Genomic DNA, 57671 nt, shown 5'->3' on the forward strand with positions numbered 1-57671 from the left:
ATGGGGCCCACATTACGCCCCCCCCCCCGCCCCCACGGGGGGCGCTTGTGGGGGGTTTTGTCGCCGCCCCCCGGCCCACAACCGCGACCCACTTGGGTTATTGGTTGAGGTCGCGGATGGTTCGCAGGGCGGCTGCGGTGAGGACCCGGACGGCGTAGCCAAGGGCGCGCTCGTCGACGATGAAGTCGCCGCGGTGGAGGTCATACTCCTCGCCACCGGGAGTGTGGGTACCCAGGCGCATCATCGCACCGGGAAGGTCCGCGAGGAACCAGGCAAAATCCTCGCCACCCATGGACTGCGGAGTCAGAACCACCGCGTTCTCCCCCAACTCGGCGCGGGCGGCAGCCTCAATCAACGCCGTTTCGTGTTCCGAGTTGACCACGGGCGGGACGCCGCGCGTGTGCTCAAGGTGCACATCGACGCCGTAAGGCGCAGCCACCTGCTTGACGACCTCGTCCAGCAATTCGCCGGCACTGTGCCAGGCATCGCGGTCCAGGCACCGCATGGTGCCCGCCATGTAGCCCGACGCGGGGATGGCATTGGGAGCTGCACCGGCGGAAATCTGTCCCCACACCACAGACACGCCACTGCGCACGTCGACGCGACGCGACAGGACAGCCGGAACGTTGACGGCAATCTGCGCCAGGGCGAAGACCAGGTCTTCGGTCAAGTGGGGACGCGACGTGTGCCCGCCCCGGCCCGTCAACTCGATCTTGATGGTGTCCGAGGCCGACGTGATGGCACCGATGCGCGTACCGATCTGCCCGGCGTTGATGCGCGGGTCACAGTGCAGCGCAAGAATGCGGGGAACACCCTCCAGCACACCCTGCTCAATGCAGGACAGCGCGCCACCGGGCATGGTCTCCTCCGCAGGCTGGAAGATGATGCGGACGGTTCCGCCGAGCGGAGTGTTCTTGTGCATCCGCTGCAGCACCAGGGCGATGCCCAGCATGGTGGTGGTGTGGACGTCATGGCCGCAGGCATGGGTCACGCCATGGTTCTTGGATGCGAACGGCAGGCCCGTCTCTTCGATGATGGGCAGGGCGTCGATGTCACCGCGCAAGGCAGTGGCAATGGGCCCCTCCCCGACATCCACCGTCAGCCCTGTGCCCTCGAGCCGCCGCGGCTTCAAGCCGGCCGCTTCGAGCCTCTCCACGAGTTTGTCCGTGGTGCGGAACTCCTTAAAGGACAGCTCCGGATGCGCATGGAGGTCGCGCCTGAACTCGATGAGCCCGGGAAGCAGTTCATCGACCCAGGGACTGACAACGGGAGGCGGCTCGGTCTCGGTGGTGTAATTGCGCACGTCACAACTCTAGCCAAGCGCGGCGGACGACGAACGAAAGCCACCTCTTGGTTACGCCGCGTTCAGGCGCAGGACAACAAAAGAGGTGGCTTCCGGTGTAGGTTTCCGCTTTACAGGACGTCGGTATCGCCGCTGGCCTTCAACGCGTCAACGGTGCCCTTGACCAGCTGGGCATGTTCCTTGGTGGTGACCAGGAGGGCGTCCGGTGTGTCCACGATGACCACGTCCTTGATGCCGATCAGCGCAATGACCCGCTTGGTATCGGAGACCACCACGCCGCTGGCGTTCTCAGCGAAAACGCGTGCTCCCTCACCCAGGACGGTCACTTCGTCGACGTCGCCGGCGCTGTTCAGGCGGCCGATCGCGGCAAAGTCACCAACGTCGTCCCAACGGAAGGAGCCAGGCACGACGGCGACATCGCCGGCTGCCGCTGCGGGCTCGGCCACGGCGTAGTCGATGGCGATCTTGGGCAGGGTTGGCCACACCCGGGCAGTCACTTCGGCACGCCGGGGAGTGTCCCAGGCTTCGGCGATTTCCTGGAGCCCGGCAAACAGCTCAGGCTGGTTCGCCTCAAGGTGCTTGAGCATGAGCGACACGGGCGCGACGAACATCCCGGCGTTCCACACGTAGTCTCCGGCCTCGACGTACTTCCGGGCCACCTCCTGGCTGGGCTTCTCGACGAACTCAGCGACAGTCAGGGCGTTCGGGGCACCGTCCACCTTCAGTGCCTGGCCGGAACGGATGTAACCGAATCCCGTGGAAGGGTGCGTTGGCTTGATGCCGATGGTGACGATCTTCCCCGCAGCGGCAGTAAAGATGGCCTCCCGGACGGTGTCCTGGAACAGGTCGTCGGGACTGATGACCTGGTCCGCGGCGAATGAGCCCATGATCGTTTCCGGGTCGCGGCGGTGCAGGATGGCGGCAGCCAGGCCGATGGCGGCACCTGAGTCCTTGGGTTCGCTTTCAAGGACGAGTTCGTCGTCGCCGACTTCGGGCAACTGCCGGCACACGGCGGCGCGGTGGGCCTCGCCGGTGACCACGAGCACCCGCTCCCCGGCCAGCGGCTCGAGGCGGTCGTAGGTGGACCTCAACAACGTGCTGCCGGAGCCCGTCAGGTCGTGGAGGAACTTGGGCGCAGCGGCACGCGAGAGTGGCCATAGCCGCGTCCCCACACCACCCGCCGGAATAACCGCATGGAAGCGGTTCAACGGCGATTCCGGAATTGTCACGTCTTCTGTACTCACTGCAACACTTTATCGGACGCAGCACCCGGGACCGGCAGTTCGCCACACATGTGGCTTTCGTCTCAAACGGAGGGATAAATCGCCGGAATACGGGCAGGACACATGGAATTTACAAGCAAAGAAGCCCGTCCTAAATTGAATAAGCTGTAAGCGAAGCCTAGATTTAGGCGTGAGCTACGAGTGCTCTCGCAGCAGGCGTTCCCCCCGCGTGGATCCCATGCCAGCGCCGCTGTGTTGCAGGAAGGTTTATTCAGTGCCGACAAAACCAGCTGGCACCTTGTACCGCGGCCGTGAAGGCATGTGGTCCTGGGTTGGACACCGTATCACCGGTGTAGTGATCTTTTTCTTCTTGTTGGTCCATGTGCTGGACACCTCACTGGTGCGCGTGTCCCCTGAGGCCTACACCGCCGTTATCGGCGCCTACAAGAACCCCCTCATGGCCCTGGGCGAAACGGGCCTGGTCGCTGCGATCATCTTCCACGCCTTCAACGGCCTGCGCGTGATCGCCATCGACTTCTGGAAGAAGGGCGCCAAGTACCAGCGCCAGCTGCTCTGGGTCGTGCTTGCGCTGTGGCTGGTCACGTTCGCAGGGTTCGCCATCCGCCACCTTTCCCTCGCGCTGGGAGGCCACTAAGCCATGACCACTATCCAGTCCCCCCGCAGCGGCAAGATCGCCCCGAAGTACAACCGCACCGGCAGCAGCCGCGGCAACTTCGAAATGCTCGCATGGCTGTTCATGCGTCTTTCCGGCGTCGTTCTGGTCATCCTCATTTTCGGCCACCTGTTTGTGAACCTGCTGGTGGGCGAAGGCATCCACGCCATCGACTTCGGCTTTGTTGCCGGCAAATGGGCCGATCCGTTCTGGCAGTTCTGGGACCTGGCCATGCTGTGGCTGGCCATGCTCCACGGCACCAACGGAGTCCGGACCATCATCAACGACTACGCAGAGAAAGACTCCACCCGCTTCTGGCTGAAGACGGTCCTCTACGCCGCAACCGTGGTGATCATCATCCTCGGCACCCTGGTGATCTTCACCTTCGATCCGTGCCCGGTCGTCGACGGCGTCCAGCTTCCCGGCGGTTTCTGCCCGGCGCCTTAGCCGCTTCCACGGCGTGGCCGACCCCGCCCGGGACCGGCCGCGCCTTCCTTTGCGGAGCAGGCTCCGCCGACCATCTGAATTTCTGAAAGAGAGAGCATCCAGTATGCAGGTCCATAAGTACGACGTCGTCATTGTCGGTGCCGGTGGCGCCGGCATGCGCGCCGCGATCGAGTCCGGTCAGCGCGCACGCACCGCGGTACTGACCAAGCTCTACCCCACCCGTTCCCACACCGGTGCAGCCCAGGGCGGCATGTGTGCAGCGCTTGCCAATGTCGAGGAAGACAACTGGGAATGGCACACGTTCGACACCATCAAGGGTGGCGACTACCTGGTTGACCAGGACGCAGCCGAAGTCATGGCCAAGGAAGCCATCGACGCCGTGCTGGACCTGGAAAAGATGGGTTTGCCCTTCAACCGCACGCCCGAAGGCCGCATCGACCAGCGCCGTTTCGGTGGCCACACCCGTGACCACGGCAAGGCTCCGGTTCGCCGTGCCTGCTACGCCGCCGACCGTACCGGCCACATGATCCTGCAGACGCTGTACCAAAACTGCGTCAAGCACAACGTCGAGTTCTACAACGAGTACTACGTCCTTGACCTCCTGCTGGTTGAAGAGGACGCCGTCCGCGAAGACGGAACCACGTACAAGCAGAAGCGTGTTGCCGGCGTGGTCTCCTACGACCTCGCTTCCGGCGAACTCCACGTGTTCCAGGCCAAGTCCGTGGTCTTCGCCTCCGGCGGTGCGGGCAAGGTCTTCAAGACCACCTCCAACGCCCACACCCTTACCGGTGACGGCATGGGCATCGCTTTCCGCCGCGGTATCCCGCTGGAGGACATGGAGTTCTTCCAGTTCCACCCGACCGGCCTGGCCGGCCTGGGCATCCTCCTCACCGAGGGTGCACGCGGTGAAGGCGCCATCCTCCGTAACTCCGACGGCGAACGCTTCATGGAGCGTTACGCCCCCACCATCAAGGACCTCGCACCCCGTGACATCGTGGCCCGCGCCATGGCCAACGAGGTCCGCGAAGGCCGCGGGTGCGGTCCGAACAAGGACTACGTCCTCCTGGACCTCACGCACCTGGAGCCGGAGCACATCGAAGCCAAGCTCCCGGACATCACCGAGTTTGCCCGTACGTACCTCGGCGTAGAGCCCTTCACCGACCCCGTGCCGGTGTTCCCCACGGCCCACTACGCCATGGGCGGCATCCCCACCAACATCGCCACCGAGGTCCTCCAGGACAACGACACCGTTGTCCCCGGACTCTTCGCTGCCGGCGAGGTTGCCTGTGTTTCCGTGCATGGATCGAACCGACTTGGCACCAACTCGCTGCTGGACATCAACGTGTTCGGCAAGCGCGCAGGCATCGCTGCGGCCGAATACGCCAAGACTGCCGGCTACGTTGAGCTCCCGGAGAACCCTGAGGGCATGACCCGCGGCATCCTGGACAGCCTGCTCAACGGCACGGGCACCGAGCGCGTAGCCCAGATCCGCAAGGAACTGCAGGACACCATGGACGCCAACATGCAGGTGTTCCGCACCAAGGAGTCGCTGCAGCAGGTCCTGAGCGACATCGCTTCCTTCGAAGAGCGCTACAAGAACGTCACCGTCCAGGACAAGGGCAAGCGCTTCAACCTGGACCTCCTGGAAGCCGTGGAACTTGGCTTCCTGCTCGACATGGCAAAGGTCATGACCGTTGGTGCACTCCACCGTGAAGAGTCCCGTGGTGGCCACTACCGCGAAGACTTCCCGGACCGCGACGACGAGAAGTTCATGAAGCACTCCATGGCTTACCTGGACAACACCGTCACCGCCGACTCGTCTGCCGAGTCCGTTGCGGGCATCCGTCTCGAGACAAAGCCCGTTGTCTTCACCCGTTACGAGCCGATGGAGCGTAAGTACTAATGACCACCGAAATGGCAGAGCCCGCTTCCAAGATCGAGCTGCCCGCCAGCGTTGCCGGCGACGGTGAGATCCCCACGTTCCACATCACGCTGCGTGTCCGCCGGTATGATCCCGAGATCTCCGACGAAGCCCGCTGGGACGACTACAAGCTGACCATGTACGGCACGGACCGCGTGCTGGACGCCTTGCACAAGGTCAAGTGGGAAATCGACGGCACGGTTTCGTTCCGCCGCTCCTGCGCCCACGGTGTATGTGGTTCGGATGCCATGCGCATCAACGGCCGCAACCGCCTTGCGTGCAAGACCCTGCTGAAGGACCTCGACACCACCAAGCCCATCACCGTTGAGCCCATCAAGGGCCTTCCGGTGGAGAAGGACTTGATTGTGGACATGGAGCCGTTCTTCCAGTCCTTCCGTGAAGTCATGCCGTTCCTGATCAACAAGGGCCACGAGCCCACCAAGGAACGCCTGCAGTCCGTTGAGGACCGTGAGCGCTTTGACGACACCACCAAGTGCATCCTCTGCGCTGCCTGCACCTCGTCCTGCCCGGTCTTCTGGACCGATGGCCAGTACTTCGGCCCGGCAGCGATCGTCAACGCACACCGTTTCATCTTCGACTCCCGTGATGATGCCGGCGACATGCGCCTTGAAATCCTCAACGACAAAGAAGGCGTGTGGCGCTGCCGCACCACCTTCAACTGCTCCGAGGCTTGCCCGCGTGGCATCCAGGTGACCAAGGCCATCGCCGAGGTCAAGCAGGCCATCCTGTCCCGCAAGATCTAGTCGCCGTTCCCTGAGGAACAGCACGACGACGGCGCCGCTCACCACTGCTGGTGACCGGCGCCGTCGTCGTTAATCCACTGCCGCAACCACCGCCATCCCCAAGGAGACCAGCAGCGTGTCACGATCCGAAAAGATTACCTTCACAGGAAGCACGGGCGATGTCCTGGCCGGCATTGTGGATGTGCCCGAAGGAGACATCCGGGGCTGGGGCCTGTACTCCCACGGACTGACGCTGGGCAAGGACAGCCCTGCCGCGTCGCGGATCTGCAAGGGGCTCGCCGACCAGGGCGTGGGCATGCTGCGGTTCGACAACCTGGGCCTGGGCGGCTCGGAGGGCGAGTGGTCGGCAGGTTCCTTCAGCGTGAAGGTGGCCGACACCATCCGGGCGGCGGGCTTCATGCAGGAGCAGGGCCGGGCGGTTTCCCTGATCGTGGGACATTCGTTCGGCGGCGCGGCCGTGCTGGCCGCGGCCCGCGACCTTCCCGAGGTGAAGGCCGTGGTGACAGTGGGCGCACCCTACGAACCCAAGCATGTGGAACACATGTTCGACGCCGAGATCGATTCGATCCTGCGTGATGGCAGTGCGGTGGTGGACCTGGGCGGGCGGCCCATGGAGATCCGCCGGCATTTTGTGGAGGACGTGGAACGCGCGGATCTTCGGGACTGCATCCGGACCCTCCACCGCCCCCTGATGGTGATGCACTCCCCTACCGACAACACCGTGGGCATCGACAACGCCAGTGAGATCTTCCGCACCGCCCGGCATCCCCGCAGCTTCATTTCGCTGGAGGGCAGCGAACATCTGCTCACAGGGAAGGGCCAGGCGGCGCGCGTGGCACGCATCATCGGCGCGTGGGCGGATCCGTACTTGGCGACCAGCGACCCAGTTGGGTGAGGTGGAGTGGGCTACTTGCCGATGGCGGCCTTGCTTTCGCTGAGCCACTGCTCGGCCGCTTTCTCCGGCGTGAGTCGCTTGAAGAGGACCTCGGTGTTGATGCGCGCCGTGATTTCCGAGACGGCCGTTGAGCCCGTGGGTCCGATGTAGGTCGGCGCGAAGTCCATCTTGCCAATCTGGTCAATGTATTCGGCTTCAACCTTGCCTGTGGGGGTCAGCAGGTCCTGGATGGCCGTCCGCATGCCGGCGTTGCTCGGGACGCCGCGGTCGCTCTGGATGATCTTGGCCGCGGACTCGTTGTTCACCAGGAAATTGACCAGTTTGGCAGCTGCCTCGGTGTGCTTGCTCCGCGCGGAAATCGTGTAGAACTGGGACGACTGCAGCCAGATACCGGGCGTCGGCTTCTCGCCCGGGAGCTTCAGGAGCTTGAGTTCGGCGCCGGAGGCCTTGCTGAGGGCGGAGAGGGAGTTGCTCCAAGTGAGCATCATGCCCGCCTGGCCCATGCCCATGAGTGTCTGCTCAGTGCTGACGTTGAGCTTCTCCACTGTCTCCGAGGCACTGGGGGCTGCGCCTGATTCACTCAGCTTGACGGAGAAGTCGAAGTACTCCTTGACCGTGTCCTTTCCCAGTCCCAGTTCACCGTCCTGGGTGTACAGCGACTCCCCCCGCTGGCGGGCGAAAGCGTCCAGGGAATCGTGGGTCAGTACAGTAGCCGTTCCATAGGTCCCCTTGGGGCTCTTGGACGTGATGTCGCCGGCAATGCGGGCGAAGTCGTCCCAGGTCCACGTGCTGTCATCCGGAAGCGAGACGCCGGCAGCCTGGAAAACTGCGGGGTTCACGACGATCGCCAGTGCGTTGGCCCCGGTGGAGACGCCGTACTGGGTGCCCTTGACCTGGCCGTTTTCCAACGCACCCTGGTCCAGCTTGGACAGGTCAAGTGCGCTGCCGGCCTTGGACAAGTCCAACAAAGCGCCGCGGTTGGCGTACTCAGCCGGGTAGGCGCCGCCCATGGTGATGACGTCTGGAGCGTCGTTGGCGGCTACCTGGGTGGCCAACTTGTCGAAATAGCCGCTGATGTCGCCGTATTCGGGTTTGACCTTGATGTCAGGGTTGGCTGCCTCGAATTCCTGGATTGCCTTGGTAGTCAGTTCGGCCCGGCCGGCGTTGCCCCACCAGCTGAAGCGGATTTCGACGGGGCCGTCCTGGGACTGGCCTGCGTCGCTGCCGCCACAGGCTGTGGCCATGCCAAGCATCCCTGCAACGGCCACGAGGGCCAGTGATCTGCGGAAGGTACGGAGAGATTTACGCGTCATTGGGTAAGCTTCTTTCAGGCTCAGAAAACGGTTCCTGAAACGTATCAAGTGCTGTAGTATCCGTCAATAGTTCTGAATGTGAACTATTACCCGGTGCGGCCCCCAGCGAAGGATGACATGAACCACTCCCGGCTACCGATTGATCGCGAGGCACTGGCCAGGCGACACAACGTACGGCAACACAAGCTGGATCCGCGCAGTCCTGTATCGGTGGGCAACGGCGAATTTGCCTTCACCATGGATCTCACCGGCCTCCAGACGTTCCCCGCTTCCTACCCCGTGGGAGCACGTGATGACCGGGCCCCCGGAACGCTCCTTGGCACGCAAGCGCAGTGGGGCTGGCACTCCGTTCCGGCGGGAACCCCCTACGGGCTCGCAGGCTCCACCGTCATGTACGACTCGCCCCGCGGACCCGTACCCTACGTGGACATGGTGGGCGAGATCGTCAACGACCGTGAGACCGACACGTCCGACGCCGAAACCTGGTTGCGGGCAAACCCGCACCGCCTGGACCTGGCGCGGATCGGATTCCGTTGGGTGGAGGACGGTCAGGATCATGCCCTCACACCCTCGGAGATCAGCGGGGCGGAACAGATCCTGGACCTCTGGTCCGGCGTGGTGACCAGCAGCTTCGCAGTGGCCGGTCACCCCGTGAAAGTCACGACGGCGTGCCACCCCGACCGCGATGAGCTCGGCCTCCGCGTCGAGTCACCGGCGCTCGGCAAGGGCCTGGTGATCGGCATCGACTTCCCGTACGGCTCGGAAGCGTGGCATGACGCCGCCGACTGGACCAAGCCGGAGGCGCACAGCACCCGGCTCAATCTGCCGGCCGACGCCGGACTGCAGGACACCCCGAGCTGGGTTGTGGACCGGGAACTGGATGACTCCCGCTATGCCGTGATCGTCACGGGCCGGGGCCTGGACGTGGAGCAGACAGCCCGGCATTCACTCCGGATCGGACCGGGACAGCCATCCGGCACCCTCGACCTCTCCTTCGCCTTCCTGTCCTCCGGAGACGGTGACTGCATTCCGCGGGGCAACAACAGACCTGGACGGGCCGCGTCCCTGGTGAGCCTGGGAACGGAACCGGATTCCGGCGTCGTGCCTTCAACGGAACAGGGCGCCGGAAGCAGTGTCGCGGCAGCGTCGGCAGCCTACTGGCCAGGGTTCTGGCGCTCGGGTGGAGCGATCGAGCTTGATGCCACCAATGATCCGCGCGCCAAGGAACTGGAGCGGCGGATTGTCCTGTCGCAGTACCTGACCGCCATCAACTGCTCGGGCTCGTTACCGCCCCAGGAAACGGGGTTGGTGTGCAACTCCTGGCGCGGCCGGTTCCACCTGGAGATGCACTGGTGGCATGCCGCGCACTTCGCCCAGTGGAACAGGCCGGAGCTTCTGTTGCCCTCGCTCAGGTGGTACTCAACAGTCCTGAAAACGTCCCGCCAAACCGCCAAGGCGCAGGGCTTCGATGGAGTGCGCTGGCCCAAGCAGGTGGGACCCGACGGGAGGGAAAGCCCCAGCACGATCGGGACGTTCCTCATCTGGCAGCAGCCGCACCCGATCTACCTCGCTGAACTGCTGTACCGGGCCAACCCCGGGCGTGAGGTCCTGGAAGAGTTCGCCGAGATCGTCTTCGAGTCTGCGGCGTTCATGGCCGGCTTTGCCCACCCAACGCAGCGCGGTTTTGAGCTCGGCCCCCCGCTGGTTCCGGCGCAGGAGAGCTACGGCTCCATCCGTAGCCGGGTCAGCAACCCGACCTTCGAACTGGCCTACTGGCAGTGGGCCCTGACCATCGCGTCGGAATGGCGGAAGAGGCTGGGCCTGGAGCCTGTGGCCGCCTGGCAGGACGTGGCCGCCGGAATGGTGGAACCCCGGGTGATGGACGGAGTCTATGCCGCCATTGACGTCGAGCCCTTCACCATCCGCACCGACCATCCATCCATGCTGTGCGCGCTGGGCCTGCTGCCGCGGACGGACGTGATTGATCCGGACATCATGCGGGCAACACTGTCAGGAGTGCTGGCGGATTGGGACTGGGACAGCACCTGGGGCTGGGACTACCCTGTCATGGCCATGACAGCCGCACGCCTGGAAGATCCCCAGGCCGCGGTCAATGCGCTCCTGCTCGACGCTGGAAAGAACACCGTCCTGCCGAACGGGCACAACCGGCAGACGGATTCGCTGCCCCTGTACCTTCCGGGCAATGGCGGACTGCTGGCCGCCGTGGCCCTCATGGCAGCCGGCTGGGACAACGGACCCTCGCGCCATGCTCCCGGATTTCCTGCTGACTGGACCGTGGCGTGGGAAGGGCTGGTGTCCGCCCCCTGATTCGGCTGCGAGGTCATTCACGCCGGGGTCCAGTTGCCGCGCCCACCAGCGCCCCGAGCCCGAGCCCCACCAGAATCCCCGCGAAGGGTGACTCGAAGATCAGCTGGCCCACGATCAACCCGGCCGCTGCCCCCAGGAGACAGGCGATCCACAGTTGGTTGTTCATGGCGCCTCCACGCGAGGGGATCAGTCAGGTTTGGGGCGTGGCACGGCGTGAGCCGAGGAACTTCTTCCGCGGACTCTCCCCGGCCTTCAGGTCAGCTTCCCGGATGGCGGCCCAGGAAGCCGATACCAGGTAAACCTGGCTCACCAGGTTGAACCAGATCAGCAGCCCGATGATGATCGCGAACGATGCCAGGACCGGGTTGTTGCCTGCCCGGGCCAACAATTCCGTGCTGAAGATCTGCAGGACCGTGGTGCCCACGCCGGCAAGCACCACACCCTCCAGGAAGGGTTGTCGCCCCAGCTTAAGGCCACCGGCGATGCGGAACAGGACTGCCGCCGTCGCGCAGTTGAGCAGGAGGGGGACGACGATCTTGACCACGGCCGCCACCGGGGCCGCCACGGCCTCATCGAGCCGAAGGAAATCAAACAGCACGTCCGCAGCAGTGCCGAACACCAGGGAGGCTCCGGCGCTGACGACGAGGATGACGCCCAGGAGCAACAGCGTGCCGGCGTCGACCAGCTTCTGCAGAATGGGGCTGCGCTGCAGGGGGTCGGCGTCCATGACGCCGCGGACCCCCTCGCGCACGCTCGCTATCCACCCCAGGGAGGTGTAGATGGTGACCACCGCTGCGATGACCGCCGTCCAGCCAAGTCCCGACGGGTTCAAAAGCGTCTGCGGATCCACCAGGCCATCCCGGCCATCCACCTGCAGCAACCCAGGGGCTGCCGAGGCGACGCTCCGGATCACAGCGTCGGTCAGGACCGGATTGCCACCCAACACAATGCCCGCCACCGCAAACCCTGTGGTGAGGAGACCAGTGACGGAGAAAAACATGTTGAAGCCGATACCGGCGCTCAGCAGCGGACCGTGTTGCCTGCTGTAGTGCTGGAAGGAACGCATGGCCCGGTTGGTATTGAGCCTGGCCATGAACAGGGCAAAGAACGCGCCGGCCTTTTGTGGCAAGCCTGCACCGGCTCTTTTGGCCTGGCCCCATTCCTGGCGTTTGTGGAGCAGCTGGAGTTTGAGCTTTGCCAGCTCAATGGGCAGCGGAGGACTGTCCGCTTGAGGACGTTGGTTCCGCCTGCTTCGTTTCGTCAGTGTTCCCGCCAAAGTCGAGCTCTTCCCGTAGCTGCCAAATTCCATTGGTGTCGTGCTCGTAGAGTCCCATGCTAACCACAGGAAAGGTGGCCCGGTAATCTCTTAGGACCGTTTCGGCCTCGTCAAGGTTTTCCTGGGCGACGTCGTGCGCCACGGTCACATGCGGGTGGTACGGGAAAGGAAGTAACCGCTCCAAGGGGCCGGTCTGAAGTTTTTCGTGCAACTGCACGCACTCTTCAAAGCCCTCCTCCACGTTGACGAACACCACTGGTGACACAGGCCGGAAGGACCCGGTGCCGGAGATGGTGATGGTGAAGGGCTTCTGTGCACGGGCGACGGCCCTGACGTGGTCCCGGGTAGCGGCCCAGTCCTGGGTGGGGGTGGTGGTGATCAGGGTGATGTGCGCCGGAATGACCTCGGCCATGGGATCACCAAAGGAAGCGCGCCATTCCTGGAGCTCCTTGGCGATCTCCGGCGGGAAGCCCAGAATCACTCCAACGCACAGGGTGTCACCGGCGCCACAGTCGGTGCCGGTGACAGCAGGCCGGCGCGATTCGTCCGGACCGGAACCTGGCAGGGTTCCGGTCTTGACGTTGATCTGGCCAGCGGCGCACATGGACTTAGCGGACTCCCTGCTCGCTGGGGCTTGCGGTTCCGCGGTACGGCAGGAAACCGACCTTGGAGTACACGTCGGCCAAGGTGGCCGAGGCGATGTCACGGGCTTTGTCCGCCCCGTGGGCCAGGAGCCGGTCGAGCTCTGCCGGATCTGCCAGGAGCTCGTTGGCCCGCTCCCGGATGGGTGCCAGGTGTCCGGATACGAGCTCTGCCAGGTCAACCTTCAGGTGCCCGTACATCTTGCCCTGGTAGTCCGCCACGATCTTCTCCACCGGACTTCCGCTGATGGCCGAGTAGATGGTGAGCAGATTGGAGACGCCGGGCTTGTTCTCGCGGTCGTAGCGGATCTCGGTCTCAGTGTCCGTCACAGCGGACTTGATCCTCTTGGCCACGGTCTTGGGGTCATCGAGCAGGTTGATGAGACCGGCCGGCGACTCGGCGGACTTGGACATCTTGGCCGTGGGGTTCTGGAGATCGTAGATCTTGGCGGATTCCTTCTGGATGAAGGCCTCCGGCACCTGGAACGTCTGGCCGAACCGGCTGTTGAAGCGGTTGGCAAGGTCCCTGCTCAGTTCCACATGCTGGCGCTGGTCTTCACCCACCGGGACGCCGTGCGGCTGGTACAGCAGGATATCTGCGGCCTGGAGGATCGGGTACGTGAACAGCCCAACGCTGGCGTGGTCCGAGCCCTGCTTCTGCGCCTTGTCCTTGAACTGGGTCATGCGGCCGGCCTCACCCATGCCCGTAATGCAGTTGAGCACCCAGGCCAGTTGGGCGTGCTCCGGAACCTGCGACTGGACAAACAGCGTGCACTTCTCCACGTCAACGCCACCGGCAATGTACTGGGCTGCGGTGACGCGGGTGCGGCGGGCCAGCTCAGCGGGGTCCTGCGGCACCGTGATGGCGTGCAGGTCCGGGATGAAGAAAACGGCGTCGTACTCGTCCTGCATACGGACCCAGTTGACCAGTGCCCCGAGGTAGTTGCCCAGGTGCAGGGAGTCGGCGGACGGCTGCATCCCGGAGAGCACGCGGTGCTTGGCACCGGCTGCGGGCAAGGTGGAGACGGCGGGCAGTACGGCAGCGTCTGTTTCAGCAGTAGTCATGGAGGTAGGTACTTTCGTCAAGCTTAGAGCCGGTAGTCAACGACCACCGGTGCGTGGTCAGAGAAGCGGGTGTCCCACGAAGGCGCCCGGTCAACCACGGCCGAGAAAGCGGCGGCGGCGAGTGCCGGGGTGGCCAGGTGGTAGTCGATGCGCCAGCCAGTGTCGGTGTCAAAGGCTTTTCCGCGCTGGGACCACCAAGTGTAGGGGCCGGCGACATTACCTGCCAGGCCCCTGTGGACATCCCTCCATCCAATCTCGTCGCCGAAGAAGCGGTCGAAGTACGCACGCTCCTCAGGCAGGAAGCCGGCACGCTTGACGTTGCCCTTCCAGTTCTTGATGTCCAGCTCCGTGTGCCCCACGTTGAGGTCGCCCACCACCAGGGCGTGGTCGCTGTGCTTGGCCAGCTCAGGCAGGCGTGTGGTCATGGCATCCAGGAAACGGTACTTGTCATCCTGCTTGGGCGTGCCTGCTTCACCTGAGTGGACATACGCGCTGACGGCAGTGAGCGTCGTAGCTTCTCCAGCGGAGTTGTGCACCAGGAAATCCGCCTCGACCCAGCGGCCGGACGTATCGAAGTAGGCGTCCCCGTTGCCCACCCGGGTTGCCGTGGGCTCCTGGCGGGATGCGATGGCCACCCCCGCACGGCCCTTGGCCTCCGCCTCGGCGTGGAGGATGTACCAGCCCTCGCCGATCAGCGAGTTCACGATTGCGTCAGGAGCACGGACTTCCTGCAGGCAAAGGATGTCGACTTCGCGCGGCTCCAGCCACTCCGCCATGCCCTTTTTGTAGGCAGCCCTCAAGCCGTTGACGTTGACTGATGCGATGCGAAGGAAATCCTTCTTCAATCCCGTACTCACCCGCTCTACTCTAGTCGATGATGGTTCCGGCCACGGGCTCGTCAGAGCCTCCGGAAGACTTGATCATGTCGCGGGCATTGGTGGACGTGATGGCGATGGTTTCCAGCGCCCGGTTGATGGTGTCCTGGTTGGCTGCAGCGCCCTTGGCACGCTCTTCCTCCACCACGCGGACCTGCACCTGGACGATCTTGAAGGAGTGGTCCAGTTTGAGGTCCCGAACCTCGTCGGCCTGGCTGCGCTCGGCAACGACACGGGTTCCGCCGTGGTCGGCAACGTTCGACGACGGCGCGCGGCCGGCTGCGGAGTTGAAGGCAGCTTGCGCTTCGCTCAGCTTTGCCCCTGCCCGCTGCGCGGCCTTGCGGATGCTCAGCACGACGAACGTGGCCAAGGCAAGCCAGCCGAAGGCCACGACTGCCACGACCCACCCCACGACATCGTTCTGGTTGGCCGCGAAAATAACAGCCACCAGGAAGGCAATGATGACAACGGTCATCCCCAGGCCGCCGATGCGGAAGCCCTTGAACGGACCCTTGGCGGAAGCGGACGTGGACGGGTGCGGGTCACCGAGAGATTGCATGGGTTTATTGTCTCAAACGCCCGGGCCTGCCCATGACGCTTCCACGGACGGCGAACATCAGGTACCCGGCATCACTTCAGGAAGAGTTGCCGCAGCCTGCCGGTGGTCAGCATGATGCCCAGTGTGATCATCACCAGGTAGTAGCCCACGTGGATGGCCGTGGCCCCGCTGAACGAGCCCACACTGATCTGGCGCAGCAACTCCACCCCATGCCAGAGCGGCATCGCCTGGATGAACCATTGGATGGGCTGCGGATAGACACTGAGCGGGTAGAACGTGGCGCTGAACAGGAACATGGGAAGCAGGAAGAAGTTGATCCAGTCCATTTGCTGAAACGTCTTCATGAAGCTGGTGATCCCCATGCCGAAACTCGCAAAGCCGAAAGCGATCAGCACCGACGCCGGAATCACGAGGATGGCCCACCATGAGGTCAGCAGTCCCATGACACCCATCACCGCGGTGAAGCCCGTGGCGTACAGGAGTCCGCGAAGCAGGGCCAGGAAAATCTCCCCCATGGCCACATCCAATGGCCCCAGCGAGGTGTACAGCATGCCCTGGTACAGCTTGGCGAAGTTCATCTTGAAGAACACGTTCCACGTGGAATCGTAGATGGCGCCGTTCATGGCCGAGACAGCCAGCAATGCGGGCGCGATGTACGCGGCATAGCTGATTTCCCCGCCTCCCGGGCCCTGCACGGTTCCGACGATCGACCCCATGCCCACCCCCATGGCCAGCAGGAACAGGACGGGCTCAAAGAACCCGGAGACCATCACCAGCCACGTGCTGGACCTCGCAGCCATAAGCCCCCGGCCCACCACCGCGCGGGCATTGCGCGAGTACAGGGACCCGAACTTCCGCTCCCTTGCCGCATCAGTGGCGCTGTGCCCACCGGCCAGGGTGCTCATGAGCCCATCCTCCTGACGAATTGGCGCCGCACCAGGAGCCAGCCTCCAGCGGCGGTGGCCACGAGATACAGCACATGGACGATGGTCAGCAGCGGGTTCTCCTCCATCCCGTACGTGAAGACGCGACCCAGTTCCGTGCCATGCCACACCGGCGACAACCAGCCGATCCACCGGACGGCAAGCGGCAGGGTGTCCAGCGGAAAGAACGTCCCCGAGAAGAGGAACAGCGGCATCACGATGAACCGTTGCACCAGGGCGAACTGTCCCTTGTCCTGCGTGATGCTGGCGGCGTATGCCATCAGTGGCAGGCCGAAGGACAATGCGGCCACGGTGGCAACAATCGCGGACACCCAGCCCATGGGGCCGGGAGATGCCCCGAACATCGCCACCACGGCAAAGTACACCACCGATTGCAGAAGGAACCTGAGGGTGCTGGCCATGATGTGGCCGCTCGCGATCTGCTGCGGGACCAGCGGCGATGCATGGGGACCGTAGAACACCCGGCGCCACTTGAAGCCGTCCATGATCGGGTAGGAAAACTCACCCGAGGCCGTCATCACTGCCGCGGACACCAGCAAGGCGGGGGCCACGAACTCCAGATAGCTCACTCCGCCAAAGAGGGACTCACTGTTGGCGTCGACCAGGCTGGCCAGCCCCACCCCCATGGCGAAAAGGTAGGCCACCGGCTGCCCCACGCTGTACAGCACCACGGACCAGCCGTAGTTCCGCATCACCCGCAGAACCTGCTCGGCGTAGAAGAAGGAGCCCCACCGCCGCGCCCTGGCTGCCGAGACGGCAGGTGGGTGTGCCCGCAGCGGAGGTCCCGCCGTCGTGGTTTTACTGCCCGGCAGCTGCTCAGTCAACGAGGCTCCTGCCCGTCAGCCGGAGGAACACGTCCTCCAGCGAGGACCGGCGCACCAGCGAGGTCAACGGGCGAAGTCCGCGGGCCGTCACCTGTTCCAGGGCCGATTCGCCGTCCTGCGTGTAGATGAGGACACGGTCCGGCAGCGTCTCCAGCCGCTCACCGATGCCTTGAAGCTCGACGGCGATGGTCCCGTTCCTGTCCGACCCGAACCTGAGCTCAAGTACTTCGCGCGACGAGTGCTCGCGGATCAGGCCGGCCGGCGAACCTTCTGCCATGATCCGGCCCTTGTCCACCACGATCAGCCGGTCGCAGAGTTGTTCGGCCTCATCCATGTAGTGGGTGGTGAGGATCAGCGTGACGCCGCTTTCCTTGAGCCGGAACAGCCGGTCCCAGAGGATGTGCCGGGCCTGCGGGTCCAGGCCGGTGGTGGGTTCATCCAGCAGGAGGATCCGGGGTTCGTTGATGAGGGATCGCGCAATGGTCAGGCGACGCTTCATCCCGCCGGACAGTGCGTCCACCTTGGATTTGGCTTTGTCCGTGAGCTGCGCGAATTCCAGGAGTTCGTCCGCTTTCGGGCGCAGGTAGCTCAGGGGAAGACCGAAATAGCGCCCGTAGACGATCAGGTTTTCCCGGACCTTCAGTTCTTCGTCGAGGTTGTCCTGTTGCGGCACCACGCCCAGGTGCGCACGGACTTCGGGGCCATGGGTTTCCGGGTCCAGGCCCATGATGTTCAACGTTCCGGACGTCCTTTGCGAGACGCCGCCGATCATCTTCATGGTGGTGGACTTGCCGGCACCGTTGGGCCCGAGCAACCCGAAGGACTCCCCTGCCGGAACATCGAAGGAGATGCTGTCCACGGCCGTGAGGTCGCCGTAGGCCTTGGTGAGGTTGCGCGCGCTGATGACGACGGTGGATGGGTTCATGCCGTCGTTGGACTGGGACGTTCCGGAGGGTGTTGGCGACGTTGCCGGGCTGGTTGCTTCACTGTGCACCCTCAGCAGACTAATCGCGCCCACCGATATGTGAAAGGGCTCTTGCAGATAATTGCCCAACTGACCGGCAGCAGTGGTTGTTCTGAGGGCTCAAAACAACCTCTGCTGCCAGTCAGTTGAAACGGCGTTGTGTCTAGGCGATACCGGCCTGGCGCTCGGCGGACTCCACGACGTTGGCCAGCAGCATGGCGCGGGTCATCGGCCCAACGCCGCCCGGGTTCGGGGACAGCCAGGCGGCGACGTCCGCCGCAGCCGGGTCCACGTCTCCGGTGACCACTGCCTTGCCGTTGCCGTCGTCCACACGGCTGACGCCGACGTCGAGCACGATTGCACCCGGCTTGAGGTCTTCAGCCTTGATCATGTGCGGGACGCCTGCAGCAGCAATTACGACGTCGGCCTGCCGGAGTTCGGCGGGAAGATCCACCGTTCCGGTGTGTGCCAGGACCACGGTTGCGTTGACTTCCTTGCGGGTCAGCAGGAGGCCGATGGGCCGCCCGATGGTGACGCCGCGGCCGACCACCAGGACACGCTTGCCCTTAAGCTCGATGCCGTGGCGGCGCATCAACTCCACGCAGCCCTTGGGGGTGCAGGGCAGCGGGGACTTCATCTCACCGTTCACGTTGGCCACCAGGCGGCCGAGGTTCATGGGGTGCAGGCCGTCGGCGTCCTTGTCCGGATCCATGGCCTCCAGGATGGCGTCCTGGTCTATGTGCTTGGGCAGCGGAAGCTGAACGATGTATCCGGTGCACTCCGGGTTTCCGTTGAGCTCCTGGACCACCTTGAGCAGTTCGTCCTGGGTGATGTCCTCGGGAAGGTCGCGGCGGATGGACTGGATGCCCACCTCGGCGCAGTCCTTGTGCTTTCCGCCGACGTACCAGGTGCTTCCGGGATCCGAGCCCACCAGGATGGTGCCCAGGCCTGGAACGATTCCCTTGCCGGCGAGGACGGCAACGCGTTCGGTAAGTTCTGCCTTGATGGCCGCGGCGGTTGCCTTGCCATCAAGGATCTGTGCTGCGTTCACCACTGCTCGTGCTGCGGGTAGAGCGGGAAGTCGGCGGCGAGCTTGTCGACGCGGGCCTGGAGGGCTTCCACATCCGTAGCGGAACCGGACTTCAGTGCGGTGGCGATGATCTCGGCAACCTCGGTGAACTCGGCAGCACCGAATCCGCGGGTAGCCAAGGCAGGCGTACCGATGCGGAGGCCGGAGGTGACCATCGGCGGGCGCGGGTCGAACGGAACAGCGTTGCGGTTCACGGTGATGCCCACGGAGTGCAGGAGGTCTTCGGCCTGCTGGCCGTCCAGCTGCGAGTTGCGCAGGTCAACGAGGACCAGGTGGACATCCGTGCCGCCGGTGAGGACGGAAACGCCGGCCTCGGCCACGTCCGGCTGGTTGAGGCGGTCGGCGATGATCTTGGCGCCTTCGAGGACGCGCTCCTGGCGCTCCTTGAATTCCTCGCTGCCGGCGATCTTGAAGGCCACGGCCTTCGCTGCGATCACGTGCATGAGCGGACCGCCCTGCTGGCCCGGGAACACGTTGGAGTTGATCTTCTTGCCGTACTGTTCCTTGGCCAGGATCACGCCGGAACGCGGGCCGGCGAGGGTCTTGTGCACGGTGGAGGTCACGACGTCGGAGTGCGGGACCGGGCTCGGGTGCAAGCCGGCTGCGACGAGGCCTGCGAAGTGTGCCATGTCGGTCCAGAGGAGTGCGCCGACCTCGTCAGCGATCGAGCGGAAGGCAGCGAAGTCCAGGTGGCGCGGGTAGGCGGACCAGCCGGCGATGATGACCTGCGGCTTCTCCTTGATGGCCTGCTCGCGGAGCTTGTCCATGTCCACGCGGAAGGTGTCTTCTTCCACCTGGTAGGCAGCGACTTCGTACAACTTGCCGGAGAAGTTGAGCTTCATGCCGTGGGTCAGGTGACCGCCGTGTGCCAGGGAGAGACCGAGGATCTTGTCGCCAGGGGTGATCATGGCAGACAGTGCGGCGGCGTTGGCCTGTGCACCGGAGTGCGGCTGGACGTTGGCGTATTCGGCACCAAACAGGGCCTTGACGCGGTCGATGGCGAGCTGCTCGGCAACATCGACGTATTCGCAACCGCCGTAGTAGCGCTTGCCCGGGTAACCCTCGGCGTACTTGTTGGTCAGGACGGAGCCCTGGGCTTCCATGACAGCGCGGGGTGCGAAGTTCTCGGACGCGATCATTTCCAGGGTGCCGCGCTGGCGGCCAAGCTCCTGGTCGAGGACTGCTGCGATTTCAGGATCGAGCTCAGCGAGCGGCTGGTTGCTGACAGACGCTGAAGTGGTGGTGGTAGACACGGAAATCTCCTGGCTAGGGAATGGGAGGTGCTACAGGTCAGGCTACCGGCAGCAGCATTCCCGCGTCCTCTCGATGACAAGAGGCATCGGTCACTCTGCATGCATTCGGTAAAACATGACCCTCGGCCCAGGCGTACGATCCGTGGTCTTCGTGATTGCCGCTCCCTGGTGGTAGTCCACCCAACGCCAGTTGCGACCCGTTAACAGTACAACAAGGCCGCGCGGGTAGGCTTGGGCGTGTGACTGACTCCGCATTTGTTGTGACCCTTTCCTGCCCTGACCGCCCCGGCATCGTGCATGCCGTCGCCGGAGCCCTCCTGGAGGCAGGATGCAACATCGCCGATTCCCAACAGTACGGAAGCCCCACCACAGGTAACTTTTTCATGCGCGTGGAGGCAACGACGTCGGGCCCCCAGCAGGCGCTGGAGGCCGCGCTGCTTCCGGTTGCCGGGTCGTTCGGCATGACGTGGCAGGTCAATCCGGTAGGCCGGAAGGTCCGCACCATCATCATGTGCTCCAAGGACGCACACTGCCTCAACGACCTCCTGTTCGCCCAGCGCGCAGGCACCCTGCCCATCGAGGTCCCCGCGATCGTGTCCAACCACCGCGACCTCGAGGAACTGGCCAGGTTCTACGGCATCCCCTTCCACCACATTCCGGTGACCGCTGACACCAAGCCCCAGGCCGAAGCGGAGCTGCTGAAGCTGATCACCGAGCACGATGTGGAACTGACGGTCCTGGCCCGCTACATGCAGGTGCTGTCCAACGATCTTTGCCGGGAATTGAACGGCAAGGCCATCAACATCCACCACTCGTTCCTGCCCTCCTTCAAGGGCGCCAAGCCCTACCACCAGGCCCACGCACGCGGTGTGAAGCTCATCGGCGCCACCGCCCACTACGTCACTGCGGACCTGGATGAGGGGCCGATCATCGAGCAGGAAGTCATCCGCGTGGACCACGCCCGCACGGCCGCCCAGTTCGTCCAGATGGGCCGCGATGTGGAAGGCCGGACGCTGGCCCAGGCGGTCCAGTGGCACGCCGAGCACCGGGTGCTCCTGGATGGCACCCGGACCGTGGTGTTCAACTGACGCCGGTCCTACGCTGGGGGTATGCAGGGTATCCCTGATCCGGAAGCTGACCTGGCTCTCTACTACGACCGCCATGCCGCAGTGCGAAACACCCGGTCTTTGACTCCACACCGGGTGGAGGCCAGGCAGTGGTTCGTGCGGCTGCTGAAGGAGGAGCACTGTCGCTCCCTGTTTGAGCTCGGCTGCGGAACCGGTGTTGAAGGCCTGGCCTTTGTCCAGGCGGGGCTGCACTACACCGGAGTGGACCTGTCCGGTGAAAGCATCCAGGTGGCCCGGGCCCAGGGGCTTGAGTGCTCTGTGGCCAGCGGACGGAGGCTGCCTTTTGCCGACGGGGTTTTCGACGCCGTGTGGAGCATGAGCACCCTCCTGCACGTGCCCAACAGCAGGATTCACGACGTCGTCAGCCAACTTGTGCGGGTCGCCGCACCTGGTGCGCCGATCGCCGTCGGGCTGTGGTCCGGCGACGACGACGAAGTCCTGAACCCGGAAGACCTCGACGAGCCCCGCCGGTTCTTCAGCCGCCGGAGCGATGACACCCTGCACCGGATCTTCGGTGCCCATGGTGTGGTGGAGCACTTCCGGACCTGGCCCGAAGGAACGGGGGTGGAGTCCGGGCCCGGAGCAGGCCATTGGACCCAGCACTACCAGTTCCTGGTCCTCCGCACCCCCTCACCCAACTAGGTCGCATCTGTGCGCGTTTTGAGGGCTCATAACGCGCACTAATGCGACCCAGTTGGGGGCACGGGGTGACTTATGCTGGGGCACATGGCTCCCTCATACACTTTTGCCGGGGACACCCCGGACATCCATGGCACCGCCTTCGTGGCACCCACGGCGTCGATCATCGGCAAGGCCACGTTGGCCCGGAACTCCAGCGCGTTCTACGGCGTCTCGGTCCGTGCAGACACGGCGGCGATCACGGTAGGCGCAGGTTCCAACCTCCAGGACAACGTGGTCCTGCACGCGGACCCCGGATTCCCCTGCACCGTCGGCGAGCGCGTCTCGGTCGGTCACAGCGCCGTGGTGCACGGCTGCACCGTGGAGGACGACTGCCTCATCGGCATGAGCGCCACGATCCTCAACGGCGCCGTGATCGGAAGCGGTTCCCTCATCGCGGCGGGCGCCGTGGTCCTTGAGGGCACAGTCATTCCCCCGCGCTCCCTGGTGGCCGGCGTCCCGGCGAAGGTGCGCCGCGAGCTCACCGACGAGGAATTCGACGGCGTGAAGCGCAACGCCGCCCACTACAAGGAACTGGCTGCGGCCCACCGGGAAATGCACGCCTGACGAACGAATGCGGGGCCCGCTCGCGCAGAGCGGGCTCCGCTTTCGTTGCATCAGTCCAGGGAGATCGGACCCAACTCGTCCAGCAGCTCACCCGGTCCGGGGTTGCCGGCGGCCGAGGATCCACCCAGGTGGTTCACTACGCCCCACACAGCGTTGAGGCCCGTGGTCACAGCGCCCTCGGCCCAACCGGCGGTAAAGGACACGTCGTCCCCGGCCAGGAAGATGCCACGCTGGTTCTCCGGCAGCTTGTCCTGCTTGAAGTGGGTGAACAACCGCTGCTGGTACCGGTAGTGTCCGGGCAGGTTGGCTTTGAACGCACCCATGAAGTTGGGGTCGGCTTCCCAGGACACCGTGATCGGCTGCCCCACGATGTGGCTGGCAATGTCCACGCCCGGGTAGATCTGCTCCAGCGAGTGCAGCATGAGCTTCACGCGTTCCTCGGCGCTGAGCGCAAGCCACTTCAGGGCATCGTCGTTCCAGGTGTAGGACAGCAGGATGACGGCGGGCTTGTCCGGGCCGTCGTCCAGCAGGTAGGTGGCCCGGTTGAGGCGGTCGGTGAGGGTCATGGAAAGGACCTCGCGGCCGGTTTCCGGGTCGATGTCCTTCCAGAACGGCCGGTCCACCATCACGAAGGTCTTGGACGACTGCATGTAGTGCGAGCGCTCGATCGCGGTCCACATCTCCGCTGGGAACAGTGCTTCTTCGGTGTGGATGCGCGTGGACAGCAACCACGACTGGCAGGTGGTCACCACCGCAGAATAGGTCGCCTCGCGGCCCCAGCTTTCCCGGACCACCAGGTCGCCGTTGTCTGCGCGGCGGATGTTGTCCACGGCTCCGCGCGGCGAACCTGAGTGCAGCGACGCCAGCGAGGTGCCCTGCGGCCAGTGCGTGATGTCCGACGGCGCGTGGTTCCAGAGTGCCTCGGGCAGCCTTTGCGCTCCTCCCCGGATCAGCCGGTGCTGGTCGTCGGCGTCGGTGTAGACGACGCGCAGGATCTCCAGGATGGAGTTGGGGAAGTCCGTGTCCCAGCCACCGGTGCCGAAGCCGACCTGGCCAAAAGCCTCGCGGTGCGCGAAGCCTGCATCCTTGAAGGACTTGCTGGCGGCGATGAATCCATAGAACGTCTGCTCGTCGAGTTCGGGCAGGAGCTCATTCCAGAGTTCCTTGATGCGCTTGGTGTCACGGGCCTTGATGGCTTCCTGCATTTCCGTGAACGCCGCTCCGTCCTTGATCGCGTCTTTCCAAGCGTCGGCTACTTCGCGGAAGAACGGCGGCAGGTCCTCGGGCGTGGCAGCGTAATGCTTCCGGCCCGCCAGTTCGATCACCGTGCTGGAGGTGACAGGCGCCAACGGGTTGGGGAAGTCCTGTGTTTCCAGTCCCAGGAGGTCGATGTAGTGGTACAAGGCCTTGCCGGAGACGGGGAACCGCATGCCACCGAGGTCGGCAACCACGCCGGGGGCCGAGGGGAAGCTGGCTGTCCTGAGCCGGCCGCCGATTTGGTCGGCCTCGTAAATGACGGGCTTGAGGCCGAGCTTCATAAGTTCGTAGGCCGTCACAAGCCCGGACAGCCCTGCGCCGATGACGGCGACTTCGGTCCCGTATCGCCCCGCGGGGACGGACCCCAGCCCGTCCGGGTGGGCCAGGTAGTGGTCGTAGCTGAACGGAAAGTCCGGGTTCAGCATGGTGATGGGAGCCTCCGCCGGGCTGTCGGCTGAGGGGTCAGTGGGGAGTTCGGTGGCGATGGTCATGCGTTGTCTGCTTTCACAGGTTCCGGGCTCGTGGCCCTGGTGGTCATTTCACGGTAGTCCTGCTCGCTCAGTGCGGCTACCTTGGAATTCCGGCGTCCATAGCCGAAGTAGATGGCGGCTCCCACGAGCATCCAGACCCCAAAGGTGATCCAGGTGTCCGCACCGAGGTTGACCATCAGGTAGGCGCACATGGCGGCGCCCAGGATGGGGGTGATGGGGTACAGCGGCACCTTGAAGTTCCGTTCCAGGTCCGGACGGCTGCGCCGCAGGTAGATGACGGCCGCGTTGACGAGCGCGAATGCGAACAGCGTGCCAATGCTGGTGGCGTCGGCCAGCGCGCCCAGGGGCACCAGCCCGGCGGCAAGTGCGACGGCGGTTCCCACCAGCAGCGTTCCGGCCACCGGGGTGCCGGTGCGGCGGGAGACGCGGCCAAAGACCTTGGGCACCATGCCATCGCGGGACATGGACAGCAGGATGCGGGTCTGGCCGTAGAGCACGGTGAGCACGATGCTGGCGATGGCAAGTACGGCACCGGCTGAGAAGACCAGGGCAATCCACGGCTGTCCCGTGATCTCATGCAGGATCTGGACGAGGGCGGCTTCGGTGCCGTCGAACCAGCCCCATGGCCGGGCACCGATCGCTGCGACGGCAACCAGCACGTAGATGGTGGTCACGATCAGCATGGAAAGCATGATGGCCCTGGGCAGGTCGCGCTTGGGGTTCCGTGCTTCTTCACCGGCGGTGGATGCTGCGTCGAAGCCGATGTAGGAGAAGAAGACGCTGGACGCTGCTGCGGATACGCCCGCTGCGCCCATGGGCAGGAGCGGCTCGAAGTTGCCTGCGTTGAAGGCGGTGAAGGCTACTGCACAGAAGAACAGCAGGATGCCGACCTTGATGACCACGATTGCCGTGTTGATCCACGCGCTTTCGCGGGCGCCCCGGACCAGCAGGACCATGGCCAGCAGCACGATGACCATGGCCGGAATGTTGACCACTCCCCCGTCGCCCGGTGGCTGGCTCAGGGCATCGGGCAGGACCTGCCCAAAGGCGGCAAGGGTTTCATTGACGTACTGCCCGGCCCCGACGGCTACCGCCGCCACGGACACTGCGTATTCCAGCACGAGGCACCAGCCACAGATCCAGGCCATGCCCTCTCCCATGGTGGCGTAGGAGTAGGAGTAGCTGGATCCGGCCACGGGGACCAGCCCGGCCATCTCCGCGTAGGACACAGCGGAGAGAAGGGCTGCAATGCCGGCCACCACAAACGAGATCCAGATTGCGGGGCCTGCCAGCGGCACGGACTCTCCCAGGATGACCAGGATGCCGGTGCCCAGGGTGGCGCCGACGCTGATCATGGTCAGCTGGAGGACTCCGAAGCTGCGGACCAGCGGCGTGCCGCCTTCGCTGCTTCCGGCCTCGCCGACCATTTGGCCGAGGGGTTTGCGGCGCAGGAGCTGGGCGCCCAGGCCCAGTCCCGCGCTTCGGGTGGCGGGTGGTTTTTGGGTGTTGACAGGCACGGTCACCGTTGACGTCCCTTCATGAGTAGTTTCGGTTTCCCCTTCACAAGACTGCCATGTGAGCCAGCTCTCAAGCTGGTGCAAAATGACCTATAGTGTTCAACCATGAGACGTAATGCACCCCATTCATTCCCCGCCCCGGCGGCGGTTTCCGGGCAGGTCAAGGTGGATCTGTCTGCGATTTCAGACAACATCCGTATCCTCAGGAAGCGCACGCAGGCACCTCATTTCATGGCCGTGGTCAAGGGCAACGCCTACGGCCATGGCTTGGTGGAGGTCGCCCGTACGGCCGTCAGCTCCGGGGCCGACTGGTTGGGAACCGCCCAACTCAACGAGGCTGTGGCTCTCCGCAAAGCCGGCATCACACAGCCCATCCTTTCCTGGCTCTATCTGGCATCCCAGACAAGCGCGACCATCATCGAAGCCTTGGAAAACGACATCGACGTGTCCCTCGGAAGCGTCCGCCAACTGGAGGTGCTCGCCGGTGCCGCCGGACGCCTGGGACGTCCCGCCGTCGTACATCTGGAACTGGACAGCGGCCTGAGCCGTGGCGGGGCGCGCAAGGAGGACTGGCCGGAACTCGTAGCGCAAGCCCGGCAAGCGGAGGTGGACGGCACCGTCCGGGTGCGCGGAATCTGGACGCACCTCGCGTGGGCCGACGTCCCCGCCCACCCCGGCAATGCGGCAGCCGTGGCTGAGTTCGAGGACGCCGTAAGCCAGGCCCGCGAAGCAGGATTGAGCCCGGAACTTCGGCACGTGTCGAGTTCGGCCAATATCCTGGACCGGCCCGAGTTCCACTTCGACATGGTCCGCGCGGGATTGGCCATCTACGGGTTGGCGCCGGCCGACCACCTGGATCCCGCCGACTTCGGCCTGCGGCCCGCACTAAGCGTCACCGCGCCGCTGGTCATGGTCAAGAAAGTCCCGGCCGGTACGGGCGTCAGCTACGAACACCAGGCCATTACTTACGAGCCGCGCTATCTGGGCCTCATTCCCCTGGGCTACGCGGACGGCATCCCCAAGGGAATCAGCGGAAGGTCGGTGGTTCACGTGGGCGGGCGCCAGGTACCCGTGATCGGCAAGGTGTGCATGGACCAGTTCATGGTGGACCTGGGTCCCGATGCCACGGGGATCGACGTCGGCGACACCGCCGTCCTGTTCGGCGACCCCGCGTGCGGCGCTGCGAGTGCCGACGATTGGGGCTCGGCCATCGGCAGCCACGGCGACGAAATCATCAACAGAATTGCCCCGCGCCTGCCGCGCGTTTATGAATCCAGCGCGTACGAATGCCCCGACTACCAGGAGCCGGCCGCCGCCGGGCAGGGCAATGTCGCCTGAGCCCGCCACCGCCCGCATCAGCTCCGTCACCCTCGACCAGTTCCTGGAGCAGCTGCCGCCTGAGTTGACAATGCTTCACGACGGCGGCAGCGGCACCGAACTGCTGCGCTGGGTGGAACCAAGCGAGCTGGAAGACCCAACGCCCTACCTGCCCGAGGGCGAATTCCTGCTCACCGCCGGGCTGCCTTTCCTGGGGAAAGGTGGCTCGGCGGCCAAGGTGGACGCCTACGTCAAGCGGTTGGTGGGTGCCAAGGTTGCCGCACTGGGCTTTGGCATCCAGCCCTATTTCGACGCCGTTCCCGACGTGCTGCTTGAGGCTTGCCGAAGACACAACCTCACCTTGTTCGAGGTTCCCGAGTCCTTGCCGTTCGCCGCGATCGGCTTGGAGTTCTCCCAGCTCCTGGAGACGGATGCGGCCCGGGTTTTCCGGCAGCTTGCCGACACCAACCGTCAGCTGATGCGGGCGGTCCTCTCCCCCAGGCCGGAACACGAACTCCTGGCTGCGCTGGTCCAGCGCGTACCCGTGTGGGCTTTGCTGGTGGGAGCGGACGGACGGGTGCGGGCCCGCGGGCACAGTGCCGGCGGCAGCACCGCCGTCGAGCAGTCACAGCTGGCACCCATGCTGGACCGGCTCCTGTCCGGCAGCGGGCCCCGCGTGGAGATGGACAGCTTTGAACAGCCCGGCTCGGCGCTGGTGTTCGGGCATCCGCTGCGCAGCACCAAGGACGCCAACCTGGGCGCCCTGGTCCTGGGTGCCGACGCACCGCTGACGCCTGCCCAGAACAGCGTGGTGCAGTCCGCCGTGGGTCTGTTGGAGCTGCTGGTGCGGCAACGGACCAGTGGATCCCTGGCCCCCAGCCAACTTGCAACAGCCGTGCTGCTGCACCCTGACTCGCTGGCGAACGGCGGCACCAGGCATGTCAATGGTCTCCGGGACCTGCTGGCGCAAAGCGTCTCCTCCACCAGGTCCGCTCCGGTCCGCGTGGTGCAGGGCATCAAAGTCGATTCACCCGAGTGGCCCGCCGGCGACAGCCCCGTTCGTGAGGTGCTCCAATGGCGGCGGCTGTTCGACACCAAGCTCGTGGAGATCACCGAGTACGGATTCGCGGCCATCACGCGGTTGCGCGTTGACGATGCACTGCTGGCCGATGTCGAGAAGCTCGGCTGGCGCCTGGTGATCGGCGAGCCGACGGAACTGGCAGGCCTGACCGAGGCCTACCACCGTGCCAGTTCCCTGCGTGCCCGGGTACAGCTGAGCGGCAAGAGCGCCCGCGCGGACGAGATGACCTGGTCCGTCACCGGCCTCCTGGGCCAGGAAGCGGGAACCATGCTGGCGTCGCGGCTGCTGGCACCGGTCCTGGCACTCGAACCTGAACGCCGTGGTCCCCTGCTGGCTGTCCTGCGTGGCTGGCTCAGCGAAAACGGCAGCTGGGACGCCTCAGCCAAACTGCTCGGGTTGCACCGCAACAGCGTGCGCCGGCAGATCGGGGTCCTGGCCGAGCTGCTGGACATGGACCTCAACCAGGCGCAGGTCCGGGCCGAGCTGTGGATCGCGCTGCAGTATGTGGACGGGTCCGGCTAGCGGTCCCACTCCGCATACAGTTCCGGCCTCCGCTCCCGGAGGTACGGGACCTCGTTCCGGGCTGACTTGACGCTGTCCGTCCCCACCTCGGCGAACAGCAAGGCGGGCCCCTCCCCGGCGGCGGCCAGCAACGACCCGTCCGGGCCGGCCACTACGCTGCCACCCAGGAAGCTGTACACATCCTCATGCCCCGAGTGGTTGGCGTAGGCGACGTTCAACTGGCTTTCCAGCGCCCTGGCGCGGATCAGCACCTGCGGGACGTTCTCGAATCCGGCCGACAACGCCGTTGGCACGAGCAACAGTTCGGCGCCGCGGCTTGCAGCCGCCCGGACGGCCTCGGGGAACTCCACGTCGTAACAGATCAGCATGGACGTACGGATTCCGTTGAAATCCACGACGGCGGGAGGTGCTTGCGCGCCAACGAACGCCTTGTGTTCCTCCGGACCAAACAGATGGACCTTGTTGTACGTGAGCAACCCGGTGCCGCTGGCGTCCAGCAAAGTAGCCGAGATGTGCCAGCGGTCCTCGCCGGAAGACGGCTCCGCTCCGGCGTCGAGCGCTTGGGCGTCGTGCGCTTGGGCGTCGAGCGCTTGGGCGTCGAGCGCTTGGGCAGGGAGGTCCGGCAGGGCCGCCGGCGCCGGGAGGCTGTAGACAAGGCCGATACCGTGCTTCCTGGCAATGCCGGCCAACCGTTGGTGAAGCTCCGGCAGGATGGCTGGGTCCAGTTCTGCGTGAAGCCTCAATGGCGCATAGCCCACAGGGAACAACTCCGGAGTGAGCAGGATGGCGGCGCCGGCTTGGGCGGACCGGTGTGCAGCCTCGTCAATGGTCCGCAGGTTGGCGTCGATGTCCAGCACGGACGCGTTGGCCTGAAGGACGGATAGCAGCATCTTTACCACCTTGGTTAATCGACTTCGGGCCACTGCGGGCCACTTCTCCTTCCAGCGTAGGCCTGCGTGGGGCGCCCGGAGCAGGGCGTTTGGACCCACGTGCCCCTTGGCCGGGACGCATTGCCCGTTGCGCTCGGGGAGGAACCACTTGCGTTGGAGTATGTCTCGAAAGATTGACTCCTTGTGTTCACTTCTTGACTACAAGTCTTCTCTTGGGGCACGCTTCTTGTCATGCCCGCTACACAGAGCTCAACGAAGAGCCACCCACGAAAACCCGGTTCGCAATCAGCGCTCCGGCACCTCAACCAGCAACGGATCATCGAGTGCTTGCTGAGTGGGCCGTCGACGCAGGCCGAGCTGTCCCGGCAAACCGGGCTGTCCACCGCCACCGTGTCCAACATCGTCAAGATCATGCAGGACGCCGGACTGGTATCCACTGAACCGACCACCAGTTCCGGCCGCCGGGCAACCAACGTCAGGTTGAACAGCAACGGAGCCGTCGCCGTCGGAATCGACTTCGGGCGCCGCCACCTGCGGGTGGTCCTTGCCTCGCTGGGCTACCACGTCATCGCCGAGGAATTCATCGAGCTTCCCCTCGGCCACCAGGCCGAGGAAGGCATCGACGCGGCCGTCCGCCTGCTGGACCGGCTGCTGGAAGAAAACGACATCGACCCCACCGCCGTCGTCGGCGCCGGAGCCGGCATTCCGGGGCCGATCGACCGCCGATCGGGTACTGTCGCCCAAGGCGCGATCCTGCCCGAGTGGGTGGGAATTGACATCCTCCACAGGTTGGAGGAAGCGCTCAAAGTTCCCGTGTTCGTTGACAACGATGCCAACCTTGGTGCGCTCTCCGAGGTCACGTGGGGACCGCACAGCGGCGTCTCCAACCTGATGTTCCTCAAAGTGGGGTCGGGCATCGGCGCCGGGCTGATCCTCAACGGGGCGCCCTACTACGGAAACGTGGGCATTACGGGCGAAATCGGCCATGCGACCATCCACGAACACGGCCTGGTATGCCGGTGCGGAAACCGCGGATGCCTGGAAACGATCGCCTCAACCACCACCATGATCGAGCTGCTGGGGCGCGGCCAGGACACCCTGCTCACCCCGCAGGACATTGTCCGCAACTGCCTTGCCGGCGACTCCGCCACCCAGCGCGTGGTGGACGACGCCGGCCTTGCCGTGGGCCGGGCACTCGGCAACGTCGCCAACCTCATCAACCCGGAAGTGATCGTGGTGGGCGGCCCGCTGGCGGGCCTGGGCAACCTGTTGCTGGACCCGATCCGCCGGGGCCTGGTACGCCACGCAGTACCCGTGGTTGGAGAGACAACACACTTGGCCATGTCCTCCCTTGGAGCCCGGGCAGAGGCCCTGGGAGCGGCAGCTCTGGTCTTCCAACACGCAGGTATTACCGCCAGGTAACGAAATCGTTAGCTAGCTCATGCGTTCAAGTCTTGACGACAAGACGGGTGATCCAGTTTACTTTTTCATCAGACAGCCCCGCCATTGTGGGGCCGACAACGACGTCATGCATTGGAGGCGTAAGGGCTAATGACACCCCTCGACACGCAAGATGAACCGATCCTTCTGGAAATGCGGTCCATCACCAAGGAATTCCCGGGCGTGAAGGCCTTGTCCAACGTGAGCCTGCGCGTGAAAGCCGGAGAGATCCACGCCATCTGCGGCGAGAACGGTGCCGGGAAATCCACGCTGATGAAGGTCCTCTCGGGCGTTTACCCCCACGGCAGCTACACAGGCGACATCGTGTACATGGCCGAAACGCAGCAGTTCAAGGACATCCGCGCCAGCGAGGCCGCAGGCATCGTGATCATCCACCAGGAACTCGCGCTGATTCCGGAACTGTCCATCATGGAGAACATCTTCCTGGGCAACGAGCCCACCAAGTGGGGAGTGATCGACTGGGCAGAGGCCCGCCGCCGGTCGGTTGAGTTGCTGGCCCGCGTTGGCCTGCGCGAGGACCCGGACACCCCCATCAAGGAAATCGGCGTCGGCAAGCAGCAGTTGGTGGAAATCGCCAAGGCCCTGAACAAGTCGGTCCGCCTGCTCATCCTGGACGAGCCCACCGCGGCCCTGAACGAATCCGACTCCCAGCACCTGCTGGACCTGATCCTCGGCCTCAAGGGCAAGGGCATCACCTCGATCATCATTTCCCACAAGCTCAACGAGATCGAACAGATCGCGGACGAGATCACCATCATCCGTGACGGCAAGTCGATCGAAACCCTCAACGTCAAGCGTGACGGCGTGGACGAAGACCGCATCATCAAGGGCATGGTCGGCCGAACCCTGGAATCCCGTTTCCCGGACCACGAGCCGAAGATCGGCGAAGTGTTCTTCGAAGTGAAGGACTGGACCGTGGGCCACCCGCAGATCCAGGACAGGCTGGTCTGCAAGGGATCGAACTTCTTTGTCCGCCGTGGCGAAATCGTCGGCTTCGCAGGACTCATGGGCGCAGGCCGCACGGAACTGGCCCGCTCCATTTTCGGCCACTCCTACGGCCGCTTCATCAAGGGCCAGGTCTACAAGGACGGCAAGCCGGTGCACCTGAAGACCGTCCGCGCAGCAATCGACGCCGGCCTTGGCTATGTCACCGAGGACCGCAAGTCCCTTGGCCTCAACCTGCTCGATGACATCAAGACCACCACTGTCGCGGCAGCCCTGAACAAGATCAGCAACTACTCGGTGGTGGACAGCCGCAAGGAATTCCAGGTGGCCGAGGAGTACCGCAAATCGCTGCGGACCAAGACCCCGTCGGTGGAGGAAGGCGTAGCCAAACTCTCCGGCGGCAACCAGCAGAAAGTGGTGCTGGCCAAATGGATGTTCACCGACCCGGACCTGCTCATTCTGGATGAACCCACCCGCGGCATCGACGTCGGCGCCAAGTACGAGATCTACGGCATCATCCAGCGGCTGGCCAACCAAGGCAAGGGAGTGATCGTCATCTCCTCGGAGCTTCCTGAGCTCCTGGGCCTGTCCGACCGCATCTACACGATTTTCGAAGGCGCCATCACCGGTGTCCTGAACAAAGACGAGGCGAGCCAGGAAAGCCTGATGAAGCTTATGACCTCTTCCCGGAAAGCAGCCTGACCCTTGGCCCAGAACCACCCCTTCCTGACACAAGGACCAAAACAATGAACGCGCTCAAGAAGCTCTTTGGTGGCAATACCCGCCAATTCGGCATGATCTTCGCCCTGGTGGCGCTGATCGTCTTCTTCCAGATCTTCACGCAGGGCCGCACGTTGACCCCCGGCAACGTGATCAACCTGTTCAACGGCAACTCCTACATCCTGATCCTGGCCATCGGCATGGTGCTGGTGATCATTGCCGGCCACATCGACCTCTCCGTAGGCTCCGTGGCGGCCTTTGTGGGTGTCTCCGTGGCCCTCGCCATCCGGGACTGGGGCATCCCCTGGTACATGGGTGTGCTCTTCGGACTGTTCCTGGGCGCGATCATCGGCGCCTGGCAAGGTTTCTGGACAGCGTATGTAGGCATACCCGCCTTCATCGTGACGCTGGCGGGCATGCTCCTGTTCCGCGGTTTCAACCAGTTCGTGGGCAAGTCCAACACCATCCCCGTTCCCAACGACTTCCAGTACCTCGGTTCCGGGTATCTTCCCGAAGTCGGGCCCAACACCGGCTTCAACAACCTGACTCTCCTGATCGGCATCCTGGCCGCAGCGTTCGTGGTGGTCATGTCCCTCCGTGCCCGTGCAGCCAACAAGGCCCTGGGTGCTGACGTTCCCGAACTCTGGGTCGAAGTCACCAAGCTGGTCCTGATCTGCGGTGCCATCCTTTACGCCACCTACCTGTTCGCCACGGGCCGCCCCGGCACGTCCTTCCCGATCCCCGGGTTGATCCTGGCCGTCCTGGTCCTCTTCTACGGCTTCGTGGCTGACAAGACCGTCCTGGGCCGCCACGTCTACGCCGTGGGTGGCAACCGCCACGCAGCCGAGCTGTCCGGTGTCCAGTCCAAGAAGGTCAACTTCATGGTCATGCTCAACATGTCGGTCCTGGCAGGCCTGGCGGGCATGATCTTCGTTGGCCGCTCCACCGCGTCCGGTCCGTTCGACGGCGTCGGCTGGGAGCTGGACGCCATCGCCGCCGTGTTCATCGGTGGCGCCGCAGTGACCGGTGGCGTCGGTACCGTGATCGGCTCGATCGTAGGCGGCCTGGTGATGGCTGTCCTCAACAACGGCCTCCAGCTTCTGGGCGTCGGAGCCGACCTTACCCAGATCATCAAGGGCCTGGTGCTCCTGGCCGCCGTTGCCTTCGATGTCTACAACAAGTCCCAGGGCAAGCGGTCCATCACGGGCCTGCTGATGAAGAACTTCCAGCGCAACAACGAGATCAAACCGGACGAGACAACCTCCACCAAAGAGGTCATCTCCAAGGAAGCCTGAGCGGTTTCCACCAGAACTTCTCCACCAGAAGACTCGCTCCACCCCACCCACAGAGAAAGTGAACCAAGATATGCGAATGTTTGGTAAAGCAGGAAAGGCAGCAGCAGTAGCTGCCATCGCGGCACTGGCGCTGACAGCCTGCGGCCGCTCGGACAGCGGCTCCAGCACCAGCACGGCAGGCGGGGAAGCGTTCCCCAAGGACTCGCTGATCGGCGTCGCACTTCCGCAGAAGACCAGTGAGAACTGGGTCCTGGCGGAGAAGCTGTTCAACGACGGCCTCACCAGCGCCGGCTTCAAGCCGGACGTACAGTTCGCCAACGGCGGCGTCTCGGAGCAGCAGAACCAGATCAGCGCCATGGTCACCAAGGGTGCCAAGGTCATCATCGTGGGAGCCATCGACGGCGCCCAGCTCGGCACCCAGCTCAAGCAGGCCAAGGATGCCGGTGCCACCGTCATCGCCTACGACCGCTTGCTCCTGAACACCGAGAACGTGGACTACTACGTGGCCTACGACAACTTCAAGGTCGGTGAGCTGCAGGGCCAGGCACTGCTGGACGGACTGAAGGCCAAGAAGCCAACCGGTCCGTACAACGTCGAGCTCTTTGCCGGTTCCCCGGATGATGCCAACGCCAAGGTCTTCTTTGACGGCGCCATGAGCGTCCTGAAGCCAAAGATCGACGACGGTACCCTCAAGGTCCTGTCCGGCCAGACCGCTTTCGAGCAAGCTGTGACCCAGGGCTGGAAGGCAGAGAACGCCCAGCGCCGCGCTGACACGCTGCTGACCGGCAGCTACGGCACCGCATCGCTGGACGGCGTCCTCTCGCCGAACGACACCCTGGCCCGTGCAGTGCTGACGTCCGTCAAGGCCGCCGGCAAGCCGCTTCCCGTCGTGACCGGCCAGGACTCCGAGGTTGAGTCCGTCAAGTCGATCATGGCCGGCGAGCAGTACTCCACCATCAACAAGGACACCCGCAAGCTGGTTGAGCACGCCATCACCATGGTGAAGGACCTGCAGGCCGGCAAGGAACTGGAGATCAACGACAAGGACTCCTACAAGAACGGTGTGAAGACCGTTCCGGCGTACCTCCTGCCGCCGCAGATCGTAACGGCAGAGAACGTCAAGACGGCTTACGTTGACGATCCGGTCCTCGGCCCGATCACCAAGTAACACCTCTTTACAGCACCACAGCAAGCCCCGGTCGCCAGCAGGCGGACCGGGGCTTGCCGCTTTAAGGCCTTGCGGCTTCCACGTTTCACAGCCCACGCATAGCTTCGGCTGGCTTCCCGCACAGCGCGGCTGGCCAGTGTTGGTCCTGCGGCCCGCGTCCGACGGGCCGCTCATCAGGTCCAAAGGAGAAACGTGAGCGTCCTTGCCCGAAGCGTAGGCAACGCCTTCCGCAACAAAATCAGAACGGCAGCCGTGGTGGCGGTGCTGGCCGTCGCCATCGGCCTGGCCTTGGCCATGTTGGTCGCCAACCAGGCCGTGGGTGCCAAGGTCCAGGAACTCAACGCATCCGTGGGCACCACCCTGACGGTGAATCCGGCCGGCGGACAGGGCTTTGAAGGCGGCGGGGAACCACTCACGACGGCGGAAGCTGAGACCGCTGCGGGCGTCGCCAACGTCACCGCGGTCGTGGGAACCAAAGCGCTCCGTCTCCAGACGGAATCCGCGACGTCGGGCACCACCACGCAGGCCGGCCCGGGCGGCGGTTTCGGACCTGGCGGCCAACAGGCAGCAACGGTCACCACCAACCTGACAGCCGCCGTCGACGCCGGGACGCTCGGCAACCGGAACGGCTCCACGGGAACCACAACGGACGCCGCTGCCCAGCCGGTCCGCACCCTTCCGATCACAGCCACTGGCATCGGCGCGGAAGTGGACACCACCGGCAAGGCCCTGGACATCACCAGCGGCACGGGGTTGGGCGACTACACCGTCGCGGACGGCAAAGCACTCCTGGGAACTACCCTGGCCGAAAAGAACAGCTTGACGGTCGGGTCCACGTTCACGATCGCGGATAAGACCTTTACGGTCGCGGGAATCTTCGACGCCGGAACCACCTTCGGCAACAACGCCGTCTATGTGACGCTTCCCGAGGCCCAAACCCTTGCCGACACCCCTGATGAGCTTTCCACCATGATTGTCACCGTCAACAGCATGGACAACGTGGACGGCACCAAGACTGCCCTGCAAAGCGCACTCGGCACCGACAAGGCGGACGTCACCCAAGGCCAGCGCAACCTCGAAACCGCCGTCAGTTCCCTGGACAGCGTCAAGAACATCTCGCTGGTCGCCTTCATCGCAGCACTCGCCACCGCCGGCCTGATCATCCTGCTCATCATGGTGATGCTGGTCCGCGAGCGTCGCCGCGAAATCGGTGTACTGAAGGCCATCGGCGCCCGCAACCGCACCATCGGCCTGCAGTTTGTACTGGAGTCGCTGGTCCTGGTCGCCTTGGGCAGCGTGGTGGGCGCGGTAATCGCTTCCCTTGCCAGCGGGGGCATCGCCTCTGCGCTCATCAGCTCAAATACAAGCACGACGGCGGCACCCACCACCCAGCGCGGCGGCGGCTTGGCCGGGGCGATGCCAAACGGCGGTGTTCCCGGCGGTGGAGGGTTCGGTGGGCAAGGCGGTCCGTTCGGTGGGGCCGGCCAGTTGCTGACCTCCGTCACCGCGAGCGCCTCCCCCGGCGTGATCGCCGCGGGCATAGCCGCGGTGTTCGCCGTCGCCGTCATCGGCGCCCTTGTACCTGCCCTGCTGACCGCCCGTATCCGTCCCATCGAAGTACTCCGAGGAGAATAGCCGTGATCGTAGTCAAGGACCTCGTCCGCCAGTTCAAGTCCGGAGACAGGACCATCAAGCCGGTCAACGGCGTCAGCTTCGAGCTGGAGAAGGGGTCGCTGGCGTCCATCGTCGGTAAGAGCGGCAGCGGCAAAAGCACCCTGTTGTCCCTCCTTGGTGCGCTGGACAAGCCGACCGCGGGAGACGTCGTCGTTGATGGCGTGAGCCTCGCGGGCCTTCCGGACGGCAAGCTGACCGAGTACCGCCGCCGGGACATCGGCTTCGTGTTCCAGCAGTTCAACCTGATTCCCAACCTCAGCGCCGTGGACAATGTGATGCTGCCCATGGAGTTCGCCGGTGTCCGCAAGGCGGCCAGGCTGAAGCGCGCCAAGGAGTTGCTGGAGCAGGTGCAGCTGGATCCGGAGAAGCACTCACGCCGGACCAACCGGCTGTCCGGTGGCGAGCAGCAGCGTGTGGCGATTGCCCGGGCGCTGGCCAACGAACCCAAACTGATCCTCGCCGATGAGCCCACCGGAAACCTGGATGAGCAGACCGGCGAGCACATCATCGAGCTGTTGAGCTCGATGAGCCGTGACCACAACACCACCATCCTGGTGGTCACGCACGACCGCAGCCTGGCGCAGAAAACCGAACGCTGCTTCCGCCTTCAGCAAGGCAGGCTGACGGAGGAGGTCAGAACCGGATCGCGTCGATGACCTTGACGCGCACTGCCACGAGCGCCGGGATGGCTCCGGCAAGTGCGCCCACCAGGACCGCGGCGGCGAATCCCATCAGGGCGGCGTCAATGGGGAAGGCAGGGTACTCGGTGAGCCCCGGCGCTACCTTCGACTCGATCCATGGGTGCTTCACCACCGCGACCGCCAGCATGACACCGGCCACGCCAGCTACTGCCGTAGCCACCACGCTGTACACAGAAGATTTTGTGGATTCCTCGGAACACATCAGCTGACGCTCAGATTCTTCACCGGCACAATGGATGGGTTCGTGGTTCCTAACGGCCGTTGAAAGAGTTGCAGCCAAATTTGCGGAGTCTAGTCCAGCCAGCTAGCTTTTGTCCTAACGCAGGCATGTGGAGACGCAAGAGGAACACCAGAAAGCCGCTCACCATCGTGGCTGTATAACGACTGCGCCTCGGAGGAACGGTTAGAAGGACTTATGTTCCATCACGACATTACAAATATTCAAATGGGTATATGGGAAGTCAGCTCAGAAGCACTGGCGTCTCGTGGAATGAGCTGGGCCCAAATTCTACATGGACGTGAACCAGGAGGTATACCTAGCCTCCCACCGCGGGCTATGTCCGACTTCCCAGAACATGGTTGGCGAGTACTCGCTCAGACATCAGAACCATGGGCCAAGGAAGTCCTTGTACTGGGCGCACCTTCTCGTCGTCGTCCTGGAGAGTGGACAGTCCTCCAACTGGCGCTAGGCAACAGGGGTTGGTATTTCGCGACGCCGGTTTCATGTTCTCCCCGGCCTCGCCGCGAAGTCCGCCGCTCCGGCCTGATCCTGGAGTGGGCAAATGCCCAGTACACTGCGAACCTGGATGAGATGGCCGGAATGGTAGCTGTACTCCGAAACGCTTCGGACACCATGTGGCACTCAACAGAACTGGATACTGTCCATGTTCACGGTGTTTTGCTTGATGGGGCTGGAAAGCTCATAGGTTGTGGCTGGTATTCGCATGGAGACAGCGAGCAGTTGCCGAGCCTTAGCCCAGGGGAAACAATTGGGCTCCCCATCGATTGGAGTCATTACACGGACAAAGAAATCCCAGCGGGTGAATATCGCGTGCGTGCTCATCTGACATCGTTGGGTTTGATATCAATGCAAGATGCCAGTTTGACGATTCGGTAGGTTCAGATCATCAAACTGGCAATTGCAGCAACGGCTAGCCTTCATTCCGATGGGCCCTTGGAAGCCCATTGGAGTGGCCATATGCCATTAATAGTGCGCCTTTAGGACCAAGTAGTGACACCATTGGCTGCAATCTTGTACTCCCGCCCATCCCAAGCCTTGTAGAACCGGGTGGCAAAGTTTTGGAAGGACAATGCGTAGGTCGGATGGTAGGTCTCACCCAGAGTTCCGCCCGACCAGTTCTCAACGAGAATTTGGCGATACATGACTTCATTGCTCGTCTTGGCTTTCTTACAGTTCCCCCAAGCATGAACCACTGTATCCAGGTTCATCGCAGCATCATGGTAGGTGCTGCAGCCGACTCCAGAAATAAGCACAGGTGAACCGGAGACTACATCAATATCACCACTTAGGGCAAACTTAAGGTTTCCCACGATAGTCATTCGAAACTCCACGCTGACGCTGCCGGAGGGGCGGCAGATACCGGTACTACTACTGCAATACGTGTAGGTCACGGTATCTTTGACATACAGCGAAGATCCATATACCGCACCTACCCCGCCCGCATTTCGTGCCGGTCCTTGCGTGTAGACACGCAATGCTTTCTGCTTTTCATCAGGCGTAAGAGCGTCCTTATAAGTCGCCACCAACCCTTGAATCTTTGCTTGGCCCGGATCTACATGGCGTGAACCCCTCCGCTCCACAAACTTCTCAATTGCTGGCAGCGGAACGCCCATCTGCAGTTGCTGCGCGACCCCAACAAGCAGGGGGTCTTCACCAGCGGACACCACTGCCGTAACACAGTCACCCTTGTGCACCTCGGCTGATGTGCAGGAGTCCCCCACAGCGGAGGAGCCTGCCGCTTGGGCAGGTAAGGTGCCGCTACCCAAAACCATAACCAGGGTTACGACCCCAGTTGCGAGCCGCCTTACTATGGATTTTTTCAAAATTCCCCCAATTTTAGAATTGATCACGGGTACACTCCGACGCACCTTTGTGTTGGTTACCCGATTAAAACAGCACCAGTCATCTAAATCAATGCACAAGTACGTGAAACAGAAACCGTCCAATCGTGACGCCAAAATCGCATTTGATATGTAATTGTTATTTCACGATCCAGACGGTTGTGTAGATATCCTGACAAGCGGAAGCGTCGCACTCCCATCATGTACTTTCGGCAGTGACGTCATATTCCTAGGCTAGGATCCATATACATTCAGGAATCTGGATTCACGGATATTCTTGATCTTGGGAAAGCTGGGGCTTAGTTCGCGGGTTCAGGCCTTCTCCGTCGAGTTACGGAATATGTGCTTCTTCAGCGACGTTGCGTCAAGGCATTTATCATGGGACGTTGCCAAAATGCAACGCCCGTTGAAGAGGTCACCCAGAATTGGGACATTGGACGCAGCCTGCATCTGAGCTCCGCGCCTCTAAAATGTGAAGGCGATCGTGCATGGCATCAACAGCTTCTGAGAGGATGTCAGTCATGACTCTCCCTATCGCCAAGCCGTGGCTGTCTTCCCAAACCAACCAGGATCCCCGAGCAGCTACGGGCCGTCCCCTGAAGTGGGGCGTCGTATCCACAGGCAACATCGCCAACAGCGTCTCGCAGGATCTGTCGCTGCTGGAAGACGCCGAGCTGTATGCCGTGAGCTCCCGCACCCAGGCTGCCGCGGACGCGTTCGCCAGCGCGGTCGGTTTCGCCAAGGGCTACGGGGACGACGGCGGTACGCCCGGCTACCAGCGTCTGTTCGATGACCCGGAAGTCGATGTGGTCTACGTGGCTACTCCGCATGCCCAGCATTTCCAGATCGCTTCGGCCGCTTTGCGGGCCGGGAAACATGTGCTGTGCGAGAAGGCCCTGACCATCAACGCCCGGGAAGCCTCGGAGCTGGTGAAGCTGGCCCGGGAGCAGAACGTGTTTTTCATGGAAGCCGTGTGGAGCCGCTTCCTGCCCAGCATGCAACGCGCCTTCTCAATTGCGGCCTCCGGGGAAATCGGGCAGGTCCAGTGGGTCACGGCGGATCTGGGTTTCCCGGCGCCCTACGATCCCTCTGCCCGGATCTGGGCCCTCAACGACGGCGGCGGTGCCTTGCTGGACATCACGGTGTACCCGCTGCTGTGGGCACTGGGCACGCTGGGCTTCCCGCAGTCCGTCACCGCGATCGGCAGGTTGAACGAGGACGGTGTGGACTCGCAAAACGCGCTGACCCTCGGGTATGACAGTGGCGCACAGGCCCAACTGACGTCCTCGCTCATGGCCCATGGTCCGCGGACCGCCACGGTGGCTGGCGGGCTGGGCTTTATCCAAACCGTGGGCTCGGTCAACAACCCGCGCGAACTGATGATCCGGGTTGGTTGGGACGAGCCGCGTCACGAGCGCTTCGACGTGGTGGGCATCGGCTACACGTACGAACTCCGGGAAGTCACCCGGTGCATCCAGCAGGGACTGACCGAAAGCCCGGTCATGCCTCTTGAAGACTCCGTGAACGTGATGCGCTTGTTCGACGGCGTTCGGGCGCAACTGGGAATCCGGTACCCCAATGACGCCCGCTGAGCGGTGACCCGCGGGACCCAGGTGCGGACCGGCGTCGTGATTTAACCCGGGCGCGTTAACGCGAGCCGCGGGCCGGCTGGCGCGCCAGCTTCCGATCTACGGACAGTGCGCCCGGTCCCAGGAAGACAAACGCCACCGAGATCGCGAAGTACACAATCAGGAGCTCCGCTGTGACCCCGGCAGCATCGGTCAGCAAGGGCTTGCCCGCTTCCGTGACGAACCAGATGCAGGCGAACATGATGGCTGCCAGGAACCCGGCAACCCTGGTCAGTGCGCCCAGCAGCAACAACGCTCCGAGCCCTACTTCGCCCGCGATGACCAGCCAGGCCACGGTCTCCGGCTTCTGGACAGCCATGGCCGCCACCGAGTTGGCAAACGCGGCGTGACCGGCCATGAGCTTCTGCAGCCCGTGCACCAGGAGCAATGCCCCGAAGACAACGCGCAGGATGGTGACGCCGCGGGCAGAGGACGTGGGAGAGGGGTGAAGGAATTTCACGCGTTCCAATCTTCCATGCCCGCGGCTTGTCGCCAAACACCCCACCCAAGTAGGTCGCATTTAAGCACGTTTTGAGCGCTGAAAACGTGCTTAACTGCGACCTACTTGGGAAGGGGGGACAGCAGCGCCGGGATGTCCTTGACGCCGTCCAGGATGTAGTGGTGCGGGTGGGCAGAGAGTTCGGCGCGGCCCAGCTTTCCCGTCAGCACGCCCACGGCCGTGACTCCCGCATTGTTGGCTGCCGCGAGGTCGTTGACGGTGTCGCCGGCTGCGATCACCGCGCGGACGTCCTGGACGCCGGTGAGCTCCATGGCGCGGTGGATCATGTGGGGCGCCGGCCGCCCGGCGGGAACCTCGTCGGAACATACGACGGCGTCCAGCAGGTTTCCGTCCGACACCCGCCAGCCCAGCCGCTCAAGGAGGGGTTCTGCCACGTCCCGCGAGAAACCGGTGGTCAGCGCCACCTTGACGCCCTGGCGCCGGAGTTCCCGGAACGCATCCTCCACGCCGTCCAAGGCGACGGGCGGGTTGGCGTCATAGAACTCAACCAGCAGTTCCTTGAACCGTTCGAAGGCACGGTCCACGGTGGCCCGATCGGCCGTCTCGCCACCAGCCGTGATGAGTGCCGTGATGGCCTCCACCTTGTCCGTCCCCATCCATTCCTGGACGGCTTCCGGCGTGGTGGTGGCTCCGGTTTCCTCGACGCAGCGTGCCAGGGCAACGTAAACGTCACCGTGTTCATCGATCGTGGTACCGGCCATATCGCAGGCAACAAGCTGGATCATGCAGGGGCTCCTTTGGCGGACGCGGGTCCGTGCGAACCCGGATCGGTGTGGATGCGGACCAGTGCGGCCCGGCGTTCCACGGTGTTGTCGATGGTGAAGTTGGTCAGTGCCGGCAGGTAACGGTCCTCGGAGTACTCCAGGGGTTGCCCGTCGGCAGACCGGGTGACGCGGCGTTCGCGCAGCAACGGTGTTCCCTCGGGCTGCTCCAGGAGTTCGGCGTCCTCGTCGCTGGCGGCCACGGCATCAATGGTGTGCCGTGCGCTGTGCAGATCCACGCCCTGCTCCTTGAGGTAGGCGAAGATCGATCCGGAGTCCGTATCGAAGTCGAACAGCTTCCTTCCTACCTCCAGCACGAACGTTGTGCGTTCGATCATGGCAGGCACCTGGTCCAGGTACCGGACGCGGAGGATTTCCACCACGGTGGTGCCCGGCGCCAGGTCCAGGGCATCGGCCGCTTCCGGGCTCGCCTCGCGGCGCGCCACCTCCAGGGTCCGCTGGCCCGGCTTCTTGCCGATGCCCGTGGCCCATTCGGTGAAGGAATTGAACGTGGAAAAGCTCTGCGTCGGCACGGACGAGCGGACCATCGGAGGACGGCCGCGCCCACCGGTCACCGCACCTTCCGAACGGAGGAAGGCGAGCGCCTGGCGGATGGGCCCTCGTGATGTTCCGAACTCGCGGCACAGCTCGGCCTCGCTTGGCAACTGGAAGCCTGGGGGCCAATCGCCCGACGCGATCCGGCGCATGAATTCCTCGCTAAGCCGGACATGGAGGGGCGTTTTCTGCTGGATGCTCACCAGTTGATCATACAAGTTGAATCAGCTCAGATGCCTCTTAATAGGCGGATTCACGTGAATTTGAGATGAAACTCGGTGAACAGACGTTAAATTAAGGTTAACTTGTATATACAAGTGGCAATCTGGCTTGATTCGTTTCTTATCTGCCGTCAAGGTCGATTCTGTGAACAACCCAAGCACCTCCCCCGCAACTGCCGGCAGCTTATCCAGCCAGCCCACCGACGTCGTGATTGTTGGCGCCGGAATCGTTGGCCTCGCCCACGCTGCCCATGCTGTTGCCAACGGCCTGACCGTCACCATCATCGAGCGCGACCACCATGCGGCCGGGGCCTCGGTCCGTAACTTCGGCCACTGCTGCATCACCGCACAATCCGGCGAACTCTACGAACTCGCCCAGACCTCGCGGAAGTACTGGCTCGACTTTGCCGCGCGTGCCGGTTTCTGGGCCGCCGAATCCGGCGCCGTGGTCCTCGCCCGAACCGAAACCGAAATGGCGGTGCTGCGGGAGCTTTCCCGGGAACGGGAACCGGGGCAGGTGGAACTGCTGTCCCCCACCCAGACCCGCCGGTGCCTGGGCGCGGCTGCAGGGCACGACGGCGACACTCCGGTTGAGGGGGCATGGCCGGGCCTGATGGGGGGTGCTTTCCTTCGGGACGACCTCCGCGTCGACCCCCGGACCACGGTGGCCAAGCTGGCAGACTGGCTGGTCCGGCAGCCCGGCGTCGAACTCCACTGGAACACCTCGGCCCAGGGCTTCGGGCAAAGCGACGGCCTGGCCACAGTGGCAACGTCACGCGGAGTACTCAGTGCCCGGCAGGTGTTCGTGTGCGTCGGCCATGACGTGGACTACCTTTTCCCCGACCTGGCGCAAGAGCATGGGATCAACCGATGCGCCCTGCAGATGTCTTTGGCAGCCAAACCCGAAGGCCTTGAGTTCGCTCCCGCCGTGTTGACAGCTACCTCAATGCTCCGCTACCCCGCCTTCACGGACATGCCTGCGGCGGCAGCCCTCAGGGATGAAGTGCAGGCACACCAACCCGGGCTGCTGGACATCGGCGCCAACGTCATGTTCACCCAGCGCCCGGACGGAAGCATCATCCTGGGCGACTCCCACCACTACCACCGGACGGCCGATCCCTTCCTGGACGAGACTGTCACGTCCGCCCTCAACTCGGACATCGAAGCCAGGGTGGGCCGGCCGTTGGACATCATCCAGCGGTGGCAGGGCGTCTATGCATCATCGGACGTGGCTCCCATCCTGGTCCGCGATGTCCACCCCGGCGTCACTGTGGTTTCCGTGACATCCGGCGTGGGCATGACGCTGTCCTTCGGCCTGGCCCACCGCAACACCTCCCGACTCTTCTGATCCCTTCCTTTCCCTTCGCATCTGAGGAACTTCCCATGAAAACCAAGCTCTTCACCGGATCCACCCTTGCCCTGGCTGCGGTCCTTGCCTTGACTGCCTGCGGCGGATCCGCGCAGTCCAGCAGCTCCCCCAAAGCCTCCGCCACTTGCCCCAACGGCGAAATCAGGTTCGGCATTGAACCCTACGAGGACCCCGCCAAGCTCAAGCCCGCCTACGACGTCCTGGCTGCAGCCCTCGCTGAGAAGCTGGACTGCCCTGTGGACGTGCAGGTGGTGGAAGACTATGCCGCGGAGGTCCTGGCCATGCGCAACGGCAAGCTGGACCTGGGCCAGTTCGGTCCCCTGGGCTACGTGTTCGCTGATGCCAAGGCCGGAGCCGAACCCCTGGTGTCCTTCGGTACCGCGGAGAAGGAACTGAGTACCTACACCGCAGGAATCTGGGTCCCCAAGGACAGCCCCATCCAGGCCATTGGCGACCTCAAGGGCAAGTCGCTGGCGTTGGGCAGCGTGGGCTCCACGTCCGGCGACGTGTTGCCCCGGTTCGGTCTCCGCGAAGCAGGAATCGCCGACGCCGACCTCAAGATGGACTACACCGGAGGACACCCGGAAGCCCTGCTCGCCCTGACCAACGGCAAGGTGGATGCGGCCCAGATCAATTCGCAGACCCTGGCTACGGCGATCGCCGAGGGCACGTTCACCAAGGACGACTTCCGCCAGGTGTGGACTTCGGATCCGATCCCCAACGACCCCATCACCGTCCGCGGAGACGCCGACCCGGCCTTCAAGAGGGCCGTCAAGGAAGCGTTCCTGTCCTTGTCGCCGGAAGACGTCGCCAAGGTAGGCGAGTTCCTGGACGTCACCCCTCCCGGCCCCATGCTGGAGGTCATCAAAGACAACTACACCCCCTTGTTTGACCTCGCGGACACCATGGGCCTGACCGAAAAGGACCTCTAGTGGCACCGCTGCTGTCTGTCCAGGGTTTGCGGAAATCCTTCGACGGGCGCACCGTGCTCGATGGCGTGGACTTCTCCGTCGCAGCGGGAGAGCTGGTGGCTTTCCTGGGGGCCAACGGCTCCGGGAAATCCACGACGCTGCGCTGCGTCATGGGAATCACTGCACCGGACGCCGGCACCATCAGCGTTGGCGGGACGCCTTTGGACCCGGCACCGGGCAGGGAACAGCAGCTCGCCCGCCAACGCCTGGCCATGATCTTCCAGAAGATCCACCTTGTCCCCCGGCGGACCGCCTTGGACAACGTGTGCGCGGGCGCCCTGGCCCGGATCCCCACCGTACGGTCCCTCACCCCGGCTCTGTTCCCGGCCGATGTCCAGCAGGAGGCCCTCGACTGCCTTGACCGTGTTGGCCTGGCTGATCGCGCGTTCGACCGCGTGGGCCGGCTTTCCGGTGGACAGCAGCAGCGCGTGGCCGTAGCCCGGGCACTGTGCCAGCGGGCCGACGTCGTACTCGCCGACGAGCCAGTGTCTGCGCTGGACCCGCACGCCGCCGAACAGGTCATGGCACTCCTGCGGGAGCTCGCCCACACGGAGGGGCTGGCGGTGGCAGCTGTGCTTCACCAACCGGACCTGGCCCTCCGCTACGCCGACCGGTCCATCGGGCTGCTTCAGGGTTCCATGACCTTCAACCTGCCCTCGGCGGAGGTCACCGCCGATCATCTCGACACCCTTTACGCCCCGGACAGGACACTCGCCGCATGACACCCCAGACTCTGAACGCCGCCGTCGTGCGGCGGGACGCTCCGAGCCAAGCCCGCGTGGCGCTGGTCCGCCCGAAGAAGCCCCTGCGCTGGATCACGACGGCGGCAGCGGTTGCCGCCGTCGTCGGACTCCACGCTGTGGCCATCCAAGGGACGGACTTCAGGCCCGAACTCCTGGTGGACGGTTGGGAAGGCATGGCCGCGTTCGTGGCCGATGCGTTCCCGCCGGACCTCAGCTGGGAGCGCACGCTGAAGCCGGGCCTCGAGGCCACCCTCGTGACCTTGTGGATTGGATTGCTGGGCACCACGTTGTCTGTGCCGTTCGCTTTGCTCCTGGCCGCGCTGGCCGCCGCGAACACAAGCCCCCACCGGCTGGTGTATCAGGCGGCGCGTTCCATCCTGTCCCTCTTCCGTGCCGTGCCGGACATCGTGTTCGCACTGATCTTCGTGACGGCCGTTGGGCTGGGCCCGTTCGCCGGAGTGCTCGCTTTGATCTGCCACAACACGGGCGTTATGGGCAAGCTGTGGGCCGAATCCATGGAGGAGATCGACGCCGGGCCGCAGGAGGCACTGCGTACAGCCGGCGCCAATCGGATCCAGCAGGTAGCCAATGCCACGCTGCCCATGGTGGTCCCCCAGTTCGTGGGCCTGCTGTTGTACCGGTTCGACGTCAACGTGCGCTCGTCGCTGGTCCTTGGCCTGGTGGGTGCCGGTGGCATCGGCCTGCTGATCAACCAGTCCATCAAGTCGTTCCAGTTCGATTCCATGCTCACGCACATCCTGATCGTGCTGGTGCTGATCATCGTGGTGGACCAGTTCTCCGCGTGGATCCGCCGGCGCCTGGCCGCATAACCCTCCCCCATACCCAACTAGGTCGCAGTTAAGCACGTTTAGCGGCGTCTAAACGCGCACAAGTGCGACCTAGTTGGGCGGGGCGGGGGACAATGGAGGCTGACGGTTTTGCAATGAGCCGAATGAAGGGACGGAGCGGGTATGCAGGTTGACGTTGTAGTCGTCGGCGGAGGAGCCATGGGATCGGCCGCCGCCTGGCAGTTGGCACGCAGCGGCAAATCGGTGGTGCTCCTGGAAAGGTTCGAGGAAGGCCACCACATGGGCGCCTCCCACGGTGCCACCCGGAACTTCAACACAGCGTACGCAGAGGCCGACTACCTGGACCTGCTGGCCGAGTCCAAGCTGTTGTGGGACGAACTCGCCGCAGAGTACGGCGCTCCCCTGCTGGACCTTGTGGGCCTGGCAAATCACGGCCACGTGGCACGGCTCAAGGAAGTGCACGCGGCCCACCAAGCCCGCGGCATCGAGAGCTACTTCATCTCCGCCGGCGAGGCTGCCGACCGGTGGCAGGGCATGAACTTCAGCACCGAGGTGCTCTTCGTACCCGGCTCCGGTCGCATCCGGGCAGCCGAAGCCCTGGCAGCGTTGCGGAAGTCCGCAGAGTCGCGGGGCGCCCTTTTCAAGTACTCCACTCCTGTCCAGGACATCCAGGTCACCGGCGGCGAGTCGGTAGTGGTGGTCACGGAAGATACCGAGTACACCGCCCGCCACGTGGTGGTGACGGCCGGCGCCTGGACATCCAAGCTCATCGGCGCGCAGGTGGACCTGCCGGCGCTGGTGGTCACCCAGGAACAGCCCGCGCACTTCACGCCGCGGGACAACACCCTGGTCTGGCCCAGCTTCAACCACACCCCGGATCTGGATGATGATCTGTACGAGTACTGGTACAGCCCGGTCTACGGGATGCTCACTCCCGGCGAAGGCGTCAAGGCCGGGTGGCACGGTGTCGGCCCCGTCATGGACCCGGACGAGCGCACGTTCCAACCCATCCCCCACCAAATGGACGCCTTGGTGCGGTACGCAGAAGAGTGGCTTCCCGGCGTCGACCCTTCCACCGCGGTTCCCATCAGCTGCACCTACACCACCACGCCCACCGAGGACTTCGTCCTGGACCACTTCGGGCCTTTGGTGGTGGGAGCCGGATTCTCCGGACACGGTTTCAAGTTCACGCCAGCCATTGGCCGGGTGCTGAAGGACATCGTCGACGGCGGCACGGCACCTGCGCGGTTCGCCGCCGAGCGTTAAAACGCAAGTGACCCGCAGTTGTGGTTGTCATGAGCTCTCATAACAACCACAACTGCGAGTCAGTTGGGCGGACTAATTCAGGGTGGCGAGGACCTCGTTGAACGTTGCCGACGGGCGCATGATCTCTGCGGCCTTGGCAGCGTCCGGGCGGTAGTAGCCGCCAAGTTCGACGCCGGAGCCCTGGACTGCGTTCAGCTCACCAACGATTGTCTGTTCGTTGGAGGTCAACGATTCTGCGATCGGCGCGAAGGCTGCTGCCAGGTCCGCGTCCGAGGTCTGCTTGGCCAGTTCCTGGGCCCAGTAGAGAGCCAGGTAGAAGTGGCTGCCGCGGTTGTCCAGCTCGCCAACGCTGCGGCGCGGGGACTTGTTTTCCAGCAGGAACGTACCCGTTGCGCGGTCCAGCGTGTCGGCCAGGACCTGGGCGCGGGCGTTGCCCGTGGTGGTGGCCAGGTGCTCGAAGCTGACGGCCAGGGCAAGGAACTCACCCAGGCTGTCCCAGCGGAGGTGGTTTTCCTTGACCAACTGCTGGACGTGCTTGGGAGCGGATCCACCGGCCCCGGTCTCGAACAGGCCACCGCCGTTGATCAACGGAACGATGGACAGCATCTTGGCGCTGGTGCCCAGTTCCAGGATCGGGAACAGGTCCGTGAGGTAGTCGCGGAGCACGTTGCCGGTCACCGAGATGGTGTCCTGGCCCTTGCGGATGCGCTCCAGCGTGAAGGCCGTTGCCTCGACCGGGGACAGGATCTCGATCTGGAGGCCCTCGGTGTCGTGCTCCTTGAGGTACTCGTTGACCTTGGCGATCAGGTTGGCGTCGTGGGCGCGCGTCTTGTCCAGCCAGAACACGGCCGGAGTCTGGGAAGCGCGGGCACGGGTGACGGCCAGCTTGACCCAGTCACGGATCGGCACGTCCTTGGTCTGGCATGCACGCCAGATGTCACCGGGGAAGACCTGGTGTTCAATCAGCACGGTACCTGCACGGTTGACGAGCTGGACGGTGCCGGGAACCTCGATCTCGAACGTCTTGTCGTGGCTGCCGTACTCTTCGGCTGCCTGCGCCATGAGGCCGACGTTGGGGACGGTGCCCATGGTGGTGGGATCGAAAGCACCGTTGGCACGGCAGTCGTCGATCACTACCTGGTAGATGCCGGCGTAGGAACTGTCCGGCAGGACCGCCAGGGTGTCGGCTTCCTTACCGTCCGGGCCCCACATGTGGCCCGAGGAACGGATCATGGCGGGCATGGAAGCGTCAACGATGATGTCCGACGGCACATGGAGGCTTGTGATGCCCTTGTCCGAGTCCACCATGGCCAGAGCCGGGCCATCTTCCAGGCCCTTGGTGATGGCTGCCTTGACGCCTTCGCGCACGTCCTCCGGCAGGTCCTCGAGACCGCTCAGGATGGCTGCGAGCCCGTTGTTGGGGCTGATGCCGGCGGCTGCGAGCTGCTTGCCGTAGGTGTCGAACAGCTCGGAGAAGTAGGCCTTGACCACGTGGCCAAAGATGATGGGGTCGGAGACCTTCATCATGGTGGCCTTCAGGTGTGCCGAGAAGAGGATGCCTTCTTCCTTGGCACGGGCCACCTGGGCCTTGAGGAACTCGTCCAGGGCCTCGGCGCGCAGGACGGTGCCGTCCACAACTTCACCGGCCAGGACCGGGAAGTCCTTCTTGAGGACCTTGACGGTGCCGTCTTCGCGGACCAGCTGGATGCTCAGAGCGTCATCGGCTTCGATGACCACGGACTTCTCGTTGGAGCGGAAGTCGTTCTGGCCCATGGTGGCGACGTTGGTCTTGGAGTCTGCGGTCCAGGCGCCCATGGAGTGCGGGTTCTGCCGGGCGTAGTTCTTCACTGACAGGGGCGCGCGGCGGTCGGAGTTGCCTTCGCGCAGCACCGGGTTCACAGCGGAACCCTTGATCTTGTCGTAGCGGGAGCGGATGTCCGTCTCGGTGTCCGAGGAGGGGTTGTCCGGGTAGTCCGGGAGGGCGTAGCCCTGGGCCTGGAGCTCGGCGATGGCAGCCTTGAGCTGCGGGACGGAGGCGCTGATGTTGGGCAGCTTGATGATGTTGGCTTCCGGCTGCTTTGCCAGTTCGCCAAGTTCAGCCAGGGCGTTGCCCGTGCGCTGCTCTTCAGTCAGGAAATCGCCGAACACGGCGATGATGCGGCCGGCCAGCGAAATGTCGCGGGTCTCGACCTCCACACCTGCAGTCGAGGCGTAAGCTTCCACAATCGGCAGGAACGAGTAGGTAGCCAGCATCGGCGCTTCGTCTGTGTGGGTATAGATAATCTTGGCCATTGGCGGGGTTCTCCCTGAAAGTCTGCAGATTTCAACATCTCTAACTTACCCGAGCAGGCCGTTTTGGCAGCCCTTCGTGTCCGGGATCACGCCGTGCGTTACCGCTTTCACAGCCGTCCCGCAGGCGGTTGGAAGACCGACGGCGGCCTGACCGCCGCAGTGGAGCGCCGCCGTCGTCCTCCTCTCCAAAGGCGCAACAGGAACTGGAAGCAAAATATCACAAAATCTGAAACATCTATTTACAAACTTGTCACACGTTGGGTACCTTCGATTCCGTCAGTCGGCGGTCGCCATCACTGACCGCCTCACTCCCTCGATTAGGTAGGAACAACGTGACAAAAACCAAGACCCTGGCCACAAGCCTGCTGAGTCTGTCTGCTGCCGCACTCCTCGCCCTCACCGGCACAGCCGGCGCCAACGCTGCCCCGGCAACCAACGCAGACTCACAAGGCTCGGTGGCCAGCAGCCACGCGGTATCTGACAGCGGTACCGCGGATTACTGGACCCCGGAACGCATGAAGTCCGCCAAGTCCGGCGACATCCTTGCCGCCAAGGCGCTGGAACGCGGCAAGCTCCTCAACCTCGGCAAGTCCCTGGCAACCGAGGCCCCCGGCGCCCTGACCAGCATCCCCGGCCAGCAGGCAGCCACCGATTCCAAGGCCATCAACCTCAAGGCCAACCAGAGCGAAACCCCCGTCAAGCACATCGGCAAAGTCTTCTTCACCCTGGGCGGGGCCAACTACGTCTGCTCCGCCAACTCCGTGAGCTCCACCAACAGGAGCACAGTGTCCACCGCCGGCCACTGCCTCAACGAAGGCCCCGGAGCGTTCGCCACCAACTTCGTCTTCGTCCCGGCTTACCTCAACGGCGCGGCGCCTTACGGCAAGTGGACGGCTAGGGCACTGTACGCCCCCACGCAGTGGTCCGGCAGCGGCAGCATGCAGTACGACACCGGCTTCGCCGTCCTCAACACCCTCAACGGCCAGCGCCTCGCCGACGTCGTCGGAGCCTCCGGTGTCCAGTTCAACGCCGCCCGCGGCCTCAGTTACAAGGCTTTCGGCTACCCGGCAGCAGCTCCGTTCAACGGTGAATCGCTCAAGAGCTGCTCCGGCACCGCCACCAACGATCCCTACAACCCGCAGTTCAACACCCAGGGCATCCCGTGCAACATGACCGGTGGCTCCTCGGGCGGACCGTGGTTCATCGGTACCAGCTCCAACGGCTACCAGAACTCGGTCAACTCCTACGGTTACGGCAGCAACTCCACCAAGATGTACGGCCCGTACTGGGGCTCGGTCATCCAGTCCACCTACAACACGGCCTCGGCTTCGTAAGGTTTTTGGCAAGTCCCTGTTAAATACGACGGCGGCCGTCCCCTTTCGGGGGCGGCCGCCAGCGTGTGGGCCCACGCCGCCCGGGGTCCCTCGCCGAAGCGCAGCGACGTTAGGGCGGCGGTGGAGACTAGTGGAAGAAGTGGCGTGCGCCCGTGAAGTACATGGTGATGCCGGCAGCGTTGGCTGCTGCGATGACTTCCTCGTCGCGGACCGAGCCACCCGGCTGGACCACGGCGCGGACACCGGCGTCGATCAGGATCTGCAGGCCATCAGCGAACGGGAAGAACGCATCGGAAGCTGCCACGGCGCCGCGTGCGCGCTCGGGTGCGTTGTCGCCGCTGGCGTTGGAGGCACCGCCGGCGCCATCGACGTCGGACTCCACCTGGACGCCCAACGTGTTGGCGCGCTCGACCGCCAGCTTGCAGGAGTCGAGGCGGTTGACCTGGCCCATGCCGATGCCCACTGCGGCGCCGTTGTCGGCCAGAAGGATGGCGTTGGACTTGGCTGCACGGCAGGCCGTCCATGCGAAGGCGAGGTCTGCGAGGGTCTTCTCGTCAGCAGCTACGCCAGCGGCGAGGGTCCAGTTGGCGGGGTTGTCGCCGTCGGCATCAACCTTGTCCGTCATCTGAACCAGCACACCACCGGAAACCTGGCGCATTTCGGAGGGGTAGCGACCGTAGCCCTCGGGCAGGGCGAGGAGGCGGATGTTCTTCTTCTTGGAGAGGATCTCCACGGCTTCGGGCTCGAAGTCCGGGGCGATGACAACCTCGGTGAAGATGTCCGCAACAGTGCGGGCCATGCCGGCCGTGACCGTGCGGTTGGCTGCGATGACGCCACCGAAAGCGGAGACGGGGTCGCACGCGTGGGCCTTGGCATGGGCGTCTGCGATCGGGTCTGCGGCGTCGGCGGAACCGACGGCAACACCGCACGGGTTGGCGTGCTTGATGATCGCGACGGCGGGCCCGGCGAAGTCGAATGCGGCGCGGAGGGCGGCGTCGGCGTCGACGAAGTTGTTGTAGCTCATGGCCTTGCCGTGCAGCTGGTCAGCCTGGGCTATGCCGGCCGGAGCAGCCTTGTCCACGTAGAGCGCGGCCTGCTGGTGCGGGTTCTCGCCGTAGCGGAGGACCTCCGAGCGCTCCAAGGCCAGGCCTGCGTAGGCGGGCCAGTCGATGACGCCGTCGCCGTCTTCGTCCAGGAACTGGCTGGCGGTCCAGGTTGCCACGGCGTTGTCATAGCTGGCCGTGTGCGCGAAAGCCTTGGCGGCCAGGCGGCGGCGGGTGTTCAGGTCGAAGCCGCCGTGTGCTGCCGCGTCGACGACGGCGCCGTAGAACGTGGGGTCCGTAACAATGGCGACGGCGGCATGGTTCTTCGCGGCCGAACGCACCATGGCGGGGCCTCCGATGTCGATCTGCTCAACAACGTCGTCCTGCGCAGCGCCGGACTTCACGGTCTCCACGAACGGGTACAGGTTGACCACCACGAGGTCGAAGGTTTCGATCTCCATGCCGGCCAAGGTGTCCATGTGGGCCGGGACGCGGCGGTCGGCCAGGATGCCGCCGTGCACGCGCGGGTGCAGGGTCTTGACGCGGCCATCCAGCATTTCCGGGGAGCCGGTGACTTCTTCGACTTCCTTGACCGGGATGCCTGCGGCGGCGATCTTCTTGGCGGTGGAGCCGGTGGACACGATCGCGACGCCGGCTGCGTGCAGGCCCTTCGCGAGCTCCTCCAGTCCCGTCTTGTCGTAAACCGAGATCAGTGCACGGCGGATGGGAACACGGTCAAGCTGCGTCAAGCTCACAAAAGTCTCCGTCTTGGTTCGCGTAGATGGCGCGGATGGTGGGATGAAGGCAGTTTATCGTGTTTCGTTGCATGGCTGGTTTTGCGTCCTGCAACATAGGGTTGATCCATGGAAGCCACCGAGGTCGTTCTTGTTGCCGATGTTGGGAAAAGCCGTTGCCGCGTGGAGCTGCGGTCCGGCGATGAGCTCCTTGGTGCGGCGGACCAGCACGGCTTTCCCGGGGTGCACGTGGACAACGGGCCAACCCTGGCGTTCGAGCTCCTCCTTGAGACAACGGCCCTGCTTCCTCCGTCGTTGCCCATCAGCACCCTCACGGCGGTAGGGGCAGCGGTGGCCGGTGTGGAGGCGTCCGCGGAGAAGTCCCGGGAGCTCGCCACCATGTTGTCCAACCGGTTCAGCGTCCCCGCAGCTGTACTCTCGGACGCCACGGCAGCGCAGTTGGGGGCACTGCAGGGCGGACCGGGCACCACCTTGATCGTGGGGACCGGTGCAGTGGCCTTTCGTTTTGACGGGTCCGGTGTCCTCCACCGTGCGGACGGCTGGGGACCCTATCTTGGCGATCAAGGCAGCGGCCGGTGGATCGGCCAGCAGGGCCTCCAGGCAGTTCTGCACGCGTACGACGGCGGCCCAACAACATCGCTGCTGGCTGCGGCGGGCGCCCTGGTTGAGTCGCCCGAACTGCTCCCGGGCTGGTTGGCCAAGCAGGAGAACCCCTACCGCGCCATGGCCCGGTTCACGCCGCTGGTTCTGCACGCAGCGGAGGCGGGTGACGACGTCGCACTTAAGATCGTCGGCGAGGCCTGCCGCATCCTGACCACCACTGTTAAGTTGGCCTCCGAGGGCGACGACAGCAGCTCTCCCCGTGTGGCCATGCTTGGCGGGGTGGTGGAGTCGGAGTTCTTCGCGGAACTCTTGCGGAAGTCCCTGGCTTCGGCTGGGATTGAAGTGGTGGAGCCGCTGGGTGATGGCCTGGATGGCGCTGCCCTCGCTGCGACGCGCCGCGGGCTCATCCAGGAAAGGTACATCCACCGTGACGGAACAAACTGGCCTGACTGACGCTGACAAGCTCGCGGACCTCCGCACCGAACTGGCCGGACTGCAGACCGAGGCCGCGGCGGAGAACCTGAAGGACCTGGACATCCTGGGCACGGACGAACTCGTGCAGGCCATGCTGGACCACGGTGCAGGAGTACATGCAGCAGTCGCGGAGGCGAGGGATGCGGTTATACAAACGGTCGACGCCGTGGCGGAGCGGCTCCAGCGGGGAGGGCGCCTCTTGTACGTGGGAGCCGGGACGGCCGGGCGGCTGGGTGTACTCGACGCGAGCGAATGCCCGCCGACGTTCGGCACACCGCCGGGACTCGTCGTCGGGCTCATCGCAGGCGGTACCCAGGCGATCCAGAAGCCGGTTGAGTACGCGGAGGACAACGCCACGGCGGGCGCGCGGGACCTGCACGATATCAACGTGACGGAAGCGGACGCCGTCGTGGGTATTACCGCGTCCGGAAGGACCCCCTACGTGATCGGCGCGCTGGAGGAGGCGCGGAAGCGGGGGGCGTTTACGGCCTCGCTGGCCTGCAACAGGGGGTCGGCCGTGAGCCACCTTGCTGATGTAGCGATCGAGGTGGTGGTGGGCCCGGAGTTCATCGCGGGCTCGACGAGGCTGAACTCCGGCACGGCGCAGAAGCTGGTGCTGAACATGATCAGCACGCTGGTGATGGTGAAACTCGGCAAGACCTACGGCAACCTGATGGTCGACCTGCGGGCAACCAACGAGAAGCTCCTGGCACGGTCGCAACGGACGGTGCAGCACGCCACGGGTGTCTCCGTGGCTGAGGCGGCGCAAGCGTTGGACTCGGTGGGGGGCTCCGTGAAGGCTGCGATCCTGGTGCTGCTGACCGGACTGGATCCGGCCGGGGCGAAGGCTGCGTTGGAAGAGGCCGGCGGTTTCCTGCGGCGGGCCATCGAAAGCCACCGGTAGCCCCGCTGTCTGCCCCAGCGCATAAGGTGTGATGCAGGAGGGCAAATGAATACATACACAGCCGTGCCCAGCGGCGAACAAGTTGTGCAGGAACTGCCGTGGCGGTGGAAGGTCCAGGGAAAGATCTTCCTGATCGGCGGCCTCGGTTTCATGTTCGATGCCTGGGATGTCACGCTCAACGGCATCCTGATCCCGCTGCTGTCCAAGCACTGGTCTTTGCAGCCTGCCGATGCCGCGTGGATCGGTACTGCCAACCTGATCGGCATGGCGGTGGGGGCGTTCGCCTGGGGGACCATCGCGGACACCATTGGGCGTAAGAAGGCGTTCACGGCCACCCTCCTGATCTTCAGTATCTTCACCGTCCTGGGCGCGTTCGCTCCGGACATAGTGTGGTTCTGCATCTTCCGTTTCATGGCCGGCTTTGGCCTGGGCGGCTGCATTCCCGTGGACTACGCGCTGGTCGGCGAGTTCACGCCCCGGAAGCAACGCGGCAAGGTGCTCACCGCCATGGACGGCTGGTGGCCCGTGGGTGCTGCGCTGTGCGGGTTTGTTTCCGCCGGGCTCGTGGCCGCCTTTGCGGATTGGCGCCTGACGATGCTGATCATGGTGCTGCCGGCGTTGCTCGTGTTCTGGGTCCGGCGCAGCGTGCCCGAGTCGCCGCTGTTCCTGATCCGGAAGGGGCGGAGGCAGGAGGCCGCCGCAGTGATCGATGGTCTGGTCCGGGCCACCGGAGCCGAGCCCCGCGCCTACAGCCTGCCCGAACCCCAGGCTGCCCCGCGCCTCTCCCCCGGCAGCGCGTGGACCCAGCTGCTGAATGTCTGGACCTTCAACTGGAAGATCACCACCGCTGCCTGGGCGCTGTTCTTCTCAGTCCTGCTGGTCTACTACCTCTCCCTAACGTGGATGCCCCGCATCCTGATCGGCGCGGGATTCGAAGAGTACAAGGCCTTTGTCACTACCGCCGGCATGGCCGCTGTGGGACTTCTGGGCGTGATCGTTGCTGCCCTGCTGGTGGAGCGGGTGGGCCGCAAGTGGATCCTGGCCATCACGGGTCCGTTGTCTGCCGTGACGCTGGTGATCGTGGCGTTCGTGGTGGACGTGCCTTCGGCGGCGGTGTTCTGGCTGCTGGTCTTCGGGTTCGTGGTGCAGGTGGCGATTCCCGTGCTCTACGCCTACGTTTCCGAGCTGTATCCCACAGAGCTGCGCGGTTCAGGCTTCGGTTGGGCTTCCACGTTCTCCCGTATCGGTGCAGGTTTTGGGCCGTTGGTGTTTGCCTCGTTCTTCTGGCCCGAGTTCGGACTGGCAACCTCGTTCGCCCTGGCCGGTGGTTTGGTGCTGGTCTCCGTGCTCTGGATGGCATTCTTCTCCCCCGAGACAAAGCAGCGCATCCTCTCCTAACCCCCCACCCCCTTACCCAACTGGGTCGCATTTGTGCGCGTTTTGAGCCCTCAAAACGCGCACAGCTGCGACCTACTTGGGGGTCCAGCCGTGTTGCTCGAGCGCCCGCCTCACCTTGCGCACAGCGGTTGTTGCGTCAGTGGACATGTGTATCTTTGAAATGCGTACGAGGAT

51 protein-coding genes, 1 pseudogene and 1 riboswitch (1 of these 53 running past the window's edge) are annotated in these 57671 nt (G+C 64.2%); of the genes and pseudogenes, 27 read left to right on the plus strand and 25 right to left on the minus strand.

All coding sequences use genetic code 11. From position 1 onward, the window contains the following. Positions 1–97 precede the first annotated feature (97 nt). Both ACSVIE_RS11750 and ACSVIE_RS11755 read right to left on the minus strand, forming a co-directional pair. Complete coding sequence (locus ACSVIE_RS11750; protein ID WP_426006446.1) at positions 98–1303, minus strand: amidohydrolase; 1206 nt, start codon at positions 1301–1303, stop codon at positions 98–100. A 110-nt stretch (positions 1304–1413) separates the two neighbouring features. Next, positions 1414–2547, minus strand: a complete 1134-nt coding sequence (locus tag ACSVIE_RS11755) for a mannose-1-phosphate guanylyltransferase (RefSeq protein WP_442423933.1) — start codon at positions 2545–2547, stop codon at positions 1414–1416. A gap of 253 nt (positions 2548–2800) precedes the next feature. Between ACSVIE_RS11755 and sdhC the strand changes: the two genes are divergently transcribed. From sdhC to ACSVIE_RS11780, 5 genes are all read left to right on the plus strand, one after another. Beyond that, positions 2801–3181, plus strand: a complete 381-nt coding sequence (sdhC, locus tag ACSVIE_RS11760) for a succinate dehydrogenase, cytochrome b556 subunit (protein WP_011773978.1) — start codon at positions 2801–2803, stop codon at positions 3179–3181. 3 nt (positions 3182–3184) lie between these two features. Then, complete coding sequence (locus tag ACSVIE_RS11765; protein WP_426006444.1) at positions 3185–3646, plus strand: succinate dehydrogenase hydrophobic membrane anchor subunit; 462 nt, start codon at positions 3185–3187, stop codon at positions 3644–3646. 103 nt (positions 3647–3749) lie between these two features. Continuing rightward, a complete protein-coding gene (gene sdhA, locus ACSVIE_RS11770) occupies positions 3750–5549 on the plus strand; it encodes a succinate dehydrogenase flavoprotein subunit (protein WP_426006443.1) in 1800 nt (599 codons plus the stop codon). After that, on the plus strand, positions 5549–6331 hold the full coding sequence (locus ACSVIE_RS11775; RefSeq protein WP_347110268.1) for a succinate dehydrogenase iron-sulfur subunit: 783 nt from the start codon (positions 5549–5551) through the stop codon (positions 6329–6331). Before sdhA ends, ACSVIE_RS11775 begins: the two co-directional genes overlap by 1 nt. Before the next feature lie 115 nt (positions 6332–6446). Continuing rightward, positions 6447–7226 carry an alpha/beta hydrolase gene (locus tag ACSVIE_RS11780; RefSeq protein WP_442423934.1) on the plus strand — a complete coding sequence of 260 codons (780 nt, stop codon included), beginning with the start codon at positions 6447–6449 and terminating at the stop codon, positions 7224–7226. A gap of 11 nt (positions 7227–7237) precedes the next feature. Here the strand turns inward: ACSVIE_RS11780 and ACSVIE_RS11785 are convergent, their stop codons facing one another. Next, on the minus strand, positions 7238–8539 hold the full coding sequence (locus ACSVIE_RS11785) for an ABC transporter substrate-binding protein (protein WP_442423935.1): 1302 nt from the start codon (positions 8537–8539) through the stop codon (positions 7238–7240). A 117-nt stretch (positions 8540–8656) separates the two neighbouring features. On the opposite strand from ACSVIE_RS11785, the gene ACSVIE_RS11790 reads away from it, so the two are divergent. Further along, entirely contained in the window at positions 8657–10867 is a 2211-nt protein-coding gene (locus ACSVIE_RS11790; protein WP_442423936.1) for a hypothetical protein, read from the plus strand. Between the two features lie 13 nt (positions 10868–10880). Here ACSVIE_RS11790 and ACSVIE_RS11795 read toward each other — a convergent pair whose 3' ends face one another. From ACSVIE_RS11795 to glyA, 11 genes are all read right to left on the minus strand, one after another. After that, complete coding sequence (locus ACSVIE_RS11795) at positions 10881–11033, minus strand: hypothetical protein (RefSeq protein WP_426006438.1); 153 nt, start codon at positions 11031–11033, stop codon at positions 10881–10883. A gap of 24 nt (positions 11034–11057) precedes the next feature. Beyond that, positions 11058–12143: a YihY/virulence factor BrkB family protein gene (locus ACSVIE_RS11800; RefSeq protein WP_426006437.1), complete on the minus strand. Its 1086-nt coding sequence runs from the start codon at positions 12141–12143 to the stop codon at positions 11058–11060. Further along, complete coding sequence (locus ACSVIE_RS11805) at positions 12070–12747, minus strand: 2'-5' RNA ligase family protein (RefSeq protein ID WP_442423937.1); 678 nt, start codon at positions 12745–12747, stop codon at positions 12070–12072. The genes ACSVIE_RS11800 and ACSVIE_RS11805 overlap by 74 nt, the downstream gene beginning before the upstream one ends. 4 nt (positions 12748–12751) lie before the next feature. Further along, positions 12752–13849 (minus strand): tryptophan--tRNA ligase, encoded by a 1098-nt coding sequence (gene trpS, locus ACSVIE_RS11810; RefSeq protein WP_426006435.1) that lies wholly within the window; start codon positions 13847–13849, stop codon positions 12752–12754. 23 nt (positions 13850–13872) lie between these two features. Then, entirely contained in the window at positions 13873–14706 is an 834-nt protein-coding gene (locus ACSVIE_RS11815; RefSeq protein WP_442423938.1) for an exodeoxyribonuclease III, read from the minus strand. Between the two features lie 10 nt (positions 14707–14716). Beyond that, positions 14717–15283: a hypothetical protein gene (locus tag ACSVIE_RS11820; RefSeq protein WP_426006433.1), complete on the minus strand. Its 567-nt coding sequence runs from the start codon at positions 15281–15283 to the stop codon at positions 14717–14719. Between the two features lie 71 nt (positions 15284–15354). Then, positions 15355–16188 carry an ABC transporter permease gene (locus ACSVIE_RS11825; protein WP_442423939.1) on the minus strand — a complete coding sequence of 278 codons (834 nt, stop codon included), beginning with the start codon at positions 16186–16188 and terminating at the stop codon, positions 15355–15357. Then, entirely contained in the window at positions 16185–17051 is an 867-nt protein-coding gene (locus ACSVIE_RS11830) for an ABC transporter permease (RefSeq protein ID WP_442423940.1), read from the minus strand. The genes ACSVIE_RS11825 and ACSVIE_RS11830 overlap by 4 nt, the downstream gene beginning before the upstream one ends. Continuing rightward, positions 17044–17976: an ABC transporter ATP-binding protein gene (locus tag ACSVIE_RS11835; protein WP_442424039.1), complete on the minus strand. Its 933-nt coding sequence runs from the start codon at positions 17974–17976 to the stop codon at positions 17044–17046. The genes ACSVIE_RS11830 and ACSVIE_RS11835 overlap by 8 nt, the downstream gene beginning before the upstream one ends. Positions 17977–18178: 202 nt before the next feature. After that, positions 18179–19069 (minus strand): bifunctional methylenetetrahydrofolate dehydrogenase/methenyltetrahydrofolate cyclohydrolase, encoded by an 891-nt coding sequence (locus ACSVIE_RS11840; RefSeq protein ID WP_426006430.1) that lies wholly within the window; start codon positions 19067–19069, stop codon positions 18179–18181. After that, the gene (gene glyA / locus ACSVIE_RS11845) at positions 19063–20358 is read right to left on the minus strand and encodes a serine hydroxymethyltransferase (protein WP_442423941.1); all 1296 of its coding nucleotides are present in this window, start codon (positions 20356–20358) and stop codon (positions 19063–19065) included. The genes ACSVIE_RS11840 and glyA overlap by 7 nt, the downstream gene beginning before the upstream one ends. A 118-nt stretch (positions 20359–20476) precedes the next feature. After that, positions 20477–20562, minus strand: a riboswitch (ZMP/ZTP riboswitch). 35 nt (positions 20563–20597) lie between these two features. Here glyA and purU point away from each other — a divergent pair. The 3 genes from purU to ACSVIE_RS11860 all read left to right on the plus strand — a co-directional run bounded on the left by purU (position 20598) and on the right by ACSVIE_RS11860 (position 22730). Continuing rightward, a complete protein-coding gene (gene purU / locus ACSVIE_RS11850) occupies positions 20598–21446 on the plus strand; it encodes a formyltetrahydrofolate deformylase (RefSeq protein ID WP_442423942.1) in 849 nt (282 codons plus the stop codon). Between the two features lie 21 nt (positions 21447–21467). Next, positions 21468–22127 carry a class I SAM-dependent methyltransferase gene (locus tag ACSVIE_RS11855; RefSeq protein WP_442423943.1) on the plus strand — a complete coding sequence of 220 codons (660 nt, stop codon included), beginning with the start codon at positions 21468–21470 and terminating at the stop codon, positions 22125–22127. A gap of 84 nt (positions 22128–22211) precedes the next feature. Continuing rightward, a complete protein-coding gene (locus ACSVIE_RS11860) occupies positions 22212–22730 on the plus strand; it encodes a gamma carbonic anhydrase family protein (protein ID WP_442423944.1) in 519 nt (172 codons plus the stop codon). Positions 22731–22780: 50 nt separating this feature from the next. Here the strand turns inward: ACSVIE_RS11860 and ACSVIE_RS11865 are convergent, their stop codons facing one another. Both ACSVIE_RS11865 and ACSVIE_RS11870 read right to left on the minus strand, forming a co-directional pair. Further along, positions 22781–24478 carry a flavin monoamine oxidase family protein gene (locus ACSVIE_RS11865; RefSeq protein ID WP_442423945.1) on the minus strand — a complete coding sequence of 566 codons (1698 nt, stop codon included), beginning with the start codon at positions 24476–24478 and terminating at the stop codon, positions 22781–22783. Beyond that, positions 24475–26001 carry an amino acid permease gene (locus ACSVIE_RS11870; RefSeq protein ID WP_442423946.1) on the minus strand — a complete coding sequence of 509 codons (1527 nt, stop codon included), beginning with the start codon at positions 25999–26001 and terminating at the stop codon, positions 24475–24477. The genes ACSVIE_RS11865 and ACSVIE_RS11870 overlap by 4 nt, the downstream gene beginning before the upstream one ends. Positions 26002–26100: 99 nt before the next feature. Here ACSVIE_RS11870 and alr point away from each other — a divergent pair, with 99 nt between their 5' ends. Together alr and ACSVIE_RS11880 are read left to right on the plus strand one after the other, a co-directional pair. Beyond that, a complete protein-coding gene (alr, locus tag ACSVIE_RS11875) occupies positions 26101–27333 on the plus strand; it encodes an alanine racemase (RefSeq protein ID WP_442423947.1) in 1233 nt (410 codons plus the stop codon). Further along, positions 27323–28915: a PucR family transcriptional regulator gene (locus ACSVIE_RS11880; protein WP_442423948.1), complete on the plus strand. Its 1593-nt coding sequence runs from the start codon at positions 27323–27325 to the stop codon at positions 28913–28915. The genes alr and ACSVIE_RS11880 overlap by 11 nt, the downstream gene beginning before the upstream one ends. On the opposite strand, the gene ACSVIE_RS11885 is transcribed toward ACSVIE_RS11880, so the two are convergent. Next, on the minus strand, positions 28912–29805 hold the full coding sequence (locus tag ACSVIE_RS11885) for a carbon-nitrogen hydrolase family protein (RefSeq protein WP_442423949.1): 894 nt from the start codon (positions 29803–29805) through the stop codon (positions 28912–28914). The genes ACSVIE_RS11880 and ACSVIE_RS11885 overlap by 4 nt on opposite strands. A 231-nt stretch (positions 29806–30036) precedes the next feature. Between ACSVIE_RS11885 and ACSVIE_RS11890 the strand changes: the two genes are divergently transcribed. The 6 genes from ACSVIE_RS11890 (at position 30037) to ACSVIE_RS11915 (ending at position 37724) form a co-directional block, all read left to right on the plus strand. Continuing rightward, positions 30037–31227, plus strand: a complete 1191-nt coding sequence (locus ACSVIE_RS11890) for an ROK family transcriptional regulator (RefSeq protein ID WP_442423950.1) — start codon at positions 30037–30039, stop codon at positions 31225–31227. A 129-nt stretch (positions 31228–31356) separates the two neighbouring features. Then, entirely contained in the window at positions 31357–32913 is a 1557-nt protein-coding gene (mmsA, locus tag ACSVIE_RS11895) for a multiple monosaccharide ABC transporter ATP-binding protein (RefSeq protein WP_426006416.1), read from the plus strand. A gap of 44 nt (positions 32914–32957) precedes the next feature. Then, positions 32958–34226 carry a multiple monosaccharide ABC transporter permease gene (gene mmsB / locus ACSVIE_RS11900; protein WP_426006415.1) on the plus strand — a complete coding sequence of 423 codons (1269 nt, stop codon included), beginning with the start codon at positions 32958–32960 and terminating at the stop codon, positions 34224–34226. A 70-nt stretch (positions 34227–34296) separates the two neighbouring features. Beyond that, positions 34297–35394 (plus strand): substrate-binding domain-containing protein, encoded by a 1098-nt coding sequence (locus ACSVIE_RS11905; protein WP_426006414.1) that lies wholly within the window; start codon positions 34297–34299, stop codon positions 35392–35394. A 192-nt stretch (positions 35395–35586) separates the two neighbouring features. Further along, positions 35587–37029 (plus strand): ABC transporter permease, encoded by a 1443-nt coding sequence (locus tag ACSVIE_RS11910; RefSeq protein ID WP_442423951.1) that lies wholly within the window; start codon positions 35587–35589, stop codon positions 37027–37029. 2 nt (positions 37030–37031) lie between these two features. Then, entirely contained in the window at positions 37032–37724 is a 693-nt protein-coding gene (locus tag ACSVIE_RS11915) for an ABC transporter ATP-binding protein (RefSeq protein WP_442423952.1), read from the plus strand. Here the strand turns inward: ACSVIE_RS11915 and ACSVIE_RS11920 are convergent. Both ACSVIE_RS11920 and ACSVIE_RS11925 read right to left on the minus strand, forming a co-directional pair. Next, positions 37702–37935, minus strand: a pseudogene (locus ACSVIE_RS11920) (ABC transporter permease); the annotation flags it as partial. The gene ACSVIE_RS11915 and the pseudogene ACSVIE_RS11920 overlap by 23 nt on opposite strands. A gap of 1052 nt (positions 37936–38987) precedes the next feature. Then, positions 38988–39860 (minus strand): hypothetical protein, encoded by an 873-nt coding sequence (locus tag ACSVIE_RS11925; protein ID WP_442423953.1) that lies wholly within the window; start codon positions 39858–39860, stop codon positions 38988–38990. Between the two features lie 512 nt (positions 39861–40372). Between ACSVIE_RS11925 and ACSVIE_RS11930 the strand changes: the two genes are divergently transcribed. Continuing rightward, positions 40373–41443, plus strand: a complete 1071-nt coding sequence (locus ACSVIE_RS11930) for a Gfo/Idh/MocA family protein (RefSeq protein WP_442423954.1) — start codon at positions 40373–40375, stop codon at positions 41441–41443. Between the two features lie 55 nt (positions 41444–41498). Here the strand turns inward: ACSVIE_RS11930 and ACSVIE_RS11935 are convergent, their stop codons facing one another. The 3 genes from ACSVIE_RS11935 to ACSVIE_RS11945 all read right to left on the minus strand — a co-directional run bounded on the left by ACSVIE_RS11935 (position 41499) and on the right by ACSVIE_RS11945 (position 43518). Next, positions 41499–41939, minus strand: a complete 441-nt coding sequence (locus ACSVIE_RS11935; protein ID WP_426006407.1) for a DoxX family protein — start codon at positions 41937–41939, stop codon at positions 41499–41501. A gap of 101 nt (positions 41940–42040) precedes the next feature. After that, complete coding sequence (locus tag ACSVIE_RS11940) at positions 42041–42724, minus strand: phosphonatase-like hydrolase (protein ID WP_442423955.1); 684 nt, start codon at positions 42722–42724, stop codon at positions 42041–42043. Beyond that, positions 42721–43518, minus strand: a complete 798-nt coding sequence (locus ACSVIE_RS11945; RefSeq protein ID WP_442423956.1) for a GntR family transcriptional regulator — start codon at positions 43516–43518, stop codon at positions 42721–42723. The genes ACSVIE_RS11940 and ACSVIE_RS11945 overlap by 4 nt, the downstream gene beginning before the upstream one ends. 163 nt (positions 43519–43681) lie before the next feature. On the opposite strand from ACSVIE_RS11945, the gene ACSVIE_RS11950 reads away from it, so the two are divergent. The 5 genes from ACSVIE_RS11950 to ACSVIE_RS11970 all read left to right on the plus strand — a co-directional run bounded on the left by ACSVIE_RS11950 (position 43682) and on the right by ACSVIE_RS11970 (position 48694). After that, entirely contained in the window at positions 43682–44884 is a 1203-nt protein-coding gene (locus tag ACSVIE_RS11950; RefSeq protein ID WP_442423957.1) for a TIGR03364 family FAD-dependent oxidoreductase, read from the plus strand. A gap of 35 nt (positions 44885–44919) precedes the next feature. Then, entirely contained in the window at positions 44920–45837 is a 918-nt protein-coding gene (locus ACSVIE_RS11955) for a phosphate/phosphite/phosphonate ABC transporter substrate-binding protein (protein WP_442423958.1), read from the plus strand. Continuing rightward, positions 45837–46598 (plus strand): phosphonate ABC transporter ATP-binding protein, encoded by a 762-nt coding sequence (locus tag ACSVIE_RS11960; RefSeq protein WP_442423959.1) that lies wholly within the window; start codon positions 45837–45839, stop codon positions 46596–46598. The genes ACSVIE_RS11955 and ACSVIE_RS11960 overlap by 1 nt, the downstream gene beginning before the upstream one ends. Continuing rightward, positions 46595–47449, plus strand: a complete 855-nt coding sequence (phnE, locus tag ACSVIE_RS11965; protein ID WP_442423960.1) for a phosphonate ABC transporter, permease protein PhnE — start codon at positions 46595–46597, stop codon at positions 47447–47449. Before ACSVIE_RS11960 ends, phnE begins: the two co-directional genes overlap by 4 nt. 141 nt (positions 47450–47590) lie before the next feature. After that, entirely contained in the window at positions 47591–48694 is a 1104-nt protein-coding gene (locus ACSVIE_RS11970) for an FAD-dependent oxidoreductase (RefSeq protein ID WP_426006399.1), read from the plus strand. Positions 48695–48766: 72 nt separating this feature from the next. On the opposite strand, the gene ACSVIE_RS11975 is transcribed toward ACSVIE_RS11970, so the two are convergent. Then, positions 48767–50986: an NADP-dependent isocitrate dehydrogenase gene (locus ACSVIE_RS11975; protein ID WP_442423961.1), complete on the minus strand. Its 2220-nt coding sequence runs from the start codon at positions 50984–50986 to the stop codon at positions 48767–48769. 332 nt (positions 50987–51318) lie between these two features. On the opposite strand from ACSVIE_RS11975, the gene ACSVIE_RS11980 reads away from it, so the two are divergent. Continuing rightward, entirely contained in the window at positions 51319–52320 is a 1002-nt protein-coding gene (locus ACSVIE_RS11980) for a trypsin-like serine peptidase (RefSeq protein ID WP_442423962.1), read from the plus strand. Between the two features lie 127 nt (positions 52321–52447). On the opposite strand, the gene purH is transcribed toward ACSVIE_RS11980, so the two are convergent. Beyond that, complete coding sequence (gene purH / locus ACSVIE_RS11985) at positions 52448–54118, minus strand: bifunctional phosphoribosylaminoimidazolecarboxamide formyltransferase/IMP cyclohydrolase (RefSeq protein WP_442423963.1); 1671 nt, start codon at positions 54116–54118, stop codon at positions 52448–52450. A 108-nt stretch (positions 54119–54226) separates the two neighbouring features. On the opposite strand from purH, the gene ACSVIE_RS11990 reads away from it, so the two are divergent. Genes ACSVIE_RS11990 through ACSVIE_RS12000 form a run of 3 tightly spaced genes read left to right on the plus strand, consistent with a single transcriptional unit; the run spans position 54227 to position 57497 of the window. Next, complete coding sequence (locus ACSVIE_RS11990; RefSeq protein ID WP_442423964.1) at positions 54227–55174, plus strand: N-acetylglucosamine kinase; 948 nt, start codon at positions 54227–54229, stop codon at positions 55172–55174. Then, positions 55149–56099, plus strand: a complete 951-nt coding sequence (gene murQ / locus ACSVIE_RS11995; RefSeq protein ID WP_442423965.1) for an N-acetylmuramic acid 6-phosphate etherase — start codon at positions 55149–55151, stop codon at positions 56097–56099. The genes ACSVIE_RS11990 and murQ overlap by 26 nt, the downstream gene beginning before the upstream one ends. 45 nt (positions 56100–56144) lie before the next feature. Next, positions 56145–57497, plus strand: a complete 1353-nt coding sequence (locus ACSVIE_RS12000) for an MFS transporter (RefSeq protein WP_442423966.1) — start codon at positions 56145–56147, stop codon at positions 57495–57497. Positions 57498–57569: 72 nt separating this feature from the next. Here the strand turns inward: ACSVIE_RS12000 and ACSVIE_RS12005 are convergent, their stop codons facing one another. After that, a protein-coding gene (locus ACSVIE_RS12005) for a hypothetical protein (protein WP_442423967.1) crosses the window boundary here: on the minus strand, positions 57570–57671 show its end. 534 nt of this gene lie beyond the right edge of the window; only the last 102 of its 636 coding nucleotides appear in the window; the start codon falls outside the window, past its right edge; its stop codon occupies positions 57570–57572.

This window comes from Paenarthrobacter sp. NCHU4564, assembly GCF_052156435.1.
Classification (GTDB): domain Bacteria; phylum Actinomycetota; class Actinomycetes; order Actinomycetales; family Micrococcaceae; genus Arthrobacter.

Coding starts and splice junctions, on each gene's coding strand:
- ACSVIE_RS11790 (WP_442423936.1), top strand. CDS start 8,657: ATGAACCACTCCCGGCTACCGATTGATCGCGAGGCACTGGCCAGGCGA.
- ACSVIE_RS11860 (WP_442423944.1), top strand. CDS start 22,212: ATGGCTCCCTCATACACTTTTGCCGGGGACACCCCGGACATCCATGGC.
- ACSVIE_RS11990 (WP_442423964.1), top strand. CDS start 54,227: ATGGAAGCCACCGAGGTCGTTCTTGTTGCCGATGTTGGGAAAAGCCGT.
- ACSVIE_RS11905 (WP_426006414.1), top strand. CDS start 34,297: ATGCGAATGTTTGGTAAAGCAGGAAAGGCAGCAGCAGTAGCTGCCATC.
- ACSVIE_RS11855 (WP_442423943.1), top strand. CDS start 21,468: ATGCAGGGTATCCCTGATCCGGAAGCTGACCTGGCTCTCTACTACGAC.
- ACSVIE_RS11970 (WP_426006399.1), top strand. CDS start 47,591: ATGCAGGTTGACGTTGTAGTCGTCGGCGGAGGAGCCATGGGATCGGCC.
- ACSVIE_RS11795 (WP_426006438.1), bottom strand. CDS start 11,033: ATGAACAACCAACTGTGGATCGCCTGTCTCCTGGGGGCAGCGGCCGGG.
- alr (WP_442423947.1), top strand. CDS start 26,101: ATGAGACGTAATGCACCCCATTCATTCCCCGCCCCGGCGGCGGTTTCC.
- ACSVIE_RS11765 (WP_426006444.1), top strand. CDS start 3,185: ATGACCACTATCCAGTCCCCCCGCAGCGGCAAGATCGCCCCGAAGTAC.
- ACSVIE_RS11940 (WP_442423955.1), bottom strand. CDS start 42,724: ATGATCCAGCTTGTTGCCTGCGATATGGCCGGTACCACGATCGATGAA.
- ACSVIE_RS11820 (WP_426006433.1), bottom strand. CDS start 15,283: ATGCAATCTCTCGGTGACCCGCACCCGTCCACGTCCGCTTCCGCCAAG.
- ACSVIE_RS11775 (WP_347110268.1), top strand. CDS start 5,549: ATGACCACCGAAATGGCAGAGCCCGCTTCCAAGATCGAGCTGCCCGCC.
- ACSVIE_RS11785 (WP_442423935.1), bottom strand. CDS start 8,539: ATGACGCGTAAATCTCTCCGTACCTTCCGCAGATCACTGGCCCTCGTG.
- ACSVIE_RS12000 (WP_442423966.1), top strand. CDS start 56,145: ATGAATACATACACAGCCGTGCCCAGCGGCGAACAAGTTGTGCAGGAA.
- ACSVIE_RS11955 (WP_442423958.1), top strand. CDS start 44,920: ATGAAAACCAAGCTCTTCACCGGATCCACCCTTGCCCTGGCTGCGGTC.
- ACSVIE_RS11880 (WP_442423948.1), top strand. CDS start 27,323: ATGTCGCCTGAGCCCGCCACCGCCCGCATCAGCTCCGTCACCCTCGAC.
- ACSVIE_RS11890 (WP_442423950.1), top strand. CDS start 30,037: ATGCCCGCTACACAGAGCTCAACGAAGAGCCACCCACGAAAACCCGGT.
- ACSVIE_RS11835 (WP_442424039.1), bottom strand. CDS start 17,976: ATGAACCCATCCACCGTCGTCATCAGCGCGCGCAACCTCACCAAGGCC.
- trpS (WP_426006435.1), bottom strand. CDS start 13,849: ATGACTACTGCTGAAACAGACGCTGCCGTACTGCCCGCCGTCTCCACC.
- ACSVIE_RS11805 (WP_442423937.1), bottom strand. CDS start 12,747: ATGTGCGCCGCTGGCCAGATCAACGTCAAGACCGGAACCCTGCCAGGT.
- ACSVIE_RS11885 (WP_442423949.1), bottom strand. CDS start 29,805: ATGCTGCTATCCGTCCTTCAGGCCAACGCGTCCGTGCTGGACATCGAC.
- phnE (WP_442423960.1), top strand. CDS start 46,595: ATGACACCCCAGACTCTGAACGCCGCCGTCGTGCGGCGGGACGCTCCG.
- ACSVIE_RS11825 (WP_442423939.1), bottom strand. CDS start 16,188: ATGAGCACCCTGGCCGGTGGGCACAGCGCCACTGATGCGGCAAGGGAG.
- sdhA (WP_426006443.1), top strand. CDS start 3,750: ATGCAGGTCCATAAGTACGACGTCGTCATTGTCGGTGCCGGTGGCGCC.
- ACSVIE_RS11930 (WP_442423954.1), top strand. CDS start 40,373: ATGACTCTCCCTATCGCCAAGCCGTGGCTGTCTTCCCAAACCAACCAG.
- ACSVIE_RS11975 (WP_442423961.1), bottom strand. CDS start 50,986: ATGGCCAAGATTATCTATACCCACACAGACGAAGCGCCGATGCTGGCT.
- mmsA (WP_426006416.1), top strand. CDS start 31,357: ATGACACCCCTCGACACGCAAGATGAACCGATCCTTCTGGAAATGCGG.
- ACSVIE_RS11865 (WP_442423945.1), bottom strand. CDS start 24,478: ATGACCATCGCCACCGAACTCCCCACTGACCCCTCAGCCGACAGCCCG.
- mmsB (WP_426006415.1), top strand. CDS start 32,958: ATGAACGCGCTCAAGAAGCTCTTTGGTGGCAATACCCGCCAATTCGGC.